Source organism: Aquabacterium sp. (genome assembly GCF_049274795.1).
Taxonomy (GTDB): Bacteria; Pseudomonadota; Gammaproteobacteria; order Burkholderiales; family Burkholderiaceae_C; genus Aquabacterium.
The window spans coordinates 55709-113379 of sequence record NZ_JBASTH010000122.1 but is presented as its reverse complement, the minus strand read 5'-3'; the positions used below and the strand labels follow the sequence as shown (position 1 = coordinate 113379).

Annotated in this window: 47 protein-coding genes (2 of these 47 running past the window's edge); 39 read left to right on the top strand and 8 right to left on the bottom strand. The window is 65.0% G+C overall.

Annotated features, from left to right (window positions below; translation table 11 throughout):
• From WAQ08_RS21390 to WAQ08_RS21260, 27 genes are all read left to right on the top strand, one after another.
• Positions 1-768 carry the 3' portion of a TIGR00266 family protein gene (locus WAQ08_RS21390; protein ID WP_422194580.1) on the top strand. The gene continues 51 nt to the left of window position 1, outside the view, so 768 of the gene's 819 nt are visible here — the last part of the coding sequence; its start codon lies off the left edge, out of view; it ends in the stop codon at positions 766-768.
• A gap of 217 nt (positions 769-985) precedes the next feature.
• Positions 986-1966: a YncE family protein gene (locus WAQ08_RS21385; RefSeq protein WP_422194626.1), complete on the top strand. Its 981-nt coding sequence runs from the start codon at positions 986-988 to the stop codon at positions 1964-1966.
• Positions 1953-2789 (top strand): polysaccharide deacetylase family protein, encoded by an 837-nt coding sequence (locus tag WAQ08_RS21380; RefSeq protein WP_422194579.1) that lies wholly within the window; start codon positions 1953-1955, stop codon positions 2787-2789. The genes WAQ08_RS21385 and WAQ08_RS21380 overlap by 14 nt, the downstream gene beginning before the upstream one ends.
• A 40-nt stretch (positions 2790-2829) precedes the next feature.
• Positions 2830-3804: a sterol desaturase family protein gene (locus WAQ08_RS21375; RefSeq protein ID WP_422194624.1), complete on the top strand. Its 975-nt coding sequence runs from the start codon at positions 2830-2832 to the stop codon at positions 3802-3804.
• Positions 3805-3936: 132 nt separating this feature from the next.
• Complete coding sequence (locus WAQ08_RS21370) at positions 3937-4950, top strand: EI24 domain-containing protein (RefSeq protein ID WP_422194577.1); 1014 nt, start codon at positions 3937-3939, stop codon at positions 4948-4950.
• Positions 4947-5759 (top strand): competence/damage-inducible protein A, encoded by an 813-nt coding sequence (locus WAQ08_RS21365; RefSeq protein ID WP_422194575.1) that lies wholly within the window; start codon positions 4947-4949, stop codon positions 5757-5759. Before WAQ08_RS21370 ends, WAQ08_RS21365 begins: the two co-directional genes overlap by 4 nt.
• A 294-nt stretch (positions 5760-6053) precedes the next feature.
• Positions 6054-7472 carry a type I glutamate--ammonia ligase gene (glnA, locus tag WAQ08_RS21360; protein WP_422194574.1) on the top strand — a complete coding sequence of 473 codons (1419 nt, stop codon included), beginning with the start codon at positions 6054-6056 and terminating at the stop codon, positions 7470-7472.
• 201 nt (positions 7473-7673) lie between these two features.
• Complete coding sequence (locus WAQ08_RS21355) at positions 7674-8258, top strand: hypothetical protein (protein WP_422194572.1); 585 nt, start codon at positions 7674-7676, stop codon at positions 8256-8258.
• Positions 8259-8260: 2 nt separating this feature from the next.
• On the top strand, positions 8261-9415 hold the full coding sequence (gene glnL / locus WAQ08_RS21350; protein WP_422194570.1) for a nitrogen regulation protein NR(II): 1155 nt from the start codon (positions 8261-8263) through the stop codon (positions 9413-9415).
• Between the two features lie 70 nt (positions 9416-9485).
• The gene (gene ntrC, locus WAQ08_RS21345; protein WP_422194568.1) at positions 9486-11120 is read left to right on the top strand and encodes a nitrogen regulation protein NR(I); all 1635 of its coding nucleotides are present in this window, start codon (positions 9486-9488) and stop codon (positions 11118-11120) included.
• A gap of 209 nt (positions 11121-11329) precedes the next feature.
• A complete protein-coding gene (locus WAQ08_RS21340) occupies positions 11330-12871 on the top strand; it encodes a hypothetical protein (RefSeq protein ID WP_422194567.1) in 1542 nt (513 codons plus the stop codon).
• A complete protein-coding gene (gene pilO / locus WAQ08_RS21335; RefSeq protein ID WP_422194565.1) occupies positions 12868-13578 on the top strand; it encodes a type 4a pilus biogenesis protein PilO in 711 nt (236 codons plus the stop codon). The genes WAQ08_RS21340 and pilO overlap by 4 nt, the downstream gene beginning before the upstream one ends.
• Positions 13575-14045 (top strand): hypothetical protein, encoded by a 471-nt coding sequence (locus tag WAQ08_RS21330; protein WP_422194563.1) that lies wholly within the window; start codon positions 13575-13577, stop codon positions 14043-14045. Before pilO ends, WAQ08_RS21330 begins: the two co-directional genes overlap by 4 nt.
• The gene (gene mshL / locus WAQ08_RS21325) at positions 14042-15880 is read left to right on the top strand and encodes a pilus (MSHA type) biogenesis protein MshL (protein ID WP_422194561.1); all 1839 of its coding nucleotides are present in this window, start codon (positions 14042-14044) and stop codon (positions 15878-15880) included. Before WAQ08_RS21330 ends, mshL begins: the two co-directional genes overlap by 4 nt.
• 1 nt (position 15881) lies before the next feature.
• Complete coding sequence (locus WAQ08_RS21320; protein WP_422194559.1) at positions 15882-17591, top strand: GspE/PulE family protein; 1710 nt, start codon at positions 15882-15884, stop codon at positions 17589-17591.
• A gap of 10 nt (positions 17592-17601) precedes the next feature.
• Complete coding sequence (locus WAQ08_RS21315) at positions 17602-18864, top strand: type II secretion system F family protein (protein ID WP_422194557.1); 1263 nt, start codon at positions 17602-17604, stop codon at positions 18862-18864.
• Positions 18865-18871: 7 nt separating this feature from the next.
• On the top strand, positions 18872-19297 hold the full coding sequence (locus WAQ08_RS21310) for a type II secretion system protein (protein ID WP_422194555.1): 426 nt from the start codon (positions 18872-18874) through the stop codon (positions 19295-19297).
• A 149-nt stretch (positions 19298-19446) separates the two neighbouring features.
• Positions 19447-19860 (top strand): type II secretion system protein, encoded by a 414-nt coding sequence (locus WAQ08_RS21305; protein WP_422194553.1) that lies wholly within the window; start codon positions 19447-19449, stop codon positions 19858-19860.
• An 88-nt stretch (positions 19861-19948) separates the two neighbouring features.
• The gene (locus tag WAQ08_RS21300; RefSeq protein WP_422194551.1) at positions 19949-23149 is read left to right on the top strand and encodes a DUF6701 domain-containing protein; all 3201 of its coding nucleotides are present in this window, start codon (positions 19949-19951) and stop codon (positions 23147-23149) included.
• The gene (locus WAQ08_RS21295) at positions 23130-23612 is read left to right on the top strand and encodes a pilus assembly FimT family protein (protein WP_422194548.1); all 483 of its coding nucleotides are present in this window, start codon (positions 23130-23132) and stop codon (positions 23610-23612) included. Before WAQ08_RS21300 ends, WAQ08_RS21295 begins: the two co-directional genes overlap by 20 nt.
• Positions 23602-24093 carry a type II secretion system protein gene (locus WAQ08_RS21290; protein ID WP_422194546.1) on the top strand — a complete coding sequence of 164 codons (492 nt, stop codon included), beginning with the start codon at positions 23602-23604 and terminating at the stop codon, positions 24091-24093. The genes WAQ08_RS21295 and WAQ08_RS21290 overlap by 11 nt, the downstream gene beginning before the upstream one ends.
• The gene (locus tag WAQ08_RS21285) at positions 24090-24992 is read left to right on the top strand and encodes a prepilin-type N-terminal cleavage/methylation domain-containing protein (RefSeq protein WP_422194544.1); all 903 of its coding nucleotides are present in this window, start codon (positions 24090-24092) and stop codon (positions 24990-24992) included. Before WAQ08_RS21290 ends, WAQ08_RS21285 begins: the two co-directional genes overlap by 4 nt.
• Positions 24989-25450: an MSHA biogenesis protein MshP gene (locus WAQ08_RS21280; RefSeq protein WP_422194542.1), complete on the top strand. Its 462-nt coding sequence runs from the start codon at positions 24989-24991 to the stop codon at positions 25448-25450. Before WAQ08_RS21285 ends, WAQ08_RS21280 begins: the two co-directional genes overlap by 4 nt.
• Positions 25451-25597: 147 nt before the next feature.
• Positions 25598-27358 carry a methyl-accepting chemotaxis protein gene (locus WAQ08_RS21275; protein ID WP_422194541.1) on the top strand — a complete coding sequence of 587 codons (1761 nt, stop codon included), beginning with the start codon at positions 25598-25600 and terminating at the stop codon, positions 27356-27358.
• Between the two features lie 192 nt (positions 27359-27550).
• On the top strand, positions 27551-31462 hold the full coding sequence (locus WAQ08_RS21270; RefSeq protein ID WP_422194539.1) for a response regulator: 3912 nt from the start codon (positions 27551-27553) through the stop codon (positions 31460-31462).
• Between the two features lie 11 nt (positions 31463-31473).
• Complete coding sequence (locus WAQ08_RS21265; protein ID WP_422194537.1) at positions 31474-32634, top strand: response regulator; 1161 nt, start codon at positions 31474-31476, stop codon at positions 32632-32634.
• A gap of 171 nt (positions 32635-32805) precedes the next feature.
• A complete protein-coding gene (locus WAQ08_RS21260) occupies positions 32806-35574 on the top strand; it encodes a M16 family metallopeptidase (RefSeq protein WP_422194535.1) in 2769 nt (922 codons plus the stop codon).
• A 97-nt stretch (positions 35575-35671) separates the two neighbouring features.
• On the opposite strand, the gene WAQ08_RS21255 is transcribed toward WAQ08_RS21260, so the two are convergent.
• The 5 genes from WAQ08_RS21255 to WAQ08_RS21235 all read right to left on the bottom strand — a co-directional run bounded on the left by WAQ08_RS21255 (position 35672) and on the right by WAQ08_RS21235 (position 41638).
• Positions 35672-35998 (bottom strand): H-NS family nucleoid-associated regulatory protein, encoded by a 327-nt coding sequence (locus WAQ08_RS21255; protein ID WP_422194533.1) that lies wholly within the window; start codon positions 35996-35998, stop codon positions 35672-35674.
• 329 nt (positions 35999-36327) lie between these two features.
• Entirely contained in the window at positions 36328-37497 is a 1170-nt protein-coding gene (mltB, locus tag WAQ08_RS21250; protein WP_422194532.1) for a lytic murein transglycosylase B, read from the bottom strand.
• 83 nt (positions 37498-37580) lie between these two features.
• Positions 37581-39704, bottom strand: coding sequence for a transglutaminaseTgpA domain-containing protein (locus WAQ08_RS21245; RefSeq protein ID WP_422194530.1), 2124 nt, complete (start codon positions 39702-39704; stop codon positions 37581-37583).
• Positions 39701-40714, bottom strand: a complete 1014-nt coding sequence (locus WAQ08_RS21240) for a DUF58 domain-containing protein (RefSeq protein ID WP_422194529.1) — start codon at positions 40712-40714, stop codon at positions 39701-39703. The genes WAQ08_RS21245 and WAQ08_RS21240 overlap by 4 nt, the downstream gene beginning before the upstream one ends.
• 18 nt (positions 40715-40732) lie before the next feature.
• Positions 40733-41638: an AAA family ATPase gene (locus WAQ08_RS21235; RefSeq protein WP_422194527.1), complete on the bottom strand. Its 906-nt coding sequence runs from the start codon at positions 41636-41638 to the stop codon at positions 40733-40735.
• Positions 41639-41687: 49 nt separating this feature from the next.
• Between WAQ08_RS21235 and WAQ08_RS21230 the strand changes: the two genes are divergently transcribed.
• From WAQ08_RS21230 to WAQ08_RS21185, 10 genes are all read left to right on the top strand, one after another.
• The gene (locus WAQ08_RS21230) at positions 41688-42629 is read left to right on the top strand and encodes a histone deacetylase family protein (RefSeq protein ID WP_422194525.1); all 942 of its coding nucleotides are present in this window, start codon (positions 41688-41690) and stop codon (positions 42627-42629) included.
• Between the two features lie 66 nt (positions 42630-42695).
• The gene (locus tag WAQ08_RS21225; RefSeq protein WP_422194524.1) at positions 42696-44072 is read left to right on the top strand and encodes a mechanosensitive ion channel family protein; all 1377 of its coding nucleotides are present in this window, start codon (positions 42696-42698) and stop codon (positions 44070-44072) included.
• A gap of 81 nt (positions 44073-44153) precedes the next feature.
• Entirely contained in the window at positions 44154-44996 is an 843-nt protein-coding gene (gene pssA / locus WAQ08_RS21220) for a CDP-diacylglycerol--serine O-phosphatidyltransferase (RefSeq protein WP_422194522.1), read from the top strand.
• A gap of 274 nt (positions 44997-45270) precedes the next feature.
• Positions 45271-46812: a 2-isopropylmalate synthase gene (locus WAQ08_RS21215; protein ID WP_422194521.1), complete on the top strand. Its 1542-nt coding sequence runs from the start codon at positions 45271-45273 to the stop codon at positions 46810-46812.
• A 179-nt stretch (positions 46813-46991) separates the two neighbouring features.
• Positions 46992-48152 (top strand): D-alanyl-D-alanine endopeptidase, encoded by a 1161-nt coding sequence (gene pbpG / locus WAQ08_RS21210; protein WP_422194622.1) that lies wholly within the window; start codon positions 46992-46994, stop codon positions 48150-48152.
• Positions 48153-48393: 241 nt separating this feature from the next.
• Positions 48394-49254 (top strand): PEP-CTERM sorting domain-containing protein, encoded by an 861-nt coding sequence (locus WAQ08_RS21205; protein ID WP_422194518.1) that lies wholly within the window; start codon positions 48394-48396, stop codon positions 49252-49254.
• Positions 49255-49357: 103 nt separating this feature from the next.
• Positions 49358-50080 (top strand): PEP-CTERM sorting domain-containing protein, encoded by a 723-nt coding sequence (locus WAQ08_RS21200; RefSeq protein WP_422194517.1) that lies wholly within the window; start codon positions 49358-49360, stop codon positions 50078-50080.
• 85 nt (positions 50081-50165) lie between these two features.
• A complete protein-coding gene (locus tag WAQ08_RS21195) occupies positions 50166-51065 on the top strand; it encodes a hypothetical protein (RefSeq protein WP_422194515.1) in 900 nt (299 codons plus the stop codon).
• A complete protein-coding gene (locus WAQ08_RS21190; RefSeq protein ID WP_422194513.1) occupies positions 51062-53359 on the top strand; it encodes a TonB-dependent receptor plug domain-containing protein in 2298 nt (765 codons plus the stop codon). The genes WAQ08_RS21195 and WAQ08_RS21190 overlap by 4 nt, the downstream gene beginning before the upstream one ends.
• Positions 53360-53363: 4 nt before the next feature.
• A complete protein-coding gene (locus WAQ08_RS21185; RefSeq protein WP_422194511.1) occupies positions 53364-54209 on the top strand; it encodes a hypothetical protein in 846 nt (281 codons plus the stop codon).
• A 151-nt stretch (positions 54210-54360) separates the two neighbouring features.
• Here WAQ08_RS21185 and WAQ08_RS21180 read toward each other — a convergent pair whose 3' ends face one another.
• A complete protein-coding gene (locus WAQ08_RS21180; RefSeq protein ID WP_422194509.1) occupies positions 54361-55113 on the bottom strand; it encodes an IclR family transcriptional regulator in 753 nt (250 codons plus the stop codon).
• A gap of 263 nt (positions 55114-55376) precedes the next feature.
• The gene (locus WAQ08_RS21175) at positions 55377-55517 is read right to left on the bottom strand and encodes a hypothetical protein (protein ID WP_422194508.1); all 141 of its coding nucleotides are present in this window, start codon (positions 55515-55517) and stop codon (positions 55377-55379) included.
• On the opposite strand from WAQ08_RS21175, the gene WAQ08_RS21170 reads away from it, so the two are divergent.
• Positions 55507-56541, top strand: coding sequence for a TIGR03790 family protein (locus tag WAQ08_RS21170; protein ID WP_422194507.1), 1035 nt, complete (start codon positions 55507-55509; stop codon positions 56539-56541). The genes WAQ08_RS21175 and WAQ08_RS21170 overlap by 11 nt on opposite strands.
• Before the next feature lie 27 nt (positions 56542-56568).
• Here the strand turns inward: WAQ08_RS21170 and WAQ08_RS21165 are convergent, their stop codons facing one another.
• A complete protein-coding gene (locus tag WAQ08_RS21165) occupies positions 56569-57417 on the bottom strand; it encodes a phytoene/squalene synthase family protein (RefSeq protein WP_422194505.1) in 849 nt (282 codons plus the stop codon).
• Positions 57418-57591: 174 nt separating this feature from the next.
• Here WAQ08_RS21165 and WAQ08_RS21160 point away from each other — a divergent pair, with 174 nt between their 5' ends.
• Positions 57592-57671 carry the start of an efflux RND transporter periplasmic adaptor subunit gene (locus WAQ08_RS21160; protein WP_422194503.1) on the top strand. It continues 1039 nt past the right edge of the window, so only the first 80 of its 1119 coding nucleotides appear in the window; its start codon is at positions 57592-57594; its stop codon lies beyond the right edge, outside the window.

Here is a 57671-nt window from a genome sequence, read left to right as displayed (position 1 = left end):
GTCGAGGTCGAGCTGGATCCGGGTGAAGCCGCCATCGGCGAGGCCGGCAGCATGATGTATATGGACAGCGGCATCGAGATGGACACGGTGTTCGGCGATGGCTCGCAGCAGCAGGGAGGCTTCTTCGGCAAATTGCTGGGGGCGGGCAAGCGGCTGATCACGGGTGAATCGCTGTTCACCACCGTCTACACCAACCAGGGCACCGGCAAGAAACGCGTGGCGTTTGCCGCCCCTTACCCGGGCAAGATCATCCCAATGGACCTGGCGCAACTGGGCGGCAGCCTGCTGTGCCAGAAGGATTCCTTCCTGTGCGCCGCGCGGGGCGTGTCGCTGGGCATCGGTTTCCAGCGCAAGCTGGGGGTGGGCTTCTTCGGCGGCGAGGGCTTCATCATGCAGAAGCTCGACGGCGATGGCCTGGCCTTCGTCCACGCTGGCGGCACCCTGCTGCGCCGTGACCTGAAGGCAGGCGAGAGTCTGCTGATCGACACCGGCTGCGTGGTGGCCTACACCCCCGGGGTGGATTTCGACATCCAGTACGTGGGCAAGATCAAGACGGCGCTGTTCGGCGGCGAGGGCATCTTCCTGGCCCGCCTGACCGGCCCGGGCACGATCTGGCTGCAGAGCCTGCCTTTCTCGCGCCTGGCCTCGCGCATCTTCGCGGCGGCGCCCCAGACAGGCGGCGGCGGGCGTGGCGAGGGCTCGCTCCTGCCCGGCGTGGCTGGCGCGGGCATCCTGGGCGGCATCATCGGCGGCGGCGACAGCGACTGATCCAGGGCAAATCCGGCGCTTGCCTGTCGGCACAAATCCCAGGTCGTGCGTTTGATCTGGGTCGGCTGCCGTGGCCGACGTGCCGCGTACACTGCGCGGTTCATCGCAGGTGATCCAATTGACTTCACGTGGCTTTCCCAAGGCGCCAGTGCGCCGGTCCTTCCTGTTGTCTGGCGCGCATTGGGCGCTGTCGGGTGTGGCCGCCTCGGCCTGGCCCTTGTCCACCGCCTGGGCCCAGGGCGCTTCGGCGCCGGTCTGGCCGCTGGCCAAGGCCGCCAAGCCGCCGATCTTCGTGCTCAATTCGCTCGATGCCAATGTGAGCGTGATCGATCCGGTCACCTTCAAGGAGGTCAAGCGGGTGCCCACGGGCAAGGAGCCTCATCACCTGTACCTCACACCTGACGAGAAGTCGCTGCTGGTGGCCAACGCCATGAGCGACACGATCACGCTGCTCGATCCGCGTACCGGCGATGTCCAGAAGGTGCTCACCGGCATCCTGGATCCCTACCACCTGCGCCTCTCGCCGGACATGAAGTGGTTCATCACGGCGGCCAACCGCCTGGACCACATCGACATCTACCGCGTGTCCTACGGGCAACCCGACGGCCTGGGCCTCACGCTGGCCAAGCGCATCGCCACCGGCAAGACGCCCAGCCACATCACCATTGACAGCCGCAGCACGGTGGCCTATGTGTCGATGCAGGACAGCGACGAGATGATCTCGATCGATCTGCTGACGCAGACGCCACGCTGGAAGGTGCCCACGGGCAAGATGCCGGCCGACGTCTTCCTGAGCTATGACGACCGCTTCCTGTTGCTGGGCCTGACGGGCGACAAGTTCGTCGAGGTCTATGACGTGCGTGGCCCCAAGCCCGCGCTGGTCAAGCGCATCGAGACAGGGGAGGGCGCTCATGCCTTCCGCGCTTGGGGTGACCGCCGGCATGTGCTGGTGAGCAACCGCGTGGCCAACACCATCAGCCGCATCGACCTGCAGACGCTGGCCGTGGTGGCCAACTACCCCGCACCGGGCGGTCCCGATTGCATGGAAATGATGGCCGACGGCAAGACCATCCTGACCACCTCGCGCTGGGCGCGCCGGCTCACCTTCATCGACACCGTAGAGGGCAGGGTGGTTCGCCAGGTCAGGGTGGGTCGATCCCCCCACGGGGTCTGGACACTGGATCATGCGCCGCGCTGAAGCCCTGAAGCGGGTGCTGCTGGCCGCGCTGATGCTGGTCAGCGCGCCCCTGATGGCGGCTCCCGGTGCAGCAGCGACTGCCGCCGAGATACCCGCAGCCGCCTGCAAGCGGCCCGTCTACCTCACCTTCGACACCGGCCACATGGGCGTGGCGCCGCTGGTGGCCGAGGTGCTGCAGCGCCAGCGGGTGCCTGTCACCTTCTTCCTGGCCAACGAGCGCACCCAGCCCGTGGGCGATCGCCCCGCCGGTGCCAGCCTGGACGATCACTGGGCCCCCTGGTGGAAGGCCATGGCCGCCCAGGGACACGACTTCGGTTCGCACACCTGGGATCACCTCGTGTGGCGCAAGGACACGCCGCAGGGCTTCACCTTCCGCCCGACGGCCGGCCCCCGCAATGGTCAATCGGTCAACCTGACAGCCGCGCAATACTGCGAAGAACTCAGCCGCAGCGCCCGCCGCTTCGAAGCCATGACCGGCCAGCCCATGCGGGCGCTGTTCCGCGCTCCGGGCGGCAAGACCTCGCCCAAGCTGCTGGCCGCCGCCAGCGCATGCGGCTGGCACCATGTGCCCTGGACATCCGCCGGCTTCCTGGGCGACGAACTGCCCAGCGACCGCTACCCCAATGACCACCTCCTGCGCCAGGCCCTGGCCCAGGTCCGCGAGGGCGACATCCTGCTGGCGCACCTGGGCATCTGGTCGCGCCAGGAACCTTGGGCGCCGGCCGTGCTCGAACCGCTGATCGTCGGGCTCAAGGCCAAGGGCCTGTGCTTCACCACCCTGCGCGACCACCCCGACTACCGTACCGTTGGCAAGGCCCCCTGAGGCCGCAGCAAGGAGATCAGCAGGCATGTGGGACACCTGGATGGCATGGCTGTCCGACCAGTTCGGGTTGGCGCAGCAAGCCTTGTTCGAGCACGTGGTGCAGCCCGTGCTGTTCGCCATGGGCTGGGGCAACCTGCTCGAAGACGCGTTCGACGCGACCGGCTGGCTGCTGGTGGGCCTCATCCAGCTGTTGGTGATGCTGCTGATCTTCTGGCCGCTGCAGCGCTTGCTGCCCGTCGAGGCCGTGACCGATCGACGCGCCGTGCGGGTCGACATCCTCTACACCTTGCTCCACCGCCTGGGCCTGTTCCGGGTGGCGCTGTTCTTCTCGATCGAGCCCGTGATCGATGGCGTCTTCGGCTGGGCCAGCGTGCAGGGCGTGAGCGGCATCCAGCTCGATGCCCTGGTGGCGCCCCTGTGGCCCGGCATCACGGACACGGCCTGGCTGGGCTTTGTGCTCTACCTGGTGGTGTTCGATTTCGTCGATTACTGGATCCACCGCGGCCAGCATGGGCTGAACCGCTGGTGGGCGCTGCATGCGCTGCACCACAGTCAGCGCCAGATGACCATGTGGAGCGACAACCGCAACCACGTGTTCGATGATCTGCTGCGCGACCTGATCATCGTGCTGGTGGCCCGGGCCATCGGCGTGCCGCCGGGGCAGTTCATTGCGGTGGTGGCCTTGACGCAACTGATCGAAAGCCTGTCGCACGCCAATGTGCGCATGAGCTTCGGCCCCTGGCTGCAACGCCTGGTGGTGGGGCCGCGCTTTCACCGGGTGCACCATGGCATCGCCATCGGGCATGAATCCAACGGCCCGCACTCCCTGGGGGGCTGCAACTTCGCGGTGCTGTTCCCGGTGTGGGACATCATCTTCCGCACGGCCGATTTCCACACGCCGGTGCAGCCCACCGGCATCCGCGACCAGTTGCCCGAGCACGGCGCGCGGGAGTACGGTCAGGGCTTCTGGGCCCAGCAGTGGCTGGGGCTCAAGCGCCTGGTGGGGCGGTGGTGAAGGGTTGATGACGCGCTGGTGAGGCGCATGCCTGCGCAGGTCAGCCGCTGCAAGCCTGTCCTGGCACCGGCACAGGTCATCCAGCCTTGGGTATGCTGGCAGGTCTGAAGACCACGGCCTCAAGCTCCCAAGATGCCCGCCACCACACCGACATCACCGCCTGACATCGCCAAACTGGCGCCGGCCTCCGTCGTGGACGCCGCCTGGCGCGCCATGCTGTACTGCCTGCACCCCCGGGTGATCTGGCTGTCCGTGCTGCCCTTGCTGCTCACCATGGTGTGCCTGGGCGGCCTGGCCTGGTGGGGGTGGACGGATGCCGTGGCCCAGATCCGGGTGTGGCTGGACACCTGGTCGCTCAGTCAGACCTTCCTGGATTGGCTCGATGGCCTGGGCGCCACGGGTTTCCGCGCCGTGCTGGCCCCCTTGCTGCTGGTGATCGTGACCGTGCCCGTGGTGGTGGTGATCTGCCTGCTGGTGGTGGCCACCATGATGACGCCGGCCATCGTCAAGCTGGTGGCCGAACGGCGTTTCCCAGCTCTGCAGGCCCAGCATGGCGGCACCTGGTACGGCTCGCTGGCCTTGTCTGCCGGTTCGGCTGTGGTGGCCCTGCTGGCGCTGTTCGTGTCACTGCCCCTGTGGTTCATCCCGCCGTTCGCGCTGGTGCTGCCGCCGCTGATCTGGGGCTGGCTCACCTACCGGGTGATGGCCTACGACACCCTGGCCGACCACGCCAGTGTCAAGGAGCGCCAGCAGCTCATGCGCGAGCGCCGCTCGGCCCTGCTGGCCATCGGCATCATCTCGGGCTACCTGGGGGCCGCGCCGGCCGCGCTGTGGGCCCTGGGGGCCTTCACCGTGATCCTGGCGCCCCTGATGCTGGTGATCTCCGTGTGGCTCTACACCATGGTGTTCGCCTTCTCCAGCCTGTGGTTCGCGCATTACCTGCTGGCGGCCCTGCAGCGCCAGCGTGCCCTGCAGGCCCAGGCCGTGGCGGATGTCCGTGAGCTGCGCCCCACCGCCGAAGCGCCCCAGGCACCCGCCCATGCCCCGGACAGCACCGTCATTGACGTGCCCGTGCGCGAAGTGCAGGGCCCGCCAGGCGCCATGCCCTCTCTGCCTTCAACCCCTTCCAGGCCGAATACCCCATGATCGGACTCATCATCGTCGGCGACGAAATCCTCAGCGGACGCCGGCAGGACAAGCACTTGGCCAAGTCCATCGAGCTGCTGGGTGAGCGGGGACTCAAAGTGAGCTGGGCGCGCTATGTGGGCGACGAGCCCGAGATGATCACCACGGCCATCCGCGATGCGCTCGCGAGCAACAACGTGGTGTTCTCCTTCGGCGGCATCGGCGCCACCCCGGATGACCACACCCGCGCGGCCGCAGGTCATGCCCTGGGGCGCCCGCTGGCCCTGCACCCGCAGGCGCACGAGCTGATCCTGGCCCGTTGCCGCGCTCTGGCCGAGCAGGAGGGCGAAGTGTTCGACCCGGAGTCGGCAGACACCCACCGCCGTCTGCAGATGGGCTTCTTCCCGGAAGGCGCCGACATCATCCCCAATCCCTACAACCAGATCCCGGGCTTCACGCTGGAGGGGCGCCTGCACTTCGTGCCCGGTTTTCCGGTGATGGCCTGGCCCATGATGGCCTGGGCGCTGGACACGCTGCACCGTGATCTGCACGGGCAGGACGTGGAGGCATCGCGTGCCGTGGTGGTCTATGGCGCGATCGAATCGCGCCTGACCCCCTTGATGCTCGACATCGAGGCCCGCTTTGCGGGCATCAAGGTGTTCAGCCTGCCCAGCGTGGACCATCCGGTGCATGGGCGCCACATCGAGTTGGGGGTGAAGGGCGCGCCAGAACAGACCGAACAAGCCTTTGCGGCCCTTGTTGCCGGCCTGGTCGATTTCGGTGCATTATTGGGCCCAGAAGTGGTGCGTAACGAATTTGCACAGACATGACGCACCATATGTGTGCGTATTGGGTGCATCACAGCCCTGGCGACGCCGCCGACGTTTCGTCATGCGACTTTCTGGCGCGTTGCGGTGCATCCGTTTTCCGGCCGTAAGCACTGTTTCATGGGCCTGAATTCGTCCTTGGTGCACCTGAACTGGCATTTTTCTCGCCCTGACAGTTTGACGCACCCCGGCAGGCGGCATGGTTTTCGCTATTACACTGCGCGCTGTTTCTGATCTGGAAACAGACAAAACACCCAATTCTTCTTGCACATACAAGCCTCTTGCTAGGAGCATCTGATGGCCAACAAGACCGTCGCCGACGTGATGAAGCTGGTGAAGGACAACGAAGTCAAGTTCGTTGATTTCCGTTTCACCGACACCCGCGGTAAAGAACAGCACGTGACCGTGCCTGTGTCCCACTTCGACGAAGACAAGTTCACCTCGGGCCACGCCTTTGACGGTTCGTCCATCGCCGGTTGGAAGGGCATCGAAGCCTCCGACATGCAGCTGATGCCCGACCCGACCACGGCCAACATCGACCCGTTCTTCGAAGAGCCCACTCTGATCCTGACCTGCGACGTCATCGATCCCACAGACGGCAAGGCCTATGAGCGCGATCCCCGCTCGCTGGCCAAGCGTGCTGAAGCCTATCTGAAGGCCTCCGGCCTGGGCGACACCGCCTACTTCGGCCCGGAACCCGAATTCTTCGTGTTCGACAGCGTCCGCTGGGGCAACGAGATGTCCGGCAGCTTCTTCAAGATCGAATCCGAAGAAGGCGCCTGGTCCACCAGCAAGGAATTCGAACACGGCAACTCCGGTTACCGTCCGACCGTCAAGGGCGGCTACTTCCCCGTGCCCCCCGTGGACAGCTTCCAGGACATGCGCTCGGAAATGAGCCTGATCCTCGAATCCGTCGGCATCCCCGTCGAAGTGCACCACCATGAAGTGGCGAACGCCGGCCAGATGGAAATCGGCACGCGTTTCAGCACCCTGACCCAGCGCGCTGACTGGCTGCAGTTGCAGAAGTACGTGATCACCAACGTGGCCCATGCCTACGGCAAGACCGCCACGTTCATGCCCAAGCCCATCGTTGGCGACAACGGTTCCGGCATGCACGTTCACCAGTCGATCTGGAAGGACGGCAAGAACCTGTTCGCCGGTGAAGGCTACGCTGGCCTGAGCGAATTTGCCCTGTACTACATCGGCGGCATCATCAAGCACGCCCGTGCCCTGAACGCCATCACCAACCCCGGTACGAACTCGTACAAGCGTCTGGTGCCTGGCTTCGAAGCCCCGGTGAAGCTGGCCTACTCGGCCAAGAACCGCTCGGCCTCGATCCGCATCCCGTACGTGGCCAACCCGAAGGGCCGCCGCATCGAAGCGCGCTTCCCGGATCCTTCCGCCAACCCGTACCTGGCCTTCTCGGCCCTGATGATGGCCGGTCTGGACGGCGTGGAAAACAAGATCCATCCGGGCGAAGCCGCCACGAAGGACCTGTACCACCTGCCGCCCGAAGAGGACAAGCTGGTCCCGACCGTCTGCCATAGCCTGGATCAGGCCCTGGAATACCTGGACAAGGACCGCGCGTTCCTGACCAAGGGTGGCGTGTTCACCGATGCGTACATCGACGCCTACATCGACCTGAAGATGCAGGAAGTCACGCGTTTCCGCATGGCCACGCACCCGGTCGAGTTCGACATGTACTACGCCCTGTGATTCCCCTCGGGATTCATTGAAGCGAAAAGGGACGGCGAAAGCCGTCCCTTTTTCATTGGCGGGTCAACGCTGGCGCCATTGGGCGCACGGGCCTGTCGACGCACCGCGCCACCGGCGCGTTGATGTGTAAAACACGCGGTCTCCCCGGCTTGGCGCAGGGGGGCTTGAGGGCATACTAGGCGCATGAAGCAAGGATCATCGATGAACCGTCTGGCGCTCCGGATCTGGCAAGGGGCTGCTCTTGCTGGGGTGCTGGCCTTCTCGCAGGCTCACGCACAGGACAAGCCTGTCTACCGCTGCCCTGGCAACCTCTACACCGATGCCCTGTCGGCCAAGGACGCCGCGGCCAAGGGATGCAAGACGCTGGAGGGCGCGCCCATCACCGTCATCCAGTCGCAGATGCCTCGTGGGGCGCCGCGTTCCACGGCTTCGTCTGGCGGCAGCGGCGGCGAAAAGGTCTCCTCGCAGGATCAGAAGGCCCGCGATGCCGATTCGCGCAACATCCTGGAGGCGGAACTTCGCAAGGAAGAGGAGGCTCTGGCCGCCCTCAAGAAGGAATACAAGAATGGCGAGCCGGATCGCCTTGGCGACGAACGCAACTACCAGAAGTACCTTGACCGGGTGGCCGCGATGAAGGCCGCCATCACGCGCAAGGAGGCGGATGTGGCCTCGATCAAGCGCGAGCTGTCCAAGCTGGGCGGCGCGAGCAGCGGTAGCAGTGGTGGTGGCGGCAATAGCAACAACAGCAGCAACGTGGGCATGCCGTCGACCTCCCGGCCGCAGTGATCATGGCCACCCGTACCCCCCCATTGCTCGGCCGCCAGCACAGCATCGCGCGCGGCGGTTCACGCGTTGATCCGACCGAGGTGCAGCACCTGCTGCCGGCAGGTGTCGAGGCCTTCGACCATCTGGCCACCATGGTGGCCGTGATCGAGCCCAACGGCCAGTGCCTGTTCGCCAACGTGGCTTTCGAGGAAGAGCTGGGCCTGTCACGGCGCAGCGTGCTGCGTGAGACCATCTTCGACTGGTTCGAGGAGCCGGCCCTGTTGCAGGACGTGGTTCGCGCCGTGTCCGCCAACGAATATGCCACCAGCCGCCTGGAGGCACGCCTCAAGCGCCATCCCAATGTGTTCTCCGACCCGCTGCCTGTTCAGGTGCTGGTCACGCGGATGGAGCACGACGATCTGGTCGTCATCGAACTGGTCGAGGTCGAGCAGCAGGCGCGCCAGGACCGCGAAGAGCGCGTGCAGGATCAGGTCCAGGCCAACAAGGAGCTGATTCGCAACCTGGCCCACGAGATCAAGAACCCCTTGGGGGGCATCCGGGGCTCGGCCCAGCTGCTGCAGATGGAGCTCGAATCCAAGGCGCTGACCGAATACACCCAGGTCATCATCCATGAGGCCGATCGTCTGCAGGCCCTGGTCGATCGCCTGCTGGCCCCGCACCGCCGCCCGCACCTGGTGGGCGATGTCAACATCCACGAGGTCTGCGAGCGGGTGCGCTCGCTGATCCTGGCCGAGTTTCCGCGCGGGCTGCAGGTCTGGCGTGACTACGACACCTCGCTGCCCGAGTTCCGTGGCGACCGCGAGCAGCTCATCCAGGCGCTGCTCAATATTGCACATAACGCAGCGCAGGCCCTGTCCGAGCGCGTGGCGCAGACCGGCGATGCGCTGATCACCTTGCGTACCCGTGTGGCCCGCCGTGTGACGATCAACCGCCAGTTGCACCGGCTGGCACTTGTCTTGCATATTGAGGACAACGGCCCGGGCATCCCGGAGTCCCTGCGAGATCGCATCTTCTACCCGCTGGTGTCGGGCCGTGAAGGCGGATCGGGCTTGGGGCTCACCCTGGCACAAACCTTCGTTCAACAGCACCACGGCACCATCGAATGCGAGAGCGAGCCCGGACGCACGGTCTTCCGAATCCTGATCCCCTTGCCATGAGCCAAGGCGGTGGACGGGTCCGAGCCGAGCGAGGGGCCCGCCCACCGGGTGCAACCATTCACAGGCCGGCATGAAACCCATCTGGATCGTTGACGACGACCAATCCATTCGCTTTGTGCTTGAAAAGGCGCTGGCCCGAGAAGACCTGCCGGTGCGCAGCTTCACCAACCCGCGGGACGTGCTCACGGCCCTGGACGACGATGAGCCCCAGGTGCTGGTCTCCGACATCCGCATGCCGGGTGGCTCGGGCATTGACCTGCTGAGCAAGGTCAAGGCACGCCTGCCGGGCCTGCCCGTCATCATCATGACGGCCTACTCCGATCTGGACAGCGCCGTGTCGGCCTTCCAGGGCGGGGCGTTCGAATACCTGCCCAAGCCGTTTGACCTGACCAAGGCGATCGAGCTGATCCGCCGCGCGGTCGATGAAAGCGTGCGCGAGGATGTGGCCGACGAGCGCCTGCAGCAGATGCCCGAGATGCTGGGCCAGGCGCCGGCCATGCAGGATGTCTTCCGTGCCATCGGCCGGCTGAGCCAGAGCAACGTCACCGTGCTCATCACGGGTGAATCGGGCGCCGGCAAGGAGTTGGTGGCCCATGCGCTGCACAAGCACAGCCCGCGTGCCAACGGCCCCTTCGTGGCGATCAACACGGCGGCAATCCCGAAAGACCTGCTGGAGTCCGAGCTGTTCGGCCATGAGCGCGGTGCCTTCACCGGTGCGCAGACCATGCGGCGCGGGCGCTTCGAGCAGGCCGATGGCGGCACGCTGTTCCTCGATGAAATCGGCGACATGCCGTTTGATCTGCAGACACGCCTGCTGCGCGTGCTGTCGGACGGGCAGTTCTACCGCGTGGGCGGCCACCACCCGCTCAAGGCCAACGTGCGCGTGATCGCGGCCACCCACCAGAACCTGGAAGACCGGGTGCGCCAGGGCGTGTTCCGGGAAGACTTGTTCCACCGCCTGAACGTGATCCGCCTGCGCCTGCCGCCGCTGCGCGAGCGCCGTGAAGATGTGCCAACCCTGGCGCGCTTTTTCATGCAAAAGAGCGCCAAGGAACTGGGCGTGGAAGCCAAGCGCATCTCCGAGAGCGCGCTGGCCCGCCTGATGGCGTTCGATTTCCCCGGCAACGTGCGCCAGTTGGAGAACATCTGCCACTGGCTGACCGTGATGGCGCCAGCGCAGGTGATCGAATCCAAGGATCTGCCGCCTGAGCTGATGGGCGTGGCGCCGCTGGCCAACGTGGCCGTTGCGCCGGAATCATCGGCTGCAGCAACGTCTGCCGTGACCATGCCGGCCAGCGCTGCACCTGCAGCACCATTGGCTTCGGGAGGCACCTACGCGCCGCCCGTGGCCGCACCCGTGCCTCAGGCATCCGGGTATGCGGCGCCGCTTGAGCAGCCACAGCCCGTGCAGGCGGCCTCTGATGGCTGGGGCAGGGCGCCCATGCCGCCGGCGATGCCCGTGCCAGCTACGCCACAGGCGGCCGCCCCGAACGGCTGGCTGGGCGACCTGGAGCGCGAGGCACGCACCCTGCTGGATGCAGGTCAGACCGATGTGTGGGATCAGCTCACTCGCCGTTTTGAAGCTTGCCTGATCCACACGGCGCTGGACCTGACCCGTGGCCGTCGCATCGAGGCCGCTCAGAAGCTGGGGATCGGTCGCAACACGATCACCCGCAAGATCCAGGAACTCGGTATCGACGACTGAGTTGTCCTGTCGGCCGAGGGCTCAGGGTCTTCCCCAGGGCTCGGCTGAAAGGGCTCAAGCTTTAGCGGCAATATGCCGCTAAAGCCCCCTGATTCCCTTGTTTTTCTTCCGCGAGATGGAAAAGCCTTCTGTCACGATGAGAAACGAGTGGACTTGGGGAATGTTCAATGTGGCCTCGACGCCGACAAGCTGATAACGGATCGCACTGGGTGGCTGCCACCCAGGACGGCGCCGTGCTGCGCGCGTTGCAGGTCACTTATGGCACCGACGACCGCCCGAGCCTGGCCTGGGTTCACAGCCAGGAGACTGCGGATTTCTCGCGGGGCTTGCGTGCGTTGGGACGCGTGCACCCTCTGCGCGGGGTGTCTCTCGCCGGTGTGTTGGGTCGAGCCCAGTACCGCCTGATCTCCACCGAACTGGATGAACTGCCCCGTGAGGAATGGGCCGGCGTCGTGCGCTGGCGGCTCAAGGAGCAGGTGGACTTCCCGGTGGACGATGCCATCGTGGATGTGCTGGGCGTGCCGCAGGACACACAGAACCGCAGCACGCAGTCGGCGATCGCCTTGCTGGAGCCGAGGGCCGAGGTTCAGGCCCTGGCCCTGGCCGTGGACGATGCGGGCCTGAACTGGAGCGCCATCGAAGTCCCGGAAACCGGGTTGCGCAACATCTGCGCCCTGGCGGAAACCCCGTCGCAGGCGCATGCCCTGATCGCCTTTGGCAGAGAGCACGCCCTGCTGGTGATCACCCTGGGCGGCGAGCTGGTGATGACCCGTACGATCGAGGTGGCCTCGGCCGCCCTGATGGGCAGTGAAGAGGCTCGCGGCGGTGCCGTGGGCCGGGCCGGTCTGGAAGTGCTGCGCACGCTCGACACCTTCGAGCGTACCCACAGCAAGGCCACCTTGTCCGGGTTGTCCGTAGCCCTGCCGGGCGGGGCGGCCAGCATGGCCGAGGTGTTGGCTGATCTGGTCTACGTGCCGGTCAAGCCGCTGGAGCTGGGGCAATTGCTGGATTGCTCTGCCCTGGGCGAGAGCCCCGAGCAGATCGAGGCGCTGGCCTCCCTGGAGAACCTGTGCCTGCTGGGCGCTGCCTTGCGCCCCTTGAGTCTGGCCAAGGGCTGCCAGCAGATCGACATGCGCGATCCCGAGCAGGCTCAGGGAGGCGCCATCGCCTGGGGCGCCCTGTGGGGCCTTCGCGGCTTGACTGCCGTGCTGCTGCTGGGGGGGGTGTCGGTGATCGGCATGTCGGTGGCGACCAAGCGCTTGGACAGCAGTGCATCGGCCTTTGAATCGCAGCTGGGCCCTCTGACTGCGGCCACGGCCTCTTTGCCGCCTCCGCCAGATCAGGGCGCCTTGGACCAGTTGCGCAAGGCCGAGGCCCTGCAGAAGCGATTGAGCGAGGCCCTGATCACCGCGACGGCCCAGTCGTCTGGCGGTTATTCGGAATACATGATGGCCTTGGGGCGCCAGACGCAGCCTGCCGTGTGGATCACCGGCCTGGATGTGCGTGACAACGGACGCAGGCTGGCGCTGTCGGGCCGGATGACTGATCCCGGCTTCCTGCCGGGCTACATCGCGCGCCTGGAGATCGAAGAGCGCTTCAAGGGCCGTCGCTTCAATCGCGTGGAGATCGGCTCGGTGAGCAGCGAGCTGGCGGGTGACCAGCAACTGAGCACCTTCTTTCTGAGTACGGACGACCTGGCCAAGACCGATGCCCAGGCAGCCAGCGGGCGCCCGAAGGAGGGCCAGCCATGACGGCCGCTGCACGAAAGAGCATCAACTGGGTGGCCTTGTGGAACCAGGGCCAGTTGCGCTGGCGGCGGGCACGCCGCTCGTTCGATGGGCGCGTGCTCAACGAGCGTCGGCTGCTGATCATTGCCGTCGTGGCGGGCCTGTGGTTCGTGGTTGACAGCCTGTGGATCACGCCTGGCTACAAGCAGTTGGCGGCCAGTCTGGCGCGCAAGAACCAGGCAGAGCAGGCCGTGCTGGCCCTGCAGGAGCGGCAACGCCTGCAACTGCAGGACATGGCCCGCGCACAAGCCGCGGTCAAGAGCGAGCTGCAGATCACGCGTGAACGCATGAGCCGCCAGCAGGAAGCCTTCGAGAAGGCGCGCCAGGTGCTGGTACCTGCGCGCGAGATGCGTGCCTTGCTGGAAGGCTTGCTGGGGGAGCAGAAATCGCTGCGCGTCACATCGATGAAGACCTTGCCGCGCGAAGCCATCCAACTGCCGCACGTGGATAGAACCGGGCAGGCCGCCGTGATCTATCGCCATGGGCTGGAGATCCGGGTAGTGGGCAGCTTCCATGACCTGCTGAACTGGCTGCGCAGTGTCGAGAGCATGCCTCGCAAGGTGATGTGGGACGAGATGTCGCTGGAGGCCGATGACCAGGCCGCGCTCACGCTGACCCTGAAAGTGCACACCTTGAGCAACGACCGAGAACCGCTGGAGATGCCGCCGTGACCAAACGCCTGTTGCTGCTGTGTCTGGGAAGCGCTGGCGCCTTGGCAGGAGCTTGGGCATGGGCGGACGTGATCGTGCTGCCGGACCCCACGCGACCGCCCAATGCCGTGCTGCGGGCTATGAACGCCAAGCAAGGGGGCGGGCAGCCTTCGATGGCTGCGGCTCCGGCCGCGCGGCCGGCATCTGCCGCTGCCAGTGGTGCTTCGGCGCCTGAACCTGCCAAACGTGTGCCTCGGCTCACGTCTGTGCGCTTGAGCGCTGAGCTCGGCAGCGTGGCCTTGCTCGATGGCCGCATGGTCGGGGTGGGGGACCGTGTTGGTGACAGCACGGTGGTTTCGATCGATGACGATGGTGTGGTGCTGCGTGGGGCCAAGGGTCTGCAGCGGCTGTCTCTCACACCGGCGGTCAGCAAGCGCTGGCCTGGCAAGGAATCTACCGCTTCGGGCGGCGGAAAGGAAACACGATGACATCCCTTCGTCGCGTGGCAGTGTGGGCGCTGGTGGCGTCCGCGGCATGGAGCGCCTGCCAGGTGCAGGCTTTCGGGTGGCGTGATTCCCGCAAGAGCGTCAATGCTCAGAGCAGCGAGGCAGAAGACAGTGCGCCCGAGCGTGCCTTGAACGAGACGATCGTGCTGGCTTCCGCGCAGGGACGCCCGGCTTCCGGCATGTCGGTGTCGCTGTCGATGCCGGCGCGCTACCTGGCCAGTGCCGAGCCGACGGCGTCTCCCGTCACACCTTCGGCCACGCCGTCGGCCAGAACCCTCGCTGCACCGGTCAACACGGCGCCAGCGAGCGGTGGGGGCCGCTTCGATCTGGTGGTCAGCAACGCGCCGGCATCGCAGGTGTTTCTGCAACTCGGTGCTGGTACGTCCTACAACATGCTCGTATCGCCGGAAGTGACGGGCCTGGTCTCTCTGTCTTTGCGTGGCACCACGGTGCCGGAGGCGCTGGAGGCGTTGAAAGAGCTGTATGGCTACGACTTCCGCATCGCATCGGGCAACCGGGTGTTCGTGTATTCGAACCAGGTGCAGACGCGCCTCTTCAAGATCAACTACCTGCCGGGGCGCCGCCAAGGCGCTTCCGAACTGAGCATTTCTTCGACATCGGCTGACAACAAAAGCACGGGTTCCACCATGTCCGGTGTTTCTTCGAGCACGTCGGGCAGCACCTCGAGCGGCGGGCGCAGCACCACCTCTTCGGTGCAGACGACCACGGACAACGACTTCTGGCGCGATGTGCGCACTTCCTTGACCTCTCTGGTGGGCGCTGCTGAAGGTCGCACGGTCACGCTCAATCCGGCCGCGGGCGTCATCGTGGTCAGGGCAACACCAGCCGAGTTGCGCCAAGTGGCTGATTACCTGCGTGCGGTACAACTCACCATCGAGCGCCAGGTGATGCTGGAAGCCAAGATCGTCGAGGTCAAGTTGTCGGACGGGGCGCAGACGGGTGTGAACTGGTCTCTGTTCAGGTCCTACAACAACAAGGGTGTCGGGACTTTCGGCATCTCACCCGGTACGTCATGGAGTCCTACGACGGGCGGGCGGACCTCGTACACCACCGATTCGGGCCAGATCACGCCCAGCCTGTCTTCGGCAGCGGTGTCTGCCTCTGCCAATGCGATCAGCAAGGGCTTCTATGGCCTGGCCTTCCAGACGGCCAGCTTCTCGGCACTCATGACCTTCCTGGAAAGCCAGGGCGAGGCCAGCGTGCTGTCCAGCCCCCGCATCGCTGCTTTGAACAATCAGAAGGCCGTGCTGAAAGTAGGGCGTGATGAAACCTTCGTGACGGAAGTGGCCAACACGACCACGAACAGCACGACGACATCGACCAGCGCCCCCACGGTCAGAACCAGCAACTTCTTCAGCGGCATTTCGCTGGACGTGACACCGCAGATCGACGACAACGGCGCGGTGATGCTGCATGTGCACCCAGCGATCAGCGTGGCATCGCAGAAGGATCTATCGGTCACCATCCAGGGTGAACCGACGAGCTTTCCAGGTGTGCAGGTGTCGATCAATGAGACCGACAGCATCGTCCGTGTGCGTGACGGCGAAATCGTTGCCATCGGTGGCTTGATGCAGCAGGAATCCAGCATGGACAGGGCAGGTGTTCCTGGGCTGAGCAGGGCGCCTGTGGTTGGCAGCCTGTTTGGCCAACGCTCACGGAGCACCAACAAGTATGAGCTGGTCATCCTGATCAAGCCCACGGTGATCGGCGAAGACGGTCGCGGCTGGAGCAGCGAAGAGCCGGTGAGCACCCTCTCGCCCGCCAAGCCTGCCGGCGCGGCACATCCGGAGCACTGAGATGCCACGCCCGCAGCGATTTCGACTGGGTGACCTGCTGGTGCAGGACCAGCTGATCACGGCCGATCAGCTCGAGTTCGCCCTGGGTGAACAAAAGCGCAGCGGCCGCAAGCTGGGCCGTGTGCTGATCGAGCATGGCTGGATCACGGAGGCGCAGATCGGCAAGGCGGTGGCCCGCCAGCTGCATGCGCCCTACATCGACCTGGCCCATTACCCACTGCGCCCGGAACTGGCCCAGTTGCTGCCCGAGGCGCATGCTCGGCGCATGCGTGCCATCGTGCTGGACGATCCGCCTTCCGGCCTGATGGTGGGCATGGCCGATCCGACCGACATCTACGCCTTCGACGAGATCGGCCGCCTGCTCAAGCGCAGCATCGACCTGGCCGTGGTGGCCGAAAGCCACCTGCTGGCGGCGCTGGACCGCGTCTACCACAGCACGCAGGAGATCGAAGGCCTGGCGCGTGAGCTGACCAGCGAACTGGCCGGTGTCGAAAGCGACCTGGGCGATCTGCTGGGCCTGGACACGTCCAGCAATGAAGACGCGCCCGTGGTGCGCCTGCTGTACTCGGTGTTCGAGCAGGCGCTGCGCCAGCGCGCTTCCGACATCCACATCGAGCCGCAGGAAAAGCAACTGCGCATCCGCTACCGCATCGACGGCGTGCTGCACGTGCAGACCGAGGCCGATGCCAAGATTGCGGGGGCCGTGGCCCTGCGCCTGAAGCTCATGTCCGGCCTGGATATCTCCGAGAAGCGCCTGCCGCAAGATGGCCGCTTTGCGGTGCGCTTGAAGGACGGCACGGTGGACGTGCGGATCTCGACCATGCCCGCGCAGTACGGTGAATCGGTGGTGATGCGCCTGCTCAGCCAGAGCGCCGGCATCCTCGATCTGGACCGGTTGCGCATGCCCCCGCCGATGCTCGATGCCCTGCGCGATGCGCTGGCCAAGCCCAGCGGCATGATCCTGGTCACCGGCCCCACCGGCAGCGGTAAGACCACCACGCTGTACGCCTCGCTCAATGCGCTGAACAGCCCCGAACGCAAGATCATCACTGTTGAAGACCCGGTCGAGTACCGCCTGCCCGGCCTGAACCAGGTGCAGGTGATGGAGAAGATCGACCTGGATTTCGAGCGTGTGCTGCGCTCCGCCCTGCGGCAGGATCCCGATGTGATCCTGGTGGGCGAAATGCGTGACAAGTCTACGGCCGAGATCGGCTTGCGTGCGGCCATGACGGGGCACTTGGTGCTCTCGACCCTGCACACCAACGATGCCGCCTCTACGCCAGCCCGCCTGATCGACATGGGGGTGCCGCGCTGGATGGTGGCGTTGTCTCTGCAACTGGTGGTGGCCCAGCGCCTGATCCGCACCTTGTGCAACAACTGCGCCGAGCCCACCGAGCCATCCCCTCAGGAGGAGGCCTGGCTGCGTGGCGTGATCGGCGCCGACGTGAACCTGAGCACCCTGCGCCGCGGCAAAGGTTGCCCAGATTGCAACCAGACCGGCTACAAGGGGCGTACGGGTGTCTACGAGTTCCTGCAGATGACCTTGCCGCTGATCGAGGCGCTGGGCTCCGACGACCACGCCACCTTCGCCCAGGCCGCGCGCCTGCAGATGGATGGCAACACGCTGCGCCGCGATGCCGCACGGCTGGTGCTGCAAGGCCGCACGACCGTGGATGAAGCCATGGGTGTGAGCGTCCAGATCGACGAGTGAGCCTGCTGCGATGAGCCGCTTCACCTACACCGCAAGATCGCCCCTGGGGGTGGTCCAAGGCGTGCAGGAGGCCGCATCGGCCTCCGCGGTGGCGGACATACTGGTCTCCAAGGGCCTGACGCCCTTGAACATCAAGCAGGATGGTGGTGGCGGCTCTGGTGGCGCAACGGCGCAGGCCAGCGGTGGCGGCCTCAGCGGGCCGGTGAACCTGGGGGGCTTGTTCGGCCCCAAGGTCACCACGATGGATCTGATGATCTTCACGCGCCAGCTCCACACCTTGCTCAAGGCTGGCGTGCCGATCCTGCGTGCGCTCTCCGGCCTGCACGACACGGCCACCAACCCGGCCATGAAGCAGACGCTGCTGGATTTGCGGCGAAGCCTGGAATCGGGGGTGGAGCTGTCATCGTCGATGGCGCTCAACCCCAAGGTGTTCGACAACTTCTACGTGTCGATGGTGAAGGTGGGCGAGTCTTCCGGCCGGCTTGACGAGGTGTTCCTGCGCCTGTTTCAGCACCTGGAGTTCGAGACCTTCATGCGCCAGCAGGTCAAGTCCGCGCTGCGCTACCCGACCTTCGTGATCATCGCGATGGTGGGTGCCATCGGTGTGATCAATGTCATGGTGATCCCGGCGTTCTCGGGCGTTTTCAGTGCGCTGGGGGCCGGCTTGCCGCTGCCCACCAAGATCCTGATCGCCACGTCCAACTTCACGATCAACCATGGTTGGTTGCTGCTGTTGATGGCTGTCGCGGGCTTCATGGCGTTTCGGATGTGGATCAAGACGCCTCAGGGGCGGATGATCTGGCACCGGGCTATTCTGAAGATGCCGCTGGTGGGGCCGATCGTGAGCAAGGCAGCGTTGGCGCGCTTCTCCAGAGCGTTTGCCTTGTCACTGCGCAGCGGCGTGCCGCTGGAGCGCGCGTTGACAGGCGTGGCTTACACGGCCGACAACGTCTTCATGAGTTCGCGCATCGAGGCTTTGCGGGATCATGTGACCCGCGGTGAGCCTTTGGCCCATGCTGCGGCGGCCGCGGGCATCTTCACGCCCATCGTGTTGCAGATGATCGCCATTGGCGAGGAAACCGGCATGGTCGATGACCTGCTGGAAGAGGTCGGCGAGCTGTATGGCAACGAGGTCGAATATGCGCTCAAGACCTTGTCGCAGCAGATTGAGCCCATCCTGATCATCTTCCTGGGGGTGGTGGTGCTGGTGCTGGCCCTGGGCGTGTTCCTGCCCATGTGGGATCTGGGCAGTGCGGCGATGCACAAGCAGTGAGCTCGCCATGAACAGAACAACACGACAACGCCCGGCACGGGGTTTCACCATGATCGAACTGATCGTGGTGATCGTGATCCTGGGCATTCTGGCGGCGATGGCCTTGCCCAAGTTGATCGACATGCGGGGTGATGCCAACACCACCGCCCTGAAGGGCGTGGCGGGCACGGCCACCAGCGCCATGATGGTCAATTACGCAGGCTGTGGCGGGACATCGCATGCGACCTCCGGCGACAGCGCGTTGCGTTGCAGGCAAGTGCGCTATTGCGACGATGTGTCCAGCCTGATGCAGGTCCCCATCGACACCAGCCAGTACTCCGTGGCCCATACCGATCTGGGGGCCGTGAATGGCACGACCGGTCTGTGTGACATCACCCAGGTCAGCACAGGCGACACCTTGCGCTTCGACGGCATCTCGGCTGGTAACCCGTGACACATTCAACGCCACTAAGGGTTAGCAAGGTCTAAAGCTTGGATCGCGGATGCCGAAAAATGTGCGAAAGATCGCGCCTTTTTGAAAAAACTGAACACGTCGCGACAAGTGCATCATCAACCGTCAACCACCACGAGGGGTATTCAGACATGAAACGCAAACAGACAGGCTTCACCATGATCGAACTGATCGTGGTCATCGTGATCCTTGGCATCCTGGCTGCCACGGCCTTGCCGAAGTTCATCGACATGAGTGGCAGCGCGAAAGACGCGGCGATCGCAGGTCTGGCGGGCACGGCCAACAGCGCGATGTCCATCAACTACGCCGGCTGTTCGGCCGTGGGCAATGTGGCCACTGCGGGCAAGTGTGAAACCGTGACGGATTGCCAGCACGTGTCGAAGCTGATCCAGGGCGCCCCCACCAACACGGTGGCTGCCGACTACACCGTGGCGTCTGTCTCCATCGGCGCTGGATTGGGCACCACGGCCGCGTGCACGATCACCTCGACCAAGGACGCCACCAAGACGGCCACGTTCACCGCGATCCGTACGGTGACACCTTGATCCTGACGGAGGCTGCTCTCGTGGGGGCAGCCTTCTGTCAAGGTCGGGCTGGCGGCTTTATGTGCTTGCAGCAGTGGCGGGGGTGATCATGAGGCTCTTTTCCTGGTTGATGCACCTGGGCGGCTTGCCGGCCCACCGACTCGCCTTGGGCGGCGCCCGCTGGTTGATGCCCGCTGCCTTGCTGTGCTTGATGACCGGCGCGTGGGCCGGTCTTTCTGTTTACACAACCTGGTCCAATCTGCCGCCGACGACGTCAGCCAATCAGCGCACCATCGATTTCAACGCCAATACGCTGGCCTCCGAGAAGGCCGCGGGCAAACTGGATTTCACGACATCCATCGGCTCTTCCGGCTTTCTGACATCGGGCGGCAGCATTTCGTATACGTCGTCCTCGTCGCTGACGGGCTTCTCCGGTAACGTGCTGAGCCTGACCTCGGGCACGACGAGCAATTCCACCTCGCTCACGATCACCTTCGCGACGCCAACGCCCTTTGTGGGCTTTCTGTGGGGTGTCGAGTTCAATGCAGAGAACTCGATGCAGGTGAATGTCACCTTGGAAGATGGCACGGTGGTCACGTTGAACAACTGTTCCAACGCGTCCAACAACCTGTGTGTGGCCAAGTACGTGTCGTCGAACTGGTTCACCAATATCTACAACTCGCTGCTGGGCTGGCTGCTGGGTGACTCCGTTACCTACTACCCCATTTACATGCAGTACGAGCCCGATGGCGCGGTCAAGAAGAAGATCACCAAGGTGCAGTTCCTGGTCAAGAACTGTGCCGGTTGCGGCTTCCTGTCAGGTAATACCTCGCAGGATCTGAAGATCGACTACATCACCTATGTGGATGCGTCGGTCAAGCCGCATCACCTGGAGGTGACCACCGGTGCTTCGAGCGCCACGGTCAATGCAGCCACCAACTTCACGGTCAAGGCTTGCGGGGATGCGTCGTGTTCGGTGCCGTATACCTCTGGTGTGACGGGCTCACTGACGATCTCAGGCGTGACCGCCACATCGACGAGCATTCTCTTTGCCATCGACCCCGGCCCTGCCAACAGTACCGTCGTGTCCGGCACGATGACCTCGGCGGGCACAGCCACCATTGCCCTGGCATCCCTGACACCGGCGCCATCGAACTCACCCGCGGTGTTCTGTGGGATGGGTGTGTCGGCTGCTTCAGGCAACAGTTGCAACCTCACGGTTGGAGCGGCAGCGCCGCACCACCTGGAGCTGATAACCACGACCACCAGCACGCTCAGTTGCCAGCCCGTGACGTTCACGATCAAGGCCTGTGCCGACGCTACGTGTTCGTCGCTCTACACGAAGGGCGTATCCGGCACCTTGTCGCTGGGGGGCGCCAGCACGGCTTTCAATATTCCCTCGAACAGCTCGCAGGTTGACCAGAGCATCTATTCTGGCGCTGTTGGCACTGTGGCAGCTTCGCTTGGAAGTCTGTCCGTGGCGCCTACCGACACGGCCAAACCCGTGTATTGCGGTATCAATGCCGACCCATCTAGCTCGGGCTCCTGCAACATTGCGGTCGAGACTTCAGGCTTTGTCATCACGGTGCCTGACCATGCAGCCGAGTCTGTGCAGACCATGAAAGTGCAGGCGCTCAGTGCCGGCAGCGACCCGAAGGTGTGTACTTCCGCATTCGGGCCAGGGGCTGTCAAAAGCGTGAACTTCAAGTGCAGCTATACCAACCCCAGCACCGGGGGGCTGCCTGTTCGGATTGGGGGCGTGGCCCTGAACGACTCTGGCAGTACTGGGGCCGCATGCGGTGCTGCGGGCAAGGCCGTGATGTTGGCCTTCGTGGGGACGGGCAATGATGCCGCTGCTACTGTCAACTTCCAGTACGCAGATGTGGGGCAGGTGCAGATCACGGCCAGCTACGCGGGCTCAGCCTCCGAGCCTGGACTGAGCCTCAGTGGTAGCAAGAACGTGATCGTGGTGCCGGCCTCCTTCGGCTTCTCGGGCGTGCCCGTCGGTCCGATCAAGGCGGGGAGCACATTCGGTGCCACAGTGACGGCCCGCAATGCACTCAACAATGCCACACCCAACTTCGGGCGGGAGATCACCCCGGCGAAGGTGGATGTGACGTTCACGCGCCGGCTGCCTGCAGGTCCAACCAGCAATGCGAGCCCCCTCGTCAGTGATGGCACTTTCACCGGCACATTGGGAGCGTTCAGCGCCGGCGCTGCCAGCAGCACCAACCTCAGTTGGAGCGAAGTTGGGGCGGGTGATCTGGTGGCAACGCTCCAGGGCGGCAGTTATCTAAGCTCATCGGCAGGGTTGGTGCCTACGGGGACCACGGCTTTGGTGGGCAGTCAAGGCGTGAACGGGACAGTGGGGCCATTCATTCCGGACAGGTTCAAAGTGGAGGCTGCCAACGCCTGTCCCTCTGGGGGGTTCACATTCAATGGGCAGCCGTTCAATGTGAAGGTGACGGCGTTGAACGTCGCAGGGGGTACCACCGTCAACCTTGGCCCCGGGCTGAGTTCTTCCCCGGTGCCCATCCCGGCTGTGGCCTTGGCGCCCTCCTACACTGTCAAACCTGACGCCACGTTGGCGGTTGCCAGCGGGGCTGCGGCTGGCAACCCCTCTTTGACCAACAGCAGTGTCGCGGGCACCAGCTTTGTGGATGGTGTGGGCAGTAGTTCGCAAGTGATCTACGACTTCAACAAGCTGACCCCGCCCACCACCATCGGGTTGAGCGCGACGGCATCGTTTGGCCCAGTGCTGTCGCCCGTACAGGTGACCACACTTGCGGCCAACAATGGCTCCGTGGTGTTGCGCAGTGGCCGCATCAAGATATCCAACGTGTTCGGCTCTGAAGGCAAGGACCTGAGGATGGAGGTGCAGTCCCAGTTCTGGTCGGCCAGCAAGGCCTGGGTGATCAATCCGCTGGACACCTGCACCAGCCTGCCTGTCCAGGCTATCGCGCTTTCTGGGTACCGGGACAACAAGGGCCAGCCCACCACCGCGTGGACCACCACGGCTACGCCTTCTGGAAACCTGGCCAACGGCACCGGCTGGATCACGTTCACCAAGCCTAGCCCCAAGGCCACTGGCAGTGTGGATGTGGCGCTGAATCTGGGCAATGATCTCAATCAGCCCGATGCCTCCTGCTTGGCCAGCCATGGCGGAACGGCGGCGTTCATGCCCTGGCTGCGTGCGCAGAACGGCAACTGTGCCGGCACGTTCGACCGAGACCCCTCTGCACGGGTCACTTTCGGCATCTACACCTCGCCGGAGTCCAAGAGAACCGTCCATGTCCGCGAGCTCTACTGAACGCGGCTTCACGATGGTTGAGTTGATCATCGTGATGATCCTGGTGGGGGTCATGGCCGCGTATGCCGTGCCGAAGTTCGCGGCCATGACGAACCTGAGCCAGGATGCATGGCGCGATCAGGTCAAGTCGGCGCTGCGCTATGCGCAAAAGGCCGCGGTGTCGCACCGTCGCCTGGTCTGCGTGGACATCAGCGGCGCCACGATCACGCTCCAGATCGCCAGCGTCAACGGCGCGACCAGTTGCAACACCCCGCTGGACGGGCCTGGTAATGCTGGTAGTTTCGGAGGCAGCCCGCCGGCTGGCATGTCGACGGCGGTGACGCCGTCCGGCACGATCTATTTCCAGCCCGATGGTCGTGCGACGTTGATGAACTCGGGTATCCACACCACCTCAGGGCGCACCGTCAGCATGACGGGGGTGCTGCCGTTGCAGTTGTTCGGAGAGACCGGGTATGTGCAGTAGCCGGCTAGGGCCGGGCCGCCAGTCGGGTTTCACGCTGATCGAGATGATCCTGGCAGTCGTCGTGATCGGCATCGGATTGGCTGGCCTGCTGATGGCCTTGAGCACCACGGTCAAGCGCAGTGCCGACCCGATCGTGATCAAGCAGTTGCTGGCCATTGCCGAGGAAATGATCGAAGAGATCGAGTTGAAGCCTTATACGGCCGAGGCCAATACGGCGCCAGTAGGCTGTGCACGAAACACCTACAACGATGTGCTCGACTACAACGGCTATGCGACCGCCAACAAGATCTGTGACATCGATGGGGGGCAGATCGCATCGCTCAACGGCTATTCGATCGTCGTAAAAGTGAAGTCCGACACGCTGGCCGGCGTGGGTGCCGCCTACAAGATCACGGTAACGGCCACACGTGGCACCAAGGATGCCATCACGCTGGTGTCATGGCGCACGGAGTATGCGCCGCCTCCTCCCGCTCCACCATGAAATCGACGACCCGTTCAGCAACGTTCGCCCGGGGCTTCACGATGATCGAGTTGATCATCGTGGTGGTGATCGGGGCCGTGATCGCGGTTACCGTGGGCTTGGTGGTGCGCCCTGCGGCCGATGCCTACCTGGATAACCGCGTGCGTGCCGATCTGAGTGATCAGGCTGATTCGGCCCTGCGCCGGATGCTGCGCGATATCCGTCAGTCCGTGCCCAACTCGATCCGCATGCCCAACTCGCAATGTTTCGAGCTGGTACCGACCAGCACTGGCGGGCGATACCGGATAGCGCCGGATCTGGACAACGATCAGAACGTGCCGTGCACGCCCTCCGCCACTTGTTCAGGACCACTGGACACGAGTGTGGCCACCACCGTGTTCGACACCCTGACCACGCTGAGCACGACACCCGCCGCGGGCGACTGGGTGGTGATCAACAACCAGAACACGTCGGATGTCTATGCGGGCAGCAACCGTGCCCAGATCAGCAACGTGGCCGCCTCGCCCCTGGCCACCCAGGGCGTCACGCGCATCACGATCAATTCGACCCAGTTCTCTCCAGGCTATGACGGCGGCCGTTTCCAGGTCGTGTCCAATGCGCAGCAAGCCGTGTTCTACGTGTGCAGTGGCGCCGATGGCTCGCTGGACGCCAGTGGCAATGGCAAGGGTGTCCTGTACCGTGTCAAGGGATATGGTTTCAATGCAGGGCAGCCAGCGGCCTGCCAGTCGACCAGTGGTGCCGATGTGGTTGCCAGCAATCTGACATCCTGTACCTTCATCTATGACCCGAACCAGGGGGCCACGCAGCAAAGCGGCTTCATGTGGTTGCAGCTCACCATGAGCCGCAACAAGGAGTCTGCCACCCTGGCCGTCGGTGCCCACGTGCTCAACACCCCATGAATACGCCACGCATCCCATTGAGACAGAAGGGGCTGGGTGCGCTGGCCGCCGTGATCGTGCTGGTCCTGCTGGCCGGCCTGGCCGCTGCCGTGGTCCGCATGGGCTGGACATCGCAGATGGGGGTCTCGATGGACGTGATGGGCGCGCGTGCCAGGCTTGCGGCCAATGCGGGCGCGGACTGGGGACTGTTCCAGGCCTTCCGGGGCGGCTGGCAGACGTGCACCAATGTGTCGCAGACACTGGACCTGCGAGCCGATACGGGGATGTTCGTGACGGTGACGTGCCGCTCCACCGTGTACAGCGAGGGGCAGGATGCCAATGGCGCCAACCAGAACATTCGCGTGTACAACATTTTTGCCGTAGCGTGTAATGGTTCCAGCGCTTGCCCGGACAACAGCCGCGTCGGCAGCAGCACCTACGTAGAGCGTGAACGCCTGGTGCAGGCCACCGACCGCTGAGCGCCAAGCGTGACGCCCTTAACAATTCGGGCGGCCTGCCGAAAAGCCATTCAATGCGCGCCCCATCCTTGGGAGCCCATCTTGCCGCAAGTCTCCGCAGTACTGGGTCTCGTGTGGCAACTGTCCAGACGATACACAGGAGTTTCCATGCCATTCTTGCAGCAGTTCAAGGTGGGCACCAAGCTCGCCTTGGGGTTCGGTGCCGTCCTGTCCGCCATCCTGGTGGTGGCGGCGTTCTCGATCTACCAGCTGTCGGTGATCAGCGACCGCTCTCAGGAGATCGCCACCGGGCACCTGTCCGGTGTGCGCGATGCACTGTTGATCAGCGAATCGGCCACCCGCTATCGCGTGCGTGAGTATCGCCTGGCCATGACCCCGCCCGAGGAGATCGAGAAGGTCGCCCAGCGCATGGAACTGGCCGTCGAGGCCGTGGACAAACACCGCAAGAGCTACGAAGCGTCGATCTCGGACAGCGAAGAGCGAGGCCTGTACGACGAGTTCGTCAAGCGCTGGGACATCTACCGCGCCACCAGCCAGTCGATGAAGTCCAAGCTGCAATTGGGTGACCGTGAAGGCGCGATGGCGGTGATGACCACCGACAGCCTCAAGACCTTCGACGCCGTGGTCGAGGCGCTCAAGGCCATGAGTGAGTACAACGACAAGGCTGCCCAGAGCGCCAGCGACGAGGCCGCTGCCATGGCCGCACGTGCCCGCAACCTGATCATCGGCGTGGTGGTGATTGCCCTGCTGCTGGGGGTGGGGTTGAGCATCAGCATTTCGCGTGCTGTGACCCGTCCGCTGAACGGGGCGCTCACGCTGGCCGAGGCCGTGTCGGAGGGCGACCTGACCCATGACCTGCAGGCCAAGGGCGACGACGAACTGGCCAAGCTGACCCGTGCCCTGGGCAAGATGGTGCTGCAGCTGCGCTCGGTGGTGGGCGAGGTGCGCGGTGGCGTGAACGCCGTGTCCATGGCCTCGGGTGAAATCGCCTCTGGCAGCCACAACCTGTCTTCACGCACGGAAGAAGCCTCCGCCAGCCTGCAGGAAACGGCGTCGGCCATGGAAGAACTCACCGGCACCATGAGCCACGCGGCCGACACGGCGCAGCAGGCCAATCAGTTGGCCGCCCACGCGACGGGCTCGGCCCAGCGTGGTGGCGAGGTGGTCTCGCGCGTGGTGCACAACATGGGCCAGATCACTGATTCGTCGCGCAAGATCTCCGACATCATCGGTGTGATCGACGGCATTGCCTTCCAGACCAACATCCTGGCCTTGAACGCGGCGGTGGAAGCCGCCCGTGCGGGCGAGCAGGGCCGCGGCTTCGCCGTGGTGGCTGGCGAGGTGCGCACCCTGGCCCAGCGCAGCGCGCAGGCCGCCAAGGAGATCAAGCAACTGATCACCGAGTCGGTCGAGACCGTGGAATCCGGCTCCCGCCTGGTGAAAGATGCCGGCCAGGTGATGGAGGAGATCGTCTCCAGCGTTCAACGTGTGACCGACCTGATGGGCGAACTGGCCGCGGCCTCGTCCGAGCAGAAGAACGGCATCGGCCAGATCAACATCGCGGTCACCCAGCTGGACCAGGTCACGCAGCAGAACGCCGCATTGGTCGAAGAGACCGCCGCTGCGGCCTCCTCGCTGAGCGATCAGGCCAACCGCCTGCGCACCGTGGTGTCCGTCTTCAAGGTGGGCGTGGGTGATGGTGCCGACAACGGCCTGGCCGACACGATCACCAAGCAGGTGATCCATCGCGCCAAGAGCCCGACGCCCAGGGCGCCCGCCGTCGTGGCGGCCAAGCCTGCCGCCGTGGCCGCGGTGAGCAACCGACCCGCCAGTATGGCTGCGGCCTTGCCCCCGGCACCGCCCTCGGCTGCCACGGCTGCCAGCTCGGACGACTGGGAAACCTTCTGATCGGCAAGCAGCCCTGGTGACAGCCACCTGCACGGCCCGCCTGATGTGTCAGTCGGGCCGTGTTGTCTTTCCCGCACCATGGGCGAATCCGCGTGCAATTTCATGGCAAAGCTGCTAGAAGATCGGGATAACCCGCGCTCTGGCGCACCGTCCAGCTGACGACGATCCGGTCAGCGATCACAGGGAAGTCGTGTGAGCACGAGTGTTGAGCGCAAGGAGCGATCCGGCTTGGCCAGGCTGCTGGTCACCCGCATCGTGGCGATCATGACGGTGTGCTTCGTCATCTACCAGGTGGCGGCCTATGTGATGGTGTTGCTGCCGCTGTGGAAGGAGCTGGCCCTCAGCCAGATGATGCGGCACACCAGCCACATCGGTGAGCGCCTTTCTACCCTGCGCACGAACACGGAATCCCTGCTGGACATGAGCAGCCAATGGGGGCGCGGCGGCCGTTTGCCGCTGGACGATGTGCGCAGCTTCAATGCGCAGATGATGCCGCTGCTGCGAAGCCATCCGGGCATCTCGTCGGTGGTCCGGGCCAACGGGCAGGGGCGCGAGATCCTGCTGATGCGCCTGCCCGACGGGCGCTGGTACAACCGCCTGAGCGATCCGTCCAGCAAGGGGCGGCTCAAGGAAATGCTGTGGTGGCGTGACGAGCAGACCCTGCTCGAACGCAGGCAGGAGGACACGCCCTACGACGCCAGACAGCGCCCATGGCATCAGACCCAGATGCGCGGCGATGTGCCTGAGGGGGGCAGGCAATGGACAGCGCCCTACCTGTTTGCCTCGGCCAATGAGCCCGGGGTGACAGTGTCCACGCATTGGGCGGGTGAGGGCGGGCAGGGGCGTGAGATTCTCGCCTTCGATGTCACCCTCCGGGCCTTGTCCGTGCTCACGCGCGAGACCGTGGTCGGCCGCAATGGCCGGGTGGGGATCCTGTCGACGGATGGCCGGCTCATCGGCGTGCCGCGCCCGGTTGACCAGGCCACTGCGGTGCCCATGGCGAAGGCCATGTTCCAGCAGCCGGCCGACGTGGGCTTCCCCTATGTGGCGCGGGCCCTGGCCGAATGGCACAAGGCTGGCCGGCCATCCACCATGGAGACGGCTTTCGACATGCAGCGCAAGACCTGGCTCGGGTCGGCCGCCGTGTTGCCGCTGGGCCTGGGCCAGGATGTGGTGGTGATTGGCGTGGCGCCCTTGGAGGATTACCTGGATTTCGGGCCTTCGCGCGTGGCCATGACTTTGCTCATGCTGCTGTTCTCGCTGGTGGCCGCCTCGGTGGGCGTGAGCCTGCTGGCGCACCGCGTGGCCCACAGCCTGCAGTGGCTGGTGCGCGAAAGCAGGCGCCTGGGCGCCATGGACCTGGATCATCCCGTGACGGCGCCCGTGCCTTCGCGCGAGATCGGCGCCCTGGTCGATGCCCAGGAGCACATGCGCGCCATGCTGCTGGAGAGCACCCGAGACCTGGAGGCCAAGGTCGCCGCGCGCACGGCCGAGATCTCGGCGCACGAGCGCGAGCTGGACCAGATGCTGGGTTCCAGCCCCGTGGCGGTCATGATCACCACGCGCCCGGGCAAACTCCTGTTCGCCAACCGGCGCTTCATCGAGCTGTTCAAGATGGGCAATGTGGATCCGACAAGCTTGGCTGTGCCAGAGCTGTACGCGGATCCCGAAGACCGCGAGCGCCTGCTGGCCGCGATGGACCGGGGCGATGCCAACGTCACGATGGAGTTGTCGATGCGCCGCCGCGATGGCGAGGCATTCTGGGCGCTCATCGCCGTTGTGCTGCTGGAAACGGGGCCGGCCGGGCCACGCTTTTGCTCATGGATCTACGACATGTCGCTCAAGCGGGCCGCGATGGAGCAGCTCAGCCAGGCCAAGGACATGGCTGAAAGCGCGGCCCGCATGAAGGCGGATTTCCTGGCCAACATGAGCCACGAGATCCGCACGCCGATGAATGCCATCATCGGCATGACCCACCTCACGCTCAAGACCGATCTCCAGCCCGTCCAGCGCGAGAACATGCGCAAGATCGAGCGGGCCAGCCACCACCTGCTGGGTGTCATCAACGACATCCTCGATTTCTCCAAGATCGAGTCGGGCGGGCTCAAGCTCGAACACGTGCCTTTCGACCTGGACGATGTGCTGGAGGACACCGCCAACCTGGTGGCCTCCAAGGCCCATGCCAAGGGGCTGGAGCTGGTGTTCGACATCGATGACGACGTGCCCAGGCGCCTGTTGGGCGATGCCCTGCGCGTCGGCCAGATCCTGATCAACTACGCCAACAACGCGGTCAAGTTCACCGAGCAGGGCGACATCACCGTCATCATCCGCTGCCAGGAAGAGACCGACGATGTGGTGACGCTGTACTTTGCCGTGCAGGACACCGGCATCGGCCTCACGCCCGAACAGCAAAGCCGCCTGTTCCAGAGCTTCCAGCAGGCCGATTCGACCACCACGCGCCGCTATGGCGGCACCGGCCTGGGCTTGTCCATCTGCAAGCGCCTGGCGGGGCTGATGGGCGGTGAGGTGGGTGTGGACAGCCAGCCTGGCCAGGGCTCCACCTTCTGGTTCAAGGCCCGTTTCGACAAGGATCCGGCGCCTGATCTGCCCAAGGTGCTGGGCGCTGACTGGAGCGCCCGCACGGCCCTGGTGGTCGATGACAACGAGGGCGCCCGGCGTGCCATCGCTGCCTTGTTGCGGCGGGTGGGCCTGAGCGTCACTGAAATGTCTTCAGGCCCCCAGGCGCTGCAATGGTTGAGCGAGCAGGGGGCGGGTGGCCACGTGGTGGATCTGGCCGTCATCGACCGGTTCATGCCGGGCATGGATGGTGTGGCCACCGTGCAGGCCCTTCAGTCGCTGCCCTTGCCCCGCGCACCGAGGCTGCTGATGGTGAGCTCTTCATCCACCCAGGATGACGTGAGCGTTTCGCTGAGCGAGTTGGGCGTTGAAGCCATGCTGCTCAAGCCCGTGACCAGCTCCGTGCTGTTCGATCAGTTGGCGGTCATGATGGGCGGGGCCGTACGCAAGGTGCGCTCCGCACCGCTGGTCGATGTGCCGCCGGAGCTGGCCGCACGCCGCGGGGCCAGCATCCTGCTGGTGGAGGACAACGACGTCAACCAGGACGTGGCGCGCAGCCTGCTGGAAGGCGAGGGCTTTCAGGTGAGCCTGGCAGAGAACGGCCAGGAGGCCGTCGACATGGCCCTGGCCACCCCCTACGACCTGATCCTGATGGACATGCAGATGCCCGTGATGGATGGGCTGCAGGCCACGCGGCAGTTGCGCAGCCATGCGTCGATGGCCGATGTGCCCATCATCGCGATGACCGCCAATGCCCTGGCCGAAGACCGTGCCCAGTGCGCGGCGGCCGGCATGAACGACCATGTGGCCAAACCCATCGAGCCGCGTCTGCTGTTCGACGCGCTGGTGAGGTGGTTGCCCGAACGGACGCAACAACCTGCCGATGCAGCTTTGCCCTCGGCCGAGTCTGGGGAGGCGTCGGCCCTGCCTCTGGCGCTGCGGCGCTTGGAAAACCTGGACGTCGAGGACGGCTTGCGCCGCGTGCTCGGCAAGGAAGATCTCTACCTCAGCATGGTGCGCCGTTTTGCGCACATGCAGCAGGGCACGCCCGCTGCGGTGCGTTCCGCGATCGAGCAGGGGCACTGGGACGATGCCCGGCGTCTGGCGCACACCCTCAAGGGTCTGGCCGGCAACATCGGGGCCAAGGATCTGCAAGCACAGACGACGGCGCTGGAGGCCTTGTTGGCGCAGGCCGCGCCCAGCCCTGTGCTGAGCCAGGCGCTGGATGCGCTGGCGGCCAATGTCACGCGCTTGACGCAGGCGCTTGAAGCCGTGCTGCCAGATGCCCAGCCGCCAGCCGATGCCGAGCCCGGTGTCGATGCTGCGCAGGCTCAGGCGCACCTGGCCCGCCTGGCGTCGCTGCTGGAGGCTGCCGACCCCGAGGCGGTCGAGTTCTTCCAGCAGCACCAGGCGAGCTTCAAGGCCAGCCTGAGCACAGCGGCTTTTGCCTCGCTGGCCACGGCCATCGAGTCGTTCGACTTCGAAGAGGCATTGCAGCATTGCGCCGCGGCGCTCCCACCCCGATGATGAGGCCCACCATGTCCACACCTTTGCTCAGCAAGCCTGTCGTGCTTGTGGTCGATGACACGCCGGAAAACCTCTCGCTCATGAGTGGCCTGCTCAAGGAGCAGTACCAGGTCAAGGTGGCCAACAATGGCGAGCGCGCCTTGCGCCTGGCAGCCAGCACGCCGGCGCCCGATCTGATCCTGCTGGACATCATGATGCCGGAGATGGATGGCTATGCCGTGATCCGCCACCTCAAGGCTGAGCCTGCCACGCGCGATATCCCCGTGATCTTCCTGACGGCGCTGGCCGAGGCCAAGGACGAAGAAGCCGGCCTGCTGCTCGGCGCCATCGACTACATCACCAAACCCGTGAGCCCGCCCATCGTGCTGGCCCGCGTGGCCACGCACCTGCGCCTGAAGGCCGCTGCCGATTTCCTCAAGCACAACAACCAGTACCTGGAGGCCGAGGTGGGGCGGCGCACGCAGGAACTGCAGGCCATCCAGGACGTCACCATCCTGATGCTGGCTTCGCTGGCTGAAACGCGGGACAACGAGACCGGCAACCATATCCGCCGCACGCAGAACTATGTGCGCCGCATGTGCGAGGCATTGCGCACGCACCCGCGCTTTGCCGCCTTCTTGGACGATCAGGTGATCGACCTGCTGTACAAGTCCGCGCCCCTGCACGACATCGGCAAGGTGGGCGTGCCCGATCGCATCCTGCTCAAGCCAGGCCGCCTGACCCCTGAGGAGTTCGAGGTCATGAAGACCCACACGACCCTGGGCCGCGATGCCATCGTGCGGGCAGAGGCCCAACTGGGCCTGCAGGTCGACTTCCTGCAGTTCGCCAAGGAGATCGCCTACAGCCATCAGGAGAAGTGGGATGGTTCGGGCTACCCTGAGGGCCTCAAGGGTGATGAGATCCCGATCTCGGCACGGCTGATGGCCCTGGCCGATGTGTACGACGCCTTGATCAGCCGGCGCGTCTACAAGCCGGCGATGGCGCATGAGCAGGCGCTGGAGATCATCCAGGCCGGCAGGGCCAGCCACTTCGATCCCGATGTGGTCGATGCCTTCATGGGCTGCCACGAGGACTTCCGGCAGATTGCCCTGCGCTTCACCGACTCCGACCACGATCTGGCGCAGGCCCAGGAGCGTCAGGTGCGCGACTTGCCAGCACAGACGCCGGGCTGAACCGGCGCTGAGCACCCACGGCAGGCGCTCGGGGAACCTTTCAAGTCAGGCTCTACACTGACACGAAGCTCTTCGACCTCCAGGCCTGCGGCCTTTCATGTGCTCATGACCTTCGAACAACATCTCTTTGCGGGACGCGAGCGGCGCGTCACCCCGTTCCGATCAAGTGCCATGCTGCTGTCCGCCATCGGGGTGGCCTGCATGCTGGCGATGGCCTCGCATCCTGTGCTGGCCGCCACACAGTCACCTGCCGCCAAGGCGGTCAAACCCTCCGCCAAGGCAGCGCAGGGCCCGGTGGCCATCACGAGTGTGGAAGGCGTCTCCGAGTACCGCCTGCCCAACGGCCTGCAGGTGCTGCTGGTGCCGGACGATGCCAAGCCCACCACGCTGGTCAACATGACCTACCGCGTGGGCTCGCGCTACGAAAGCTATGGCGAGACCGGCATGGCCCACCTGCTGGAGCACCTGCTGTTCAAGGGCTCGCCCCGGCACCCGCAGGTGTGGGCGGAGTTCAGCAAGCGCGGCCTCAGCGCCAATGGCTCCACCACCTTCGACCGCACCAACTACTTCGCCAGCTTTGCCGCCAACGACGACAACCTGCGCTGGTACCTGCAATGGCAGGCCGATGCGATGGTCAACAGCTTCATCGCCCGCAAGGACCTCGATTCCGAGATGACCGTGGTGCGCAACGAGATGGAGATGGGCGAGAACAGCCCGGGCCGCATCCTGTTCGAAAAGACCCTGGCCGGCATGTACCAGTGGCACAACTATGGCAAGTCGACCATCGGCGCACGCACCGATGTCGAAGGCGTCGATATCACACGCCTGCAGGCCTTCTACAAGAAGTACTACCAGCCGGACAACGCCACGCTGATCATCACCGGCAAGTTCGACCAAGCCAAGGTGCTGGCCTGGGTGCGTGAGTTCTTCGGCTCGCTGCCACGCCCGAAGGTCGGGCCGGCACCCATGTACACGCTGGATCCTGTGCAGGACGGCGAGCGCAGCGTCACCTTGCGCCGCGTGGGTGGCGTGCCGCTGCTGTACGCGGGTTACCACATTGCGCCAGCCGCCGCGCCGGACTACGCCGCGGTCGATCTCATCAACCTGATCCTGGGCGACACGCCCTCTGGTCGCCTGCACAAGCATCTCACCGAGAAGCAACTGGCCGCGTCGGTGTTCGCGTTCTCGGAAGGGCTGGCCGATCCCGGCTTCATGATCCTGGGCGCGCAGTTGGGCCCGGGGCAGGACATGGCGCAGGCCCGCGATGCCTTGACGAAGGCGGTGGAATCCTTCGGCAGCGAGCCCATCACCGCTGACGAACTGGAGCGCGCGCGCGCCAAGTGGCTCAAATCCTGGGACATGGCCTTTGCCGATCCGCAGCAGATAGGCGCGGGGCTGTCCGAGTCGGTATCGCAGGGCGACTGGCGCCTGTTCTTCCTGATCCGCGACCGCATCAAGGCGATCTCGCTGGCCGATGTGCAGCGGGTGGCGGGCCAGGTGCTGGTGTCGTCCAACCGAACCCTGGGCGAGTACATCCCCACGGCATCGCCAGCGCGCGCGCCTGTGCCGGCTCGCGTGGACGTGGCCGCGCAGTTCAAGGACTTCAAGCCCTCGGCCCAGGTGGCCCAGGTGGAAGCCTTCGATGCCAGCCCGGCCAACATCGATGCACGCACGCAGCGCTTCTCGCTGGCGCCGGGCCTCAAGGTGGCCTTCTTGCCCAAGGCGAGCCGTGGCCAGGCGGTCAAGGCGGTGCTGAGCCTGCGCTTTGGCACCGAGACATCGCTCAAGGGCTGGGGCGAAGCGCCCACGGCCCTGGCCGAGTTGCTCGACAAGGGGGGCGCCGGGCTGAGCCGCCAGCAGGTGCAGGATCGGCTGGATGCCTTGCAATCAGAAGTGTCCTTCAGCGGCGGAGATGGCCAGCTCATCGTGAACATCGATTCACGCCGTGAGCACCTGCCTGCCGTGATCCAGTTGGTGGGGCAATTGCTCAAGCAACCCACCTTGCCACCGGAGGTGCTGGAAGAGGTGCGTCGCCAGGCCCTGTCCATGGTGACCAGCCAGCGCAAGGAACCGGGTGCCGTGGTGGCCAATGCCCTGGCGCGCCACGGCAACCCTTATCGCCCGGGTGATGTGCGCTATGCGCGCACCTTCGACGAGATCGAGGCCGACTGGACATCGGTGTCGATCGAGCGGGTCAAGGCCTACCACGACAAGTTCCTGAGCGCATCGCACGCGGAGTTCGCCGCGGTGGGTGATTTCGACCCGACGGCCTTGCGCAGTGCCTTGACCAAGGCATTCGAGGGCTGGCGCTCTGATGAGCCCTATGCCCGCGTGCCTGATCCCCTGGTGCCTGTGTCACCCACGCGCATCGTGCTGTCTACACCGGACAAGCAAAACGCCACCCTGACGGTGACGCAGCCCGTGCCCTTGAGCGATCGGGATGCGGATTACCCGGCGCTGACGCTGGCCAATTACCTGCTGGGCTCCGGTGGAGATTCCCGGCTCTGGAATCGAATCCGGGAAAAAGAGGGGCTGTCCTACAGCGTCTACAGCTATGTGGATTGGAATGTGATGGAGCCGCATTCAACCTGGGCAGCCACGGCCATCTTTGCACCGCAGAATCTGGACAAGGTCGAGAAAGCCCTTCAGGAAGAGGTCCGCAAAGCACTGACCGAGGGCTTCACGCAGACCGAGCTGGATGCGGGACGCAAGGGCCTGCTCAATTACCGGCGCCTGTCTCGGGCGCAGGATGGCCGCCTGGCGTCCGCCTGGGCCAACAATCTCTATGTGGGGCGCACCTTCGCAGAATCCGCCCGTGTGGATGCGGCGCTGGAAGCGCTCACGCTGGAGCAGGTCAATGCGGCCTTGCGGCGCTATGTCAAACCCGAGCAGTTCGTGACCGGGGTGGGCGGGGATTTCAAGGAAACACCGCGACCTTGATGTGATATGTGAGGGGCCCTGGATGACAAAAGCCGCAGCGGGTGCTGCGGCTTTTTCTTTGGGGTACTGCTGACGCAGTACTCGGATGAGATCACGCTCAGATGGCGAAATCTTCGAGCTTCTTGCCGGAAGCCAGGGCGCTGGCGACCCACTTGGGCTGCAGGCCACGACCGGTCCAGGTTTCGTTGGTGGCCGGGTTGCGGTACTTGGGGGCCACCTTGCGGCCGGCGCTGGCCGAGGGGGCCTTGCCAGGCTTGCCACCCAGGTCGGCGGCGGTCAGGCCGTGTTCGGCCATCAGCGACTTGATCTGATTGATCACGCCGGCACGCTCGGTGCGGCGTGCGTCGGACAAAGCCTTTTCCAGCTCAGCTGCTTGTTTTTCCAGAGCGGCCTTTTGGGCCAGGAGATCTTGGTAGGAAGACATCGTGACGATCCTTTTTGAAGTAGCACCTGCATCCGCGTACGCTGGGAAACGATCGAATCAATCAGAGAGTTTCTAATTGAGACCCATGCATCCATCCCAATTCAGGCAATGCATTAGTCTGATGGCCGGCTTGATCGTTTCCGTGAGCGGATTCTATACATGAAGTTTTCGGCGAGGCAATTATATCTTGCAAATTGAAACCACCTGGGAAACCCGATCTCCAGGTGGTTTCAAAATGCATTGCACACAGTGCGTGATTGGGGGTGCGTTACAAATTGAGCCTCTGAGTATTTCAAACGCGAACGAGCGCTGAAACTACCAGCGAGTATTCATTTGACGGAGCGTTTGGCCGCGGCGGACACGGCCTGCCCTAGCTCGATCACAGCGAGGGCGTAATAGCTCGATTGGTTGTAACGCGTGATGACGTAGAAATTGTCCGTGCCTGCCAGGTAAGTGGGCGGGGCGCCGCCGTTGTAAAGCATCACCAGGGCGAGGAGACCTGGGTGCGGGTGTGCCGCAGTCTCCAGCGTGGCACCTGATTTCAGCATCTCGGCGCTGGTGAAACTGGGCACGATATCTGGCTGCAGCAGCATGGCGCGCGCGGTCTCGTCTTCCGGGGGCTGCACGGCATAGTGGGTGGGCAGGCCGCGCTGCCAGCCATGCTGGGCCAGGAAATTGGCCACGCTGCCGATGGCATCGGCCGTGCTGTTGCGCAGGTCGATGTGGCCATCGCCATCGAAATCAACGGCAAAACGGCGGATGGAGCCCGGCATGAACTGCGGCCACCCGATGGCGCCTGCGGATGAGCCCAGTACCTGTGTCGGATCATCCTGCTGCTCGGCGCACAGCTTGAGGAACTGCGCCAGTTCATTTTGGAAATAGGCGCTGCGGTCGCTGCGGCCTTTGGGAAAGTCCAGGCTCAGCGTGGCCAGGGCATCGAGTACGCGCGTGTTGCCGGTGTAGCGGCCATAAATGGTTTCGACACCGATCACTCCCGCGATGATGTCCATGGGCACGCCGTAGGTGTCCTGCGCGCGTTGCAAGGTGGCCCGATGGGCCTTCCAGAAGGCCACGCCGGCGCGGATCCGGATGGGTTCGATGAAGCGTGCACGGTAGGCGGTCCAGTTCTTGGCGCCTGGGTTGGCCGCCGGCATGATCAGGCGGCGCACGGCGTCATTGACCTGGGCGCGGGCGAGGACGGCGGTGGTCCAGGCTGGGTCGAGCTGTTCGCGTTCGGCGATGAGGGCGGCCAGGGCGGCGGCATCTGCGCGGTGTGCGTAGCTGTTGGGGGAGGGATTGACCTCCAGAGGCGTGGCCTGCAGCACAGGCAGCGCTGCGATGGGGCGAGCTTGCGTGGGGGCCTTGCTGGGGATGGATGCAGCACTGGCGGGTGCAGAAGGGGCTGATGCCGCCTGAGGGGCCGCAGGGCCAGCAGGTGCTGGGGCGGTGCTGCCGCAGCCCTGCAAACCGATGGCCAGGGCACTGCATGCCAGGAACATGGCCAGTTTCTGTCGAGCGCGAGGCGAGCGAAGTCTGGAGAGTGGAGAAGGCGGCAAAGGGCGTCGGGCTGAAGTCTCGTGGGTCATGGGTTGGAGTTTGCCCCATGGGGCGATGCCGGGGGCGGGCGTGACAAGGCTTCGATCTGCCGGACCAGGGCAAGCCAGGGCGCAGAGGTACGTGTACGTGGTTCTGCCGGGGGGGGGCCATACCGCAGGGCATCGAGTTGATGCAGCAGACGCAGCAGCGCATCCTGCTGCGCTGTACGGGGCTCTGGCCAGGCCTGAAGCAGGTGCACGCACCAGGCCGATGCCGCGGCGGGCTCGACGCCAGGGGGCGCAGCGACAGCCAGGCGTGATAGCGCCCGGTGGACTCGCCGCAGCGGTTCTTGCCAGGGTTGTCGCGGTGTGCGCTCGCGTGTCCACCAGGCCACGGCGGCAGCTACGCCACCAGCCAGCCCCAAACCCCAGGCCAGGGCCTGCATCAGTGCCTGCAGATCGGGTTGTGGCCAGCCGAGGGACTTGAGCAAGGCCATCTGCTCACCGCGTGAGTACTGCAGAATCCAGACGTTCCAGCGGTTGTCCACCGCGTCCCACAGATCGCGCATGCGGCGCAGTGCGCCAGGGTCAAGCTGGCTTAGGGGGCCGGGCAGACCGACGAACGGTGTGGGGCGGGGCACGCGCTGAACACGTTCCGGGGCAACGGCGGCGGTCGGGTCGGCCCGGACCCAGCCGCGCCCTGGCTGCCAAAATTCTGCCCAGGCGTGGGCGCTGCTGTTGCGGACGATGTATTGCCCATCGACCGGGTTGAGTTCCGCGCCTTGGTAGCCGGTGACCACGCGGGCAGGCACGCCCATCTCGCGCATCACCACAACGAAGGCAGTTGCGAAGTGTTCGCAGAAGCCCTCGCGCTGGCGTAGCCAGAAGTCGTCTATCAGATGAACTGTGGGCTGCTCGGGCATTCCGGGGGCCAGCGTGTAGCTGTAGCCGGCAGTGCGGATGTGATTCAGCACGGCGTTGGCCAGCAGCAAAGGCGGGGGCTGCATCTGTGGGTCGGGTTGGCGCGCCTGCAGTTGTTGGCGCAATTGAGCGGCCCATGCCCGGGTGCCTGGGTTGTAGCCTTGTGGCAGCGAGGTCCAGTAGCGCTGTTGGTGCTCGTGCAAGGCGTCGGGCCAGTGCCATCGGGGCCAGGCCTGGGCCTGCAGGATCAGTCGCCCATCGCGTCCGCCTTGGCGAGACCAGGTCAGGCCGACACGCTCGATCCGTGTGCGGTTGTCCCCGCCAGCGATCACCCGGGCTGCGCCCGTGCCTTCCAGCAAGGGCAGCACTGGGAGTGCAGTGGGCTCCAGCGTGATCTCATAGGAGGTGGGCGTGCCTTCCAGCACAGGATCTGGTGAGGCTGGGTTGCCGGGGCGCCAGGTCCGGCCGTCGAAACGGTCCAGTGTCGGGCCGCGGAAATACAGCCTTTCCGGCGGCGGGGGCTGGCCGTTGAACCGTACGCGCAAGGCGATAGAGTCGTCCAGGGCCAGCTCGGCGACCTGACCCAGCGCCAAGGTATCTGACAGCCCTGTACGGCCCTTGTTGTCGGAGGGCAGCGCCCACAACGGCCCGAAGCGCGGAAACAGCACGAACAGCACCACCATCAAGGGCAGCCCCCAGGCCATGGCACGCAGGGCATCTCGCCCGACTTCGATGATGGAGGGGCGGCCTAGCGGACGCTGCCCCATGACAAGTGATGTCAACAAGCCCCATACAGCCACCAGCATCAGCACGGCCGTGCCGATGCCCTGGCTGTAGAAAAACTGAGTGAGGATGAGAAAGAAGCCCAGGTACAGGCAGACAAGGCTGTCGCGCCGCGCGCGCAACTCCAGGCATTTCAAGGTGGTGAGCACGACGACCAGCGTGATGCCTGGTTCCCGGCCTATCAGTGTTCGGTAGGTCAGCCAGCTCATGGCCAGCAAGGCGCCGAGCATCAGGGCCAGCAGCCATCGCTTTGGCAAAGGGCCGTCCGTCCAGGCCAGCTTGGCGCGCCAGGCCAGCGCGCTCATGGCGCCGAGGTTGGCCCACCAGGGCAGGCGTCCGGCATGCGGCGCCAGCACCAGGGCCAGCATGCCCAGCAGCCAGAGGGTGTCGCGCCCTTCACGCGTGAGCGATTGCCAACGCTGGCGCAGGTCGTGGCGCCAGGTATCGTGGCGCCAACGCAGGATCATGCGGCCCCCCAGGTGGCCAGGGTGTCCAGGCACTGCTGCAGGTGTTGAGGGCCTTGGGCCGGGCCCAGGGTCCGGTCAGGCAGATGCAGTCCGTAAGGCTGGCCGGAGTCCAGGGCCCGTTGCTCGGCCATCACGAGCCATGAAGCCAGCCGGCTCAGGCGCGCCTCCAGGGGCAGACCTTGGGCATGCTCCCACTCGATCCAGCAGGCCTGGTAGTGGCGTGCTGCAGCTTCGCGGCTGACGGGGGGCAGGCCACTGACCAGGCGGGTGGCGGACTTCTTCCAGGCCACGGCGCGCAGCGTATCGCCACGGCGCCAGGGGCGCAGGCCTTCAGGCACGTCGGCCTGGCGCATCGCGGCGGCAGCTCGTGCATCGCCCTGGACATCGCTGTCGGGCAGGGGCGGGGCATGAGGGTCCAGCGCCGGCCATACCAGCACGCGCTGTCGGGCACGCCAGTAGGCCCAGGCGCGGAACAGGCCCAGCGGGTAGGTGGTGTCCATGCGCAGGCGGGGCAGCTCCAGCCAGCCCCGCTTGGGCGCCGTCAGTGGCACGAGCACGGTGCTCTGGTGTCCGCGGCTCACTTCGCCGGCCACATCGGTGGGGGCTGGGGCATCGTCGTCGGTCAGGGCGCGCAACGACAGTCCGAACCGTCCGCGAGCGAGGGTGGTGGCATCCAGCCGCACCGGCATGGACAGGCTCTGGCCCGCATGCACGCTGACCATGTTGCCCAGCGACAGGCTCAGGCCCCGCAGGTTGGAGTGCGTCAGCCACATGGCCGACAGCCCCACGCCGCCCAGCAGGAAGGCGAGGGCGTAGGCCAGGTTGAGCTGTTCATTGATGGCCGCCAGCAGCAGCACCAGGACCACCGCGGCGTAGCCGATTCCGCCCTTGCTGGGCAGGATGTAGACGTTGCGTTGCGTCAGGGTGATCTGATCCTGGCTGGGGGAGCGCGCGTTGCTCCAGGCCCGCCAGCGACGGCGCCAGCCTGACAGGATGCCTGCGGTCGCCATTGGCTCTGTCCCTCAGTCTCAGGGCACTGGCGTGGCGTCCAGCAGGGCCTGGGCCTGCTGGCTGGCATCGCCCGCGGTGGCATTGGCCACCACCAGGCGGTGTGCCACGGCAGGCACCCACAGGGCCTGCAGGTCTTCGGGGGACACATGCTGGCGACCCTGTAGAAGTGCACGCGCCCTGGACAACCTGAGCAGCGACAGCGCTGCGCGTGGGCTCAAACCCTGCACGCACCAGCGCGGGCTGCGGGTGGCGGCGATGAGGGTCTGCAGGTAGTCGAGCAGGGCATCGGCCACGTGGATGGCGTCCACACGCGCCTGCCAGCCCCGCCATTCATCCAGACTCATCAGGGGCTGGATGGCTTGCAACTCGATGCGCTTGTCCTGCCCCTTGAGCAGGGCCCGCTCGGCATGCGCATCGGGGTAGCCCAGAGACACGCGCAGGGCGAAGCGGTCCAGTTGCGATTCGGGCAGCGGGTGGGTGCCCAGCTGTTCGACCGGATTCTGGGTGGCGATCACGAAGAAGGGATCGGGCAGGCGACGCGTCTGGCCGTCGATGGTGACCTGGCGCTCTTCCATGGCCTCGAGCAGGGCGCTCTGGGTGCGCGGGCCGGCCCGGTTGATCTCGTCGGCCAGCAGCACCTGGGCGAACACGGGGCCAGGGTGGAAGACGAAGCCTTGCCGCTCACGTTCGTAGACGCTCACGCCCAGCAGATCAGAGGGCAGCAGGTCGGCCGTGAACTGCACCCGCGAAAAACTCAGGCCCAGCGAGCGGGCCAGTGCATGGGACAGTGTGGTCTTTCCCACACCGGGGATGTCCTCGATCAAGAGATGGCCATTGGCCAACAGGCAGATCACGCTCAGCTCCACCTGGGGGCGCTTGCCGATCACGATCGTGCTAATCTGGTCCACGAGTTTTTGAAGCATGCAGCCACATTACCCTAAAGAGCCTGCCCTGTAGGCCTGGAGACATCCCATGGCGACCGGTTACTTCACCCATTCCGCGTGTCGTCGCCACGACATGGGTGAGGGCCATCCTGAGTGCCCCCAGCGGCTGTCCGCTATCGACGACCACCTGTTGGCCCAGGGGCTCGATGCGCTGCTGCTGCACAGTGAGCCGCCCGAGGCCACCGTGGACCAGCTCGACAGGGCGCATGACCGCAATTACGTGCTGGGCCTGATCGACCGCTTGCAGCAACTGCAAGCCAGCGGCGAGCAACGCTACTGTGATCCGGACACCCTGGCGATGCCGCATACCTTGCAGGCGGCCCTGCGTGCGGCCGGCGCGGCCATCGCGGCCACCGATGCCGTGATCACCGGCCAGATGGACAACGCCTTCTGCGCGGTCAGGCCGCCTGGGCACCATGCCACCCGCCATGAAACCATGGGGTTCTGCTTCTTCAACAATGTGGCGGTGGGCGTGCGACATGCGCTGGATGTGCATCGCCTGAAGCGCGTGGCCGTGGTCGATTTCGACGTGCACCATGGCAACGGCACCGAAGACATCCTGTGTGACGACGATCGGGTGCTGATGGTGAGCTTCTTCCAGCACCCCCTGTTCCCGTACACGGGCACGCACCCGCTGGGGCGCAACATGGTCAACGTGCCCTTGATGCCGCGGTCGGACGGCTCGTTCGCCCGCGCGGCAGTGACCGACAAGTGGCTGCCGGCGCTGGAGGCCTTCCGTCCCGAGATGATCTTCATCTCGGCGGGCTTCGATGCCCACCGTGATGACGAGTTGGGCGGCCTGCGCCTGCTGGAGGCCGACTACGAATGGATCACCCGCCAGGTGGTCGAGGTGGCTGACCGGTGGTCCAAAGGGCGCATCGTGTCCTGCCTGGAGGGGGGCTACAGCCTGCAGGCCCTGGCGCGCTCCGTCGCGGCGCATTTGCGTGTGCTCACCGGTGCGGCCGGTTGAGTGCGCGTCATGGTTCGCTGACGCGGACGAGCTGCTCCAGGTTCGTCCCATGGTCCAATCACGTCCATGACGACGAGTCCACCGATCCGCCACACCCAGCCTCTGACCGCCGATGAACTGATGCAGCTGTGGCAACAACTGCAGCAACCGACGGCCCTGCTGGAACTGGTGGTGTTTGGCGGGTGCCTGCTTTTGGCCTGGTTCATGGTGCGGGTCTGGGCAGGGCGGCAGGTGCCGCATGGCTCCGTGTGGTTCGGCCACCGCATCTACGACGGGGTGCTGTTCCCCTTGCTGGCGCTGGTGCTGGCGCTGATCGCGCGCCGGGTGCTGCTCGACGACATCCCCCTGGCCGTGTTCCGCCTGGTGCTGCCCATCCTGGTGTCGCTGGCCATCATCCGGCTGACGGTCAAGGTGCTGAGGGCGGCCTTCCCGGATTCCGGAGCCGTGCAGGTGATCGAGCGCACGGTGTCGTGGCTGGCCTGGGCCGGTTCCGTGTTGTGGATCACCGGGATCCTGCCGCTGGTGCAGGAGGAGCTGGGCGCCATCACCCTGAACATCGGCGCGTCCAAGGTCAGCGTGCGCAGCCTGATCGAAGGCACCTTGTCGGCCGTGCTGGTACTGATCCTTTCGCTGTCGGTGTCTTCCGCGATCGAATCTCGCCTGTTGCGGGGCGCCTCCGACAACCTCTCGCTGCGCAAGATCGCGGCCAATGTCATCCGGGTGCTGCTGATCGCCATCGGGCTGATCATGGCGCTGTCGGCCGCCGGGGTGGACCTGACAGCCCTGTCCGTGCTGGGCGGTGCGATCGGCGTGGGCCTGGGCTTCGGGCTGCAGAAGCTGGCCTCCAACTACGTGAGCGGCTTCGTGATCCTGGCCGAGCGCAGCCTGCGCATCGGGGATCTGGTCAAGGTCGACAACTTCGAGGGCCGCATCACCGACATCAACACCCGCTACACGGTCCTTCGGGCCAGTACGGGCCGCGAGGCCATCGTTCCCAACGAGCTGCTGATCACGCAGCGGGTGGAGAACGCTTCCATGGCCAACCACAAGCTGCAGCTCACGACCGTGGTGCAGGTGGCCTACGGCACCGACATCGAATGGCTGCGCCCCATGCTGATCAAGGCCGTGGCCGCGGTGCCCCGCGTGGTGGATGACTCTGGGGTGTACCTGACGGCGTTCCCGTCCGACGGGCTGGAGCTCACCATCAGCTTCTGGGTGGCCGACCCGGAAAGCGGCCAAATGAACGTGCGTTCCGATGTCAACATGGCCGTCCTGAAGTGCCTCAATGAGCTGGGGGTCGACATCCCGTTCGCGCAGCAGGTGCTGCACCTGCCGCCGGCCGCCACGGACGCACTCACGGCCGTGGCCGGTGCCATGGGTGGCACGGTGGGTGGTGCGGTGGCCAGTACGGCGGGCGGTGATGTATCCTCGCCGACACCTTGAGCGCATGGGCACACCGTTTGCCCTTCACTGATCAGTGACGCCGATCTCTTTCTCTCCACGGGCACACCGGCCCGACCAGGCATGAGCATCCCACCCACCCAAGGCCCTGACACCCCTCTCGTCGATCTCGACGAAGCCGACGAGCACCCGCGCCCGCGTCGCAAGGGTATCTACATCCTGCCCAACCTGTTCACGCTGGCGGCCCTGTTCGGCGGTTTCTACGCCATCGTGATGGCCATGAACGGCCAGTTCGAGCAGGCGGCCTACGGCATCTTCTGTGCCGCCGTGCTCGACAGCCTGGATGGCCGCGTCGCGCGCCTGACCAACACGCAGAGCGCCTTCGGCGAGCAGATGGACAGCCTGTCGGACATGGTGTCCTTCGGGGCTGCACCGGCGCTGATCGTCTACGAATGGGCACTCAAGGGCCTGGGCAAGCTCGGCTGGATCGCCGCCTTCGTGTACTGCTCCGGCGCTGCGCTGCGCCTGGCACGCTTCAATACCAACATCGGTGTGGTCGACAAGCGCTTCTTCCAGGGGCTGCCCAGCCCGGCAGCCGCGGCCCTGGTGGTCGGCCTGATCTGGGTGGTGACGGATCTGGGCGAGAGCGCTGAAAGCCTGCCGTGGATGGTGTGGATTGCGTTTACCTTCACGTTGTACGCTGGCCTGACCATGGTCACCAATGTGCCGTTCTACAGCTTCAAGGACATCAGCTTCAAGCGCACCGTGCCCTTCATCGTGATCGTGGCCATCGCCCTGGGCATCGCCGTGATCAATCTGCATCCGGCGGGTGTGCTGTTCGGCATCTTCGTGATCTACGGCCTGTCGGGCTATGCTGTGTTCGTCTGGAAAAAACTCAAGGGCAAGCCGGTGAGCGTGATTTCCACCTCCACCGATGAGCCCGATGAAGCAGGCCTACACCGCTGATAGCTTTTTCCAGGGCATATGCCCGTACCGCGCGCAGGGTGTGCGTGGTATATTGACCCGTATGTCGCTGAACCAACGCCCCTTCTCGCTACTACCTCTGGGAGTGCCCCGGGCGCGTTGATCGCTGACGTCTGTACATCAGTACCCCTTTGCATCACGGCCCGCCAAGCGCTTCTTGCGGGCCGTTTTGTTTGGCGAGGTGTTTCCAAGCCAGGTGCCGGCAGCCAGATGCGCCCACCAGCCGCCTGAACCCCTTGCCCATGCGGAGACCACCATGACCGACAAGCTCATCATTTTCGACACCACCTTGCGCGACGGCGAACAATCGCCCGGCGCCTCCATGACCCGCGACGAGAAACTGCGCATCGCCCGCCAGCTCGAACGCCTGAAGGTGGACGTGATCGAAGCCGGTTTCGCGGCCTCGTCCAACGGTGATTTCGAAGCGGTCAAGGCCATCGCCGACGTCATCAAGGATTCCACCATCTGCTCGCTGGCCCGCGCCAACGACCGCGACATCGCCCGTGCCGCCGAGGCCCTGAAGGGCGCCAATGCCTGGCGCATCCACACCTTCATAGCCACCAGCGCGCTGCACATGGAAAAGAAGCTGCGCATGTCGCCCGAGCAGGTGCTCGAGCAGGCCAAGCAGTCCGTGCGCTTCGCCCGCAACCTGACCAGCGACGTCGAGTTCTCGCCCGAAGACGGCTACCGCTCGGATGTGGACTACCTGTGCCGCGTGCTCGAAGCCGTGATCGCCGAAGGCGCCACGACCATCAACGTGCCCGACACCGTGGGCTACGCCGTGCCCGAGCTGTACGGCAACTTCATCCGCACGCTGCGCGAGCGCATCCCCAACTCCGACAAGGCCATCTGGTCCGTGCACTGCCACAACGACCTGGGCATGGCCGTGGCCAACTCGCTGGCCGGCGTCAAGATCGGCGGCGCACGCCAGGTGGAGTGCACCATCAACGGCCTGGGCGAACGTGCCGGCAACACCTCGCTGGAAGAAGTCGTGATGTCGGTGCGCACGCGTCGCGATTATTTCGGCCTGGAAACCCGCATCGACGCCAGCCAGATCGTGCCGGCCTCGCGCCTGGTCTCGCAGACCACCGGTTTCGTGGTGCAGCCCAACAAGGCCGTGGTGGGCGCCAACGCCTTCGCGCATGCTTCCGGCATCCACCAGGATGGCGTGCTCAAGGCCCGCGACACCTACGAGATCATGCGCGCCGAAGACGTGGGCTGGGCCGCCAACAAAATCGTGCTGGGCAAGCTGTCGGGCCGCAACGCCTTCAAGCAGCGCCTGCAGGAACTCGGCATCGACCTGGATTCTGAAGCGGTGGTGAACACGGCGTTTGCCAAGTTCAAGGAGTTGGCCGACCGCAAGAGCGAGATCTTCGACGAGGACATCATCGCCCTGGTGAGCGATGAAAGCGTCACGCCCGAACAGGAGCACTACCGCCTGGTGTCGCTGTCGCAGCGCTCTGAAACCGGTGAACGCCCACACGCCCACGTGGTTTTTGCCGCCGGTGGTGCCGAGCACCGTGCTGACAGCGATGGCAATGGGCCGGTGGACGCCTCCTTGAAGGCAATCGAGACCGTTGTGAAAAGTGGCGCGGAAATGCTGCTCTACTCGGTGAATGCCATCACGTCTGGAAGTACAGAATCGCAGGGTGAAGTGACCGTGCGCCTCCAACATGGCGGACGCGTGGTCAATGGCGTTGGAGCGGATCCGGATATTGTCGTGGCGTCAGCCAAAGCCTATCTTGCAGCGTTGAACAAGCTGCACAGCAAGGCAGAGCGGGTGGCGGCACAGGGATAACCCTTCGACGGGTGGGCTTTGTAACAGAGGCCACTTGATGAACGTGGCGTAAGTCTTTGATCTTGCGCGCGTTTTTCATTACACTTTGTACTACGTCGAAAGGGCAAGTCGTGGTGGATCAGAAGTTCAGACTGCGCATATTCATTTCCGCCTTGTTGTCGGTGGCTGCTTTGACCTGGATGCCCCAGGTTCAGGCCGCGTCGAACAAGGCCAAGGAGCGCGCTTCGCAATCGGCTTCGGCCAAAAAGTCGAAGGCCAAGAAGTCCACCGCTACGCGCCAGGCCAAGTCGCATTCGCGCAAGAAGGCCACCGAGCGCGTCAGCAGAAAGCAGACGCGGGCGCGCGTCGCCAAGGTGGTGCCGCCCTCCGATCGCGACATCCGCGAAGCCCGCGCTAGCCGTGATGACGATGACCGCCTGCCGGCGCGCGTCGTGCCGGTGTCGGTGCAGGCACCAGCCAAGGCCCAGCGACTGGGTCGCACCGTGATCGCCTCGACGGCGGTGTCGGCGTCGTCCGGCGCCTCCTTCGGCCAGATCTACGGTCTGCACCAGACTTCTGACCCGCTGGACCTGAAATCCAGCGTGGCCCTGGTGATGGACCAGGAGACCAACGAGGTGCTGTTTGCCAAGAACTCGGATGCGGTGCTGCCCATCGCCTCGCTGACCAAGCTGATGACCGCCCTGATCGTGGTCGAAGCCCGCCAGCCGATGGACGAGACCATCACCATCACCTCCGAAGATGTCGACACCGAGAAGTTCAGCAGCTCGCGCCTGGCCGTGGGCACCACGCTGAGCCGGGGCGATGCGCTGCACCTGGCGCTGATGTCGTCCGAGAACCGTGCGGCGCATGCCCTGGGCCGGCACTATCCTGGCGGCTTGCCTGCATTCGTGCAGGCCATGAACGCCAAGGCGCGCCTGCTGGGCATGTTCGATACCCACTATGTGGAGCCCACGGGCCTGAGCAGCCAGAACCAGTCCAGTGCCAAGGACCTGGCCAACCTGGTCAAGTCGGCCTACCAGCAGCACACCATCCGTGAGCTGTCTACCTCCACGGATTACGCCGTGCAGGTGGGCGCGCGCCACCTGCAGTTCCGCACCACCAACAGCCTGGTGCGCAGCCCCTCGTGGGACATCGGCCTGCAGAAGACCGGCTACATCGTGGAAGCCGGGCGCTGCCTGGTGATGCAGGCCAAGATGGCTGGCCGCAAGCTGATCATGGTGTTCCTGGATTCGACCGGCAAGTACTCGCGCCAGGGCGATGCCGAGCGTGTGCGCAAGTGGCTGGAGGCTGCGCCCCGCCAACTGGAGTCGGTCAACCTCAAGCTGGATCCGACGTCCTGACTTTTGAACGCGCGTGCGGCGAGGCCGCCGCAGCGAGGCGACATGGGGCACCTTAGGGTGCCCCCACTCATTTGGGGGGTACGTGTCGGGTAAAAGATTGGTTTGTGAATAAGAATTGCTATCATTAAAGACTGGTTGCCGTGAACTCGTTCATGACAATCAAAGTTCACATGGTTCGCCTCTGTGGGTGAGGGTGCCGCTGTATAGCCACCTTTTGTCCAGATTCGTCCAGAGGATGACCATGCAAATCTCTTTCCGCATGCTGATGGCGCCTGTCGCCGTTTCCGTGATGTTCGCTGCAGGCAGTGCTACTGCCGCCACCTACGGCTCCTACGCCGACCATGAGGTGGATGTGGCCTCGACACTGTCGGCCAGTTTCCAGAACGTTGTCACCAACTCCTGGGTCAACCTGAGCGCGTTCGCCCAGAACGGCGTGCCTGGTCTGACGGGCACCGGCAGCTTCCCCGGCACCACGATGTGGGCCCCGAAAGCCTCCCAGATCGACAGCGTCATTGGTGACGCTGGTGGCACGGCTGGCGGCGCCACCCTGACCAAGGTGTCCAATTCTCCGGGCGGCGGTGGCGCTTATGCGGCCAGCAGCGGCCTGTACTTTGGTGGCTTCAGCGGCGATGTCAACGTCAATGGCGGCTCGCTCGCCGTGGTGGACTCGTCGCCCCTGGCCGGCCTGCAGCACATCTCTTTCCAGGTGGGCATCGGCGAGGCTTCGACCTATGACTTCTACAACCATGTGCTGCCGACACTGACGTACACCACGTCGCTGGGCACGGTGTCGAGTGTGGTCGCCACCAACTCGTCGATCCTGGAAGCCTTCAACAACGGCACGGTGACGATGCCTACGGGTGAAGAGCCGATCTACATCAACCAGTACCTGCTGCAGTGGGACCTCAGCAACGTCAATGAGCAGATCACCTCCTTCAGCATCGGTTTCACCGGCGTGCAGCACGCTCAGGTGTATGGCCTCACGCTGACGCAGGCTGCCGTGGCCGCTGTGCCTGAGCCCTCCACCTACGCCATGCTGCTGTCCGGCATGGCCATGATGGGTGTCGTAGGCGCCGTGCGTCGCCGTCAGCGTCAAGCCTGATCCAGGCGAAACGTATTGCCAGTCCCCTCGGGTCATCACTCGAGGGGTGGGCGTCGCCTTGGTTCTCAAGGCGACATCGCTGTATCAATCAAGTAGTACTTCTATGAAATCCGTTGTCTCGCGCATGGCTGCTGCTGTCGCGTTCTCCCTGACCCTGGCCGGTGCTTCTTCTGCCTACGCCGTTGTGTACGTGGATCCCACCCCGGCCAGTGCATACAGCCAGTTCACCAGCGTGGATGGCTCGGTGTCATCCGATGGTTGGAACGGGCTCAACCGCACGGACCTGGGCTTCGCCGCCAACGACACCGCAGGCGCTACTCAGGCCCTGGTCAATGGCATCCAGGCCAATGTGACGGGGTCGGGTGATGGGGTTCTTCGCCGCACTCAAGGGACGATCTACCCATCTGGTGGCGCGCTCTACAACGCGGGCAACAACAACCCGCACGTGCTCGAGATCTATGACACCACCTTGGTGGCAGGGCTCTCGTCTCTTGTGCTGCAAAGCTATATCGGGCTGCTTCAGGCCGATTCTTATGCGACGGCCGTGCTCAACATCAACGGTGGCAGCCAGTCCTTGCTGGCCAGCAGCGTCGTGGCCGGGGCCGATGCGGCCTACCGCACCTGGACGTGGGATCTGAGCGGCCTGGGGCAAGTGGAATCCTACTCGCTGCTCGTGACCGTGGGCGGCGGCGCCGTGCAGGCCTGGGGTTTCCAGGTCGACCAAATCGCTGCGGCCGTGCCTGAGCCCTCCACCTACGCCATGGCGCTGTCGGGCCTGCTCCTGGCCGGTGTGGCTGCTGCCCGCCGTCGTCAACGCCGCGATTGACCGGTGCCAGGCGGCCAGGCTGGCCGCGTCCACTCGCCGGGATACCTCCCGGCGAGCCCTTTTTCTGCTGTAACGCGCGCTTGCCATGCTAAAGAAAACGCTGTCCGTGGCTGCCCTGGTCGTGGGGGCCTTGATGGGATGGGCACCCGCCGTGATGGCGGTCACCCTGGAGGGTGATGTTCTGCCTCACCAGTGGCATTCGTTCAACACCCCGGACAAGGCGTTCGACGGCATCGCGGGGTACGCAGGCCCCTCCTGGCAGAACACTGACGCTGGCGCGCTCTACGCAGACTGGGGGGGCTTCATCCCGACCAGCAGCGGGAGCTGGACCTTCGTGACGCCTACCGTGGGCATCTCGGCAGGCCTGTCCGTCGTGTTCAAGGAAACCAGTCGCACGGCATTGCTGACGGGCATCGGCAACATCTATGGCCTGGCCTATGGCATGGTGCCCGGGCCCCCGATGGTATTCAACCTGGTGATGACCGATAGCCTGGCGGCTTCGTATGGTGCGGACCAGGTTCGCACGGTGGTCATGCGCACGGCCACCAAGGGCACTTTGCCGGACATGAACGCGCTGCTCGATGGTGCGCCGGCCATGGTGTCACACAACACCTTCCGGGTGGATGGAACCATCGACATGCCGACGGGCCCTGGCGGGGCCATGGAGCCCAATCCCACGTCTGACGCAGAGTGGATCTGGGTGTGGGAAGACGTGCCCGTCGCCAGCAGCTACCAGATCGATTTTCAGACCCTGGTGGGGCACTCCAGCCTGGACAGCCTTGTGGTCTATGCCAGCCCGCCGCATCCGGCACCGACACAGCGCGGCCCCGTCATCATGGGCCACGCGCTGGCCAGCCAACTGGCTGATGCCGTCGCGCAGGAGACACTGCTGGCGAGTGCCACCCGTCATCTGCAGCGCTTCATGGCCCAACTGCAGGATCTGGCTGGAGAGCTGGCCACGAGCCTGGCTGGGAGTCAGGCATGAGCTCGCAGGCATCGCGTGCCGGCCGGCTCCTGGCCGGTCTGCTGACAATCACATCATTGGGCGCAGGCATGGCCGTGCGTCCGGCCATGGGGCAGGAGGAGCCCGCCGGCAAAGCCCAGGGCGGCGACACCGACAACACCTTGCCTCCCGTGCGCGTCAGTGCGCCTTCCCTGAAGACCACGACACTGCCGCCGGATTCGACCACCACTGTCATTGACGACAAGGTCATCGAGCGCAAGCAGAGCAGCACCATTTTCGATGTGGTCAAGGATGCACCTGGCGTCTCCGTCGATGGCGGGCCGCGAGCCACGGGCATGAAGTTCAATGTCCGCGGTTTTCGAGGCAACGAAGACGTTCTGTTCAAGATCGACGATGCGGTCAAGGGCTTCGAGAAGTACCGCTTTGGCAGCGGCGTGTTCATTGAGCCTGAACTGATCAAGTCAGTCACCGTCGAGCGCGGTCCATCGCTGCTGACCGGGGCTGGCGCGATCGGTGGGGCTGTGATCGCCACCACCAAGGACGCCTTCGACCTGCTAGAGAGCGGGCAGCGGATCGGTGGCCTGCTCAAGACTTCATACAACGACAACAACCATGGCTGGATGCGCATGGCCACGGCATTTGCACGCCCCACGGCGAACTCTGGCCTGGTGGTGTCGCTGATCCGCCGGACCTCAGACGATTTCCGTCTTGGCAACGACGACATCACGCATGGCGAGCGATTCCCAGCCTCGGCCGAGAACTCCGAGAGCTCGTTCATCAAGTACACCCACTACCTGACCGATGACCTGAAGCTGGAACTGAGCCGCACGGCGTTCAAGAGCGGGCCCACCTACACGCCCTTTGATGCGAACTCCAGCAATGCCTTTGTCGGGGGCTATGTCCACCAGACGGTGGACGATGAAACACTCAATGCGCGCGTGAACTACGACCCCGGCTCCCCCTTGATCAAGCTCAAGGCCGCCCTGGCGCACGAGACCACCAAACTGGACAATCTGATGCGCACGGGGGCCGGCGAAAGCACCTTCACGGTGCCGTGCACCACCTTGCCCTGCCAATGGAATGCGCTGGGCGGGCCGACGGGCGAGATCACCGACCGCTGGAACTACGACATCTGGACGGCCGAGGTCTTCAATGACAGCCGCTACACGGCAGGCCCCGTGGCAGGCACGCTCACGGCGGGCTTGCAATGGGTGCGCAATGCGCGCGATCTGAAGCGTGTCACCGAGAACCCGCTCATGAATCAGCCCGATGGCAAGTACCCCGGCGGCTACGATTCACAGCAACCGTCAGGCGTACGGGCGTCCACTGGCGTGGTGCTGCAGAATGTCCTTGAACTGGATGGCTGGCGCCTGACCACCGGCCTTCGCAATGACCGCTATAGCATCAAGACCAAGGGCCAGGCCAAGACTGATCTGAACCAGGCGGGCGAGGACGCCCAGTACAGCTTCTCACGCACGTCGCGCAGCGCGGGGATCAGCTGGCAGCCGGGCAAAGGCCCCTGGACGCTCACTTATCGCTGGACGGAAGGCTTTCGCCCGCCGCTCATCACGGACTATTTCGGCATGGGGGCCGCCAGCCCTTGCGCCGGCTTCTACTGGCAGGGGCAGGCCTTGGCGCCGAATGGCTGCGGCAACCTGCTGGACACCACTACGTCGATCAACCGCGACTACACGCTGGCCTGGAACCCCTCGCCCTCGGGCACAAGCCATACCCAGGCGCGCCTGACCTACTTCCACATCACGACCGATTCGCTCAGTGGCGCGTCCTACCTGCGCGTTGCCAATGGCGGCATCGTGCAGCCGTTCTCGGAGCGTCGCAACGGTGTCGAGTTCGAAGTGCAGCACGACACGCCGACCTGGTATGCCATGCTCAACTTCTCGCGCATCTGGGCCACGCGGGAGAACAAGCTCGATGGCAGCAAGGCCGAGTTCACGGCCGGGATTCCTGGCCCGACCTTGGGGCTGACGGCAGGCTATCGCCTGTTCGAAGGCCGGCTCGAGGTGGGCTGGCGGTTGCGCCAGATCTGGGATCAGCTTGTGATTGCCAACGGACAAGCCCTGACTGAATCCACGCAGTACTGCGGGCGCGTCACCAGCGAAGGCGTGGTCCACGCGGCCAGTACCATGCAGGACATTTTTGCCATCTGGCAGGTGCGCAAGGGCATCACGGTCCAGGTGGGCGTGAACAACCTGTACGACAAGCACTGGTGCAACAACGGCGATGAGCTGGGCAACATCATCGGATTGATGGGCCCCGGCCGCAGCATCCGCTCCACCCTCACCATGAAGTTCTGACACCATGCGCCGCGACCCTTTGACCTCGGAAATCAGGCGCCTGGCCTGGCGTGCATTGTGCGGTGGCAGCTTGCTGTGGCTGACGGCCTGCGGCGGCAGCTCGGGCGGCGGTGGTCCTTTGCCGCCCAGCAGTGCCAACCCGGGCACCACGCCGACCACGCCAACCACCCCCATTGATCCGTCGCTGCCCGCGGCTGCCTGCCTGAACACGGCGCTCTACAGCACGGCGGGTACTCGGACCGCGCTCACTTACACCTCCGAAGGCGGTGGCAGCACCCAGCAGGTCCAGCAGTTCGCCACCGTGGCGGCCATTGCGACCACCTTCAATGGCCAGACGGCGAATGCGCTCAATGTGCGGGAAGTCGTGCAGACGGTCGGCACGCCTTCCTCCGAAGTGCGGTTTGATGGCACGCACTACGTGGCATTGTCGGATCATCAGGTGCAGTTGCTGGGGACGGTCTCTCGATACCGCAGCCAGGGCAGCATGGTCACGCAGACCCTCGCACTCAGCCCGTCTCTGACCGATCTGGATTTCAGGCTGGCCGTTGGTGGTAGCACGGTGGCCGCCAGTTCGGTGATCTCGGCGAGCGTGAGCCCCGCCAGTGGCGCAGGCACTGCCAGCCTCAATGCCAGCAGCGCGGTGACTTTCGTGGGGTTTGAAACCATCACGGTGCCTGCGGGCACCTTCACGGATGCCTGCAAGTTCGAGCAGCGTGTGACGACCGGGTCGTCCCGGGTCACGACCCGTTGGCTTGCCAAGGGGTCGGGTGTCGTGCTGCGCGTCGACGCTGGTGGCACGATACAGCGCCTGGTCTCCGGCACGCTCAATGGTGCGGTGATCACGCCTTGAACCTCAGGCCTCGTTTCAGGTGCCCGCCCCGTTGTTGATTCAGCCCAACTGGGCCGAGATGCGACGGGTGGTCACACCTGCGCGTGTCACTGAAGACACAGGCCCATGACAAAGGCGCCCGAAGGCGCCTTTGTCATGGAGAGGGGCTCGCTCAGGACGTCGTGGTGGGCGTGTCGCCGGCCCAGCCCAACTGCAGGGAGATGCGCTCGGCGGCCTCTCGAACCGCCTGCGACAACTCGGGGCTGGTAGGCGCTGTCACGGCCAAGGCACCGATCACCAGCCCGGCATCGTTATGCAACGGCGCGGCGGTGCAGGTCTGGCCCATCTGCGTCTCGTCCGGACCGGCCAGCGCGCCGGTCTGGCGCAACTGCTGCACATCGAGCGCCACGGCTTCGGGGCGCTTCCCTGTCTGCTGGCACAGGTGGTGGATCTGGGCCGACGAGTCCTTGCCGAGCATGGCGCGTCCGGGCACGCTTTCGGTCAGGCCGCTGCGCTGCGTGGTCACGCGTTGCAGCTGGATGCCGTGGCGCTCCTGTGCGGTCCGCGTCAGCAGCACGGCTTCGTGCTCATGCCGGGCGTACAGGCTCACGGGCAGGCCCAGTTGGCGGTGCAGGTCTTGCATCGGTTTGGCGGCTTCATCACGCAGGTCCAGGCGCGAGCGCACCAGGTTGCCCAGTTCCAGCAGGCGCAAGCCCAGCCGGTAGCTGCCAGGGCCTGCGCGTTCGACGTACCGGCCCGCCGCTAGATCGTTGAGGATCCGGTGGGCGGTGGACGGGTGCAGCCCCGTCTGGGCACTGATGTGCTTGAGCGAAACGGCCTCCTGGCCTTGCGCCAGCGTGTCGAGCAGCGCGAACATGCGGCTCATGACCTGAATTGACGTGGGTGGCGACTTGGGATCGTTCATCGGGTTTCCCTCCATGACATCTCATTTTGAGAGGTGGGATCCCAGTTCAATCAGCGGAATAATCCTCAAGTGGGGGTCGATTTGTGATTCCTGCACGGAACTGCGGCCTTCATGATGCCCTCCAGCGGCCGGGGGAACCCTCCCGGTCATGAACGACTCCATTGCTCCACCATGCTCCATCGTGTTCCTGTTGCCCTTGTTGCCTTGTCGATGCTGATGTCGGTACTGTCCCTGCCGATTTCAGTGGTTGCGGCCCCCGACATTCAGGCCCCGGCAGCGTCTGTCGCACAGGCGGCCTTGCCGACCGAACCCACCGGGGCTGGCCGGGTGTCGTCCACCCCATCATCGAGTGCGCCTTCGGCTGCGTCCAGCCCACCGTCGGCAGCGGCCTCGGTGCCCAGCATTGTTGTTCAGCGCTGGTTCAGTGTTCCCCGGGTCAATGGGCACCTCGAACCGCGTGATCTGGGGCTGGTCGTCAATACCGATGATCCGTACTCGGTGCAGGTCGGCGAGTACTACGCCAAGGCGCGGGGGCTCCATGAGTCGCAGATCCTGCGCATCAAGCTGCCCATCAAGTCGGCGCTCACGCGGGAAGAGTTCACGGAGCTGTCGGAGCAGATCAACAGCTTCTATGGTGACCGTGTCCAGGCGCTGGCGCTGGCCTGGCGCCTGCCTTATGCGGTGGATTGCAACGCCATCACCGGCGCGCTCACCATGGGCTTCGACGCCAAGCTCTGCGCCAAGACCTGCGCACCGTCCAAGCCGTCGCGTTACTTTGGCTCGGCGTCCACGCGCCCCTTCAAGGATTACGGCATGCGCCTGAGCATGCTGCTGGCCGCGCCCAACTTCAACTCGGCCAAGGCCATGATCGACCGGGGCGTCAAATCCGACGGCACCATGGGCCTGCGGGGCGCGCCGCCGGCGAACGTCCACATGGTCAGCACGTCCGACAGCGTGCGCAGCGTGCGCCAGTACCTGTTCCCGCCGCCGGGGCCCGTGCCGCAGTTCGGCCTGAACATCCATCTCGACAAGACGGATGCGCTCAAGAACTCGCCCCGGGTGCTGATGTACATCACGGGCCGCGCGCAGGTGGATTACATCGACACGGTCGATTTCTTGCCGGGCGCGTTGGCCGATCACCTCACGTCGTTCGGCGGCATGCTGGACAAGCCTCACGGCCAGATGACGGTGTTGTCGTGGATCGATGCGGGGGCCACTGCCTCTTACGGTACGACCAGCGAGCCTTGCGCGCACCTGCAGAAGTTCCCGCATCCGCAGGCCTTGCTGCTGTTCTATGCCCAGGGTGGCACGGCGCTCGAAAGCTACTGGAAGAGTGTGGCCTGGCCGCAGCAGGGCTTGTTCGTGGGTGAGCCGCTGGCCGCGCCGTTCGACAGATCCGCTGTGGAGCAGACCTCGGCGTCACGCTGATCTGCCAGGGCTGCCAAAGGCATTGCCTCACAGACGCCAGCGCTCCTGCTGCGCCGCCCACAGCTTGCGCCAGGGGCTGACCACCAGCCGTTGCTTGAGCACGGGGTACCCAGCCTGGGCCAGGTCGTCCAGCAACAGCAGCGCCAAGCGCAGCAGCACCGCCAGCGGGCGCCAAGCCCCGCGCTCGCTGCGGGGCAGGGCGCGTGCCTCCTGCCGGATGGCTTTGATCTCGGTGCGGGCCTGGGTGGCCCAGTCATGCAGCAGGGCGCGGATCTGCTCGTCAGGCACGGGCTGCACGGGGTTGAGCAGTTCGTGGGCGCGTACGCCGTGGCGTTGCAGCACGTCGATGGGGATGTGCAGCCAGCCTTGGCGGGCATCTTGGCCCAGTCGCCCCAGGATGTGCACCCGCCGCAAGGCCACGCCCGCGCGCCGGGCCAGTGCCTGGGTGGCCAACTGGGTGGCGCCGCCCAGCAGCATCGCGCCCTCGCAGGCCGAGCCCGTGGTGGCCTTCATGTGGTGCACCAGCGTGATCTCGTCCATCCAGCGTGTCTGCTGGGTGAGCACCTGCAGGCCTTCGATCTGCTGCAGCCACAGGTCCAGGGGTGGCAGCCCGCTGGTGTCGGCCTGGCCGCCCTGCATCACCAGGGCCTGCAGCAGAGGGTGCTGGGGCGGCTGCCGGAAGGCGCCGGTCACGGCCTGGCCCCACCACGCCAGCTTGCGGTCCGCCACCGAGGGATCGCTCACCTCGTAGGGGATGCGGCTGACCTCGTGCCACCAGCGCGCCCAGGCCAGCAGCCGGGGCCGTGCCGGGCCGGCGCTCAGCAGGGCAAGGTGCAGGCTGCTGCCGGGACGGGGCACAGGGGCTTCGGCGGACATGGGGCTTGAGGACAATGTGAGAGACGCGATGAGGGCGAGGGCGCGTATTGTCGCCTTTCTCCAATTGACAGCCGTTCCACCGGCTTCTACATTACTGACCGCTCGGTCAGTAATGGCCAGGCGCCTTGTTCTGCTCCCACACCATTTGGCATCCATCCAATGATTCAGCGTTTCATGTCTTCCAGGCGTGCCCTGGCGTTCGCAGGCGTGGCCTCCCTGATGGCGGTTCTGGTGGGTTGCCAGCCGGCTAAGGC

Coding starts and splice junctions, on each gene's coding strand:
- WAQ08_RS21230 (WP_422194525.1), top strand. CDS start 41,688: ATGGCGACCGGTTACTTCACCCATTCCGCGTGTCGTCGCCACGACATG.
- WAQ08_RS21225 (WP_422194524.1), top strand. CDS start 42,696: ATGACGACGAGTCCACCGATCCGCCACACCCAGCCTCTGACCGCCGAT.
- WAQ08_RS21200 (WP_422194517.1), top strand. CDS start 49,358: ATGAAATCCGTTGTCTCGCGCATGGCTGCTGCTGTCGCGTTCTCCCTG.
- WAQ08_RS21240 (WP_422194529.1), bottom strand. CDS start 40,714: ATGGCGACCGCAGGCATCCTGTCAGGCTGGCGCCGTCGCTGGCGGGCC.
- WAQ08_RS21235 (WP_422194527.1), bottom strand. CDS start 41,638: ATGCTTCAAAAACTCGTGGACCAGATTAGCACGATCGTGATCGGCAAG.
- WAQ08_RS21175 (WP_422194508.1), bottom strand. CDS start 55,517: ATGCTGGGCACCGAGGCCGCTGCCGACGGTGGGCTGGACGCAGCCGAA.
- mltB (WP_422194532.1), bottom strand. CDS start 37,497: ATGTTCCTGGCATGCAGTGCCCTGGCCATCGGTTTGCAGGGCTGCGGC.
- WAQ08_RS21205 (WP_422194518.1), top strand. CDS start 48,394: ATGCAAATCTCTTTCCGCATGCTGATGGCGCCTGTCGCCGTTTCCGTG.
- WAQ08_RS21305 (WP_422194553.1), top strand. CDS start 19,447: ATGAAACGCAAACAGACAGGCTTCACCATGATCGAACTGATCGTGGTC.
- glnA (WP_422194574.1), top strand. CDS start 6,054: ATGGCCAACAAGACCGTCGCCGACGTGATGAAGCTGGTGAAGGACAAC.
- WAQ08_RS21375 (WP_422194624.1), top strand. CDS start 2,830: ATGGCATGGCTGTCCGACCAGTTCGGGTTGGCGCAGCAAGCCTTGTTC.
- WAQ08_RS21290 (WP_422194546.1), top strand. CDS start 23,602: ATGTGCAGTAGCCGGCTAGGGCCGGGCCGCCAGTCGGGTTTCACGCTG.
- WAQ08_RS21355 (WP_422194572.1), top strand. CDS start 7,674: ATGAACCGTCTGGCGCTCCGGATCTGGCAAGGGGCTGCTCTTGCTGGG.
- pbpG (WP_422194622.1), top strand. CDS start 46,992: ATGCCCCAGGTTCAGGCCGCGTCGAACAAGGCCAAGGAGCGCGCTTCG.
- ntrC (WP_422194568.1), top strand. CDS start 9,486: ATGAAACCCATCTGGATCGTTGACGACGACCAATCCATTCGCTTTGTG.
- WAQ08_RS21280 (WP_422194542.1), top strand. CDS start 24,989: ATGAATACGCCACGCATCCCATTGAGACAGAAGGGGCTGGGTGCGCTG.
- WAQ08_RS21380 (WP_422194579.1), top strand. CDS start 1,953: ATGCGCCGCGCTGAAGCCCTGAAGCGGGTGCTGCTGGCCGCGCTGATG.
- WAQ08_RS21245 (WP_422194530.1), bottom strand. CDS start 39,704: ATGATCCTGCGTTGGCGCCACGATACCTGGCGCCACGACCTGCGCCAG.
- WAQ08_RS21365 (WP_422194575.1), top strand. CDS start 4,947: ATGATCGGACTCATCATCGTCGGCGACGAAATCCTCAGCGGACGCCGG.
- mshL (WP_422194561.1), top strand. CDS start 14,042: ATGACATCCCTTCGTCGCGTGGCAGTGTGGGCGCTGGTGGCGTCCGCG.
- WAQ08_RS21255 (WP_422194533.1), bottom strand. CDS start 35,998: ATGTCTTCCTACCAAGATCTCCTGGCCCAAAAGGCCGCTCTGGAAAAA.
- WAQ08_RS21295 (WP_422194548.1), top strand. CDS start 23,130: ATGTCCGCGAGCTCTACTGAACGCGGCTTCACGATGGTTGAGTTGATC.
- WAQ08_RS21300 (WP_422194551.1), top strand. CDS start 19,949: ATGAGGCTCTTTTCCTGGTTGATGCACCTGGGCGGCTTGCCGGCCCAC.
- WAQ08_RS21285 (WP_422194544.1), top strand. CDS start 24,090: ATGAAATCGACGACCCGTTCAGCAACGTTCGCCCGGGGCTTCACGATG.
- glnL (WP_422194570.1), top strand. CDS start 8,261: ATGGCCACCCGTACCCCCCCATTGCTCGGCCGCCAGCACAGCATCGCG.
- pilO (WP_422194565.1), top strand. CDS start 12,868: ATGACGGCCGCTGCACGAAAGAGCATCAACTGGGTGGCCTTGTGGAAC.
- WAQ08_RS21180 (WP_422194509.1), bottom strand. CDS start 55,113: ATGAACGATCCCAAGTCGCCACCCACGTCAATTCAGGTCATGAGCCGC.
- pssA (WP_422194522.1), top strand. CDS start 44,154: ATGAGCATCCCACCCACCCAAGGCCCTGACACCCCTCTCGTCGATCTC.
- WAQ08_RS21265 (WP_422194537.1), top strand. CDS start 31,474: ATGTCCACACCTTTGCTCAGCAAGCCTGTCGTGCTTGTGGTCGATGAC.
- WAQ08_RS21165 (WP_422194505.1), bottom strand. CDS start 57,417: ATGTCCGCCGAAGCCCCTGTGCCCCGTCCCGGCAGCAGCCTGCACCTT.
- WAQ08_RS21185 (WP_422194511.1), top strand. CDS start 53,364: ATGCGCCGCGACCCTTTGACCTCGGAAATCAGGCGCCTGGCCTGGCGT.
- WAQ08_RS21310 (WP_422194555.1), top strand. CDS start 18,872: ATGAACAGAACAACACGACAACGCCCGGCACGGGGTTTCACCATGATC.
- WAQ08_RS21260 (WP_422194535.1), top strand. CDS start 32,806: ATGCTGCTGTCCGCCATCGGGGTGGCCTGCATGCTGGCGATGGCCTCG.
- WAQ08_RS21195 (WP_422194515.1), top strand. CDS start 50,166: ATGCTAAAGAAAACGCTGTCCGTGGCTGCCCTGGTCGTGGGGGCCTTG.
- WAQ08_RS21320 (WP_422194559.1), top strand. CDS start 15,882: ATGCCACGCCCGCAGCGATTTCGACTGGGTGACCTGCTGGTGCAGGAC.
- WAQ08_RS21370 (WP_422194577.1), top strand. CDS start 3,937: ATGCCCGCCACCACACCGACATCACCGCCTGACATCGCCAAACTGGCG.
- WAQ08_RS21190 (WP_422194513.1), top strand. CDS start 51,062: ATGAGCTCGCAGGCATCGCGTGCCGGCCGGCTCCTGGCCGGTCTGCTG.
- WAQ08_RS21275 (WP_422194541.1), top strand. CDS start 25,598: ATGCCATTCTTGCAGCAGTTCAAGGTGGGCACCAAGCTCGCCTTGGGG.
- WAQ08_RS21315 (WP_422194557.1), top strand. CDS start 17,602: ATGAGCCGCTTCACCTACACCGCAAGATCGCCCCTGGGGGTGGTCCAA.
- WAQ08_RS21215 (WP_422194521.1), top strand. CDS start 45,271: ATGACCGACAAGCTCATCATTTTCGACACCACCTTGCGCGACGGCGAA.